This window comes from Rathayibacter sp. AY1D1 (assembly GCF_002932635.1).
GTDB lineage: Bacteria > Actinomycetota > Actinomycetes > Actinomycetales > Microbacteriaceae > Rathayibacter.
Genome location: NZ_PSVY01000009.1, coordinates 1 through 55,684 on the forward strand (window position 1 = coordinate 1; position 55,684 = coordinate 55,684).

Sequence of the window (55,684 nt, forward strand, 5' to 3'; positions counted from 1 at the left end):
CCTCCGCCGCCCGCACCGCCACCCCCGTCCGCCCCACCCGAGAGGAGGCGACCGCATGTACGAAGGCATCGTCCAGGAGCTGATCGACGAGCTCGGCCGGCTCCCCGGCATCGGCCCGAAGTCCGCCCAGCGCATCGCGTTCCACATCCTGCAGACCGAGACGTTCGACGTCACCCGGCTCGCCGAGATCCTGCTCGAGCTGCGCGGCCGTGTGCACTTCTGCGACATCTGCGGGAACGTGGCGGAGGAGGCGACCTGCGGGATCTGCCGCGATCCGCGCCGCAGCCGCGCCGTCATCTGCGTCGTGGAGGAGGCGAAGGACGTCCCGGCGATCGAGCGCACCCGCGAGTTCCGCGGGCTCTACCACGTGCTCGGCGGCGCGATCAGCCCGATCGACGGCATCGGCCCGGATCAGCTCCGCATCCGCCAGCTGCTGCAGCGGCTCGCGGACGGCGAGGTGCAGGAGGTCATCATCGCGACCGACCCGAACCTCGAGGGCGAGGCGACGGCGACCTATCTCTCGCGCATGCTCAGCACCCTCGGCATCCGCATCACCCGTCTGGCCTCCGGGCTGCCCGTCGGCGGAGACCTCGAGTACGCCGACGAGATCACCCTCGGCCGCGCCTTCGAGGGCCGCCGGCTCGTCGAGAACTGACGCGGCCGCCGGAGTCGCATGACCGCTCCGGCATGCGGTCGACCGGTAGACTCGCCCGTCGGGTCGCGACGGCGGTCCAGCCACCGACACGGGAGCAGCACGTGAGCCTGATCGTCCAGAAGTTCGGCGGGTCCTCCGTCGCCGACGCGGAGAGCATCAAGCGGGTCGCGAAGCGGATCGTCGCCACCAAGCAGGCGGGCAACGACGTGGTCGTCGCCGTCTCGGCCATGGGCGACACCACCGACGACCTGCTCGAGCTCGCCCACCAGGTCACGCCCATCCCCGCCCCCCGCGAGCTCGACATGCTGCTCTCCTCGGGCGAGCGCATCTCGATGGCGCTGCTGGCGATGGCGATCAAGAGCATGGGCTTCGAGGCCCGCTCCTTCACCGGCAGCCAGGCCGGCATGATCACGGACGCGCAGCACGGCGCCGCCCGCATCGTCGACATCACCCCGGTCCGCCTCCGCGAGGCGCTCGACGAGAACGCCGTCGTCATCGTCGCGGGCTTCCAGGGCTTCAACCGCGACACGAAGGACATCACCACCCTCGGCCGCGGCGGCTCGGACACCACCGCCGTCGCGCTCGCCGCGGGACTCGGCGCCGACACCTGCGAGATCTACACCGACGTCGACGGCGTCTTCACCGCCGACCCGCGGGTCGTCAAGAAGGCCCGCAAGCTCGACCGCATCACCAGCGAGGAGATGCTCGAGCTGGCCGCCGCGGGCGCGAAGGTGTTGCACATCCGCGCCGTCGAGTTCGCCCGCCGCCACGGAGTCACGCTCCACGTGCGCTCCTCCTTCAGCCCCAACGAGGGCACCATCGTCTACAACGCCGAGACCGCCGGCGCCGAGCAGAACGGACAAGCCGTGGAAGAGCCCATCATCGCCGGAGTCGCCGCCGACCTGAACGAGGCGAAGATCACCGTCGTCGGAGTCCCCGACATCCCGGGCAAGGCCGCGCAGATCTTCACGATCGTGGCCAAGACCGGCTCCAACATCGACATGATCGTGCAGAACGTGTCGGCTGCGGCCACCGCCCGCACCGACATCTCGTTCACCCTGCCCAAGGCCGACGGCCAGACGGTCCTCATGGCTCTCAACGCCGAGAAGGACGAGGTCGGCTTCGAGTCCCTGCAGTACGACGACCAGATCGCCAAGCTCGCGCTCGTGGGCGCCGGGATGCGCACCAACGCCGGCGTCTCCGCGAAGCTGTTCCGCTCCCTCTACGAGGCCGGGATCAACATCGAGATGATCTCCACGAGCGAGATCCGCATCTCGGTCGTCACCCGCGCCGACACCGTGAACGAGGCTCTGCGCGTCGTGCACACCGCCTTCGGGCTCGACGCCGAGGACGAGGCCGTCGTCTACGCCGGCACCGGCCGCTGACGGCCGGACACCCTCGCGATCCGGCCGTTCCTCCCGAGCGGCCGGACCGACCGGTACCCTCTCCCTCGATCCCCCCGCCACGAGCGGCCCGCGCGCCGCACGGACGAAAGAGCACAGCATGAGCAGCACCCCCCTCCACGTGGGCGTCGTCGGCGCGACCGGCCAGGTCGGGAAGGTGATGCGCCGCCTAATCGAGGAGCGCGACTTCCCGATCGCGTCCATCCGCTTCTTCGCCACCGCCCGCTCGGCGGGCACGACGCTGCCGTTCCGCGGCGAGGACGTCGTGGTCGAGGACGTGGAGACCGCCGATCCGTCGGGGCTCGACATCGCCCTGTTCTCGGCCGGAGCCACGGGATCGCGCGCGCAGGCGCCCCGCTTCGCCGCGGCCGGCGTCACCGTGATCGACAACTCCAGCGCCTGGCGGATGGACCCCGAGGTCCCGCTGGTCGTCAGCGAGGTGAACCCCCACGCCATCGACCAGGCGGTCAAGGGCATCATCGCCAACCCCAACTGCACCACGATGGCCGCGATGCCGATCCTCAAGGTCCTCGACCGCGAGGCGGGGCTCACGCGCCTGATCGTCAGCACCTACCAGGCCGTGTCCGGCAGCGGGCTGGCCGGAGCGAACGAGCTGGCCGGCCAGGTCCGCGCCGCCGTCGCCGACGAGCACCTGCTCGACCTGGTGCACGACGGCTCGGCGGTCGACTTCCCCGCGCCGGACAAGTACGTCGCCCCGATCGCCTTCGACGTCATCCCCTTCGCGGGGAGCCTGGTCGAGGACGGCTCGAACGAGACCGACGAGGAGAAGAAGCTCCGCAACGAGAGCCGCCGCATCCTCGAGCTCCCGGAGCTGCTGGTCTCGGGCACCTGCGTGCGCGTCCCCGTGTTCACCGGCCACTCGCTCTCCGTCAACGCCGAGTTCGCCTCCGCCCTCAGCCCCGAGCGTGCTCGCGAGCTGCTGGCCGACGCGCCCGGCGTCGTGCTGCGCGAGGTGCCGACTCCGCTGGAGGCCGCGGGCAAGGACCCGAGCTTCGTCGGCCGCATCCGCGCCGACGAGGGCGCCCCGGAGGGACGCGGCCTCGCGCTCTTCATCAGCAACGACAACCTCCGCAAGGGCGCGGCCCTGAACGCCGTGCAGATCGCCGAGCTCATCGCGGCGAAGCAGCCCGTCTCCTGACCGGCGTGGACGGGGCCGGCGCCGAGCGTTCCGGCCCCTTCCGGGTGGAAAAGCCGCGAATTTGATGGGGGAGCGGGGCCCCTCCCCGCCGCGGCGTGCCCGGGCGAGCGTAAACTCGACTCTCGTGAACTCCTCGGAACCGGTCGACGTCGCCCTCATCGGTGGGGGCATCATGAGCGCCACGCTCGGCGCACTCATCACCCAGCTGCAGCCCGACTGGACGATCGCCGCCTACGAGCGCCTCGGCGACGTGGCGCAGGAGTCGTCGAACCCGTGGAACAACGCGGGCACCGGTCACGCGGCCCTCTGCGAGCTGAACTACATGCCCGAGGCGGCCGACGGCTCCGTCGACCCGGCCAAGGCGATCCAGATCAACGAGCAGTTCCAGATCTCGCGCCAGTTCTGGTCGAGCCTGGTGGAGTCCGGCGACATCCGCGAGCCCTCCAGCTTCATCAACCCGGCGCCGCACATGACCTTCGTGCACGGCGAGGCCAACGTCGAGTACCTCCGGAAGCGCTACGAGGCGCTCAAGGACCAGCCGCTGTTCGCCGGCATCGAGTTCACCGAGAGCGTCAAGACCATCCACGAGTGGGCGCCCCTGCTGATGGAGCAGCGTCCCGCCGGCGGCGGCCCCTACGCGGCGACGCGCATGCCGGCCGGCACCGACGTCGACTTCGGCTCGCTGACCCACCAGCTGTTCGACCACGTCGTCGCCCACGGCGGCACGCTCGACACCGGCCGCGAGGTCACCGACATCACCCGGCAGAAGGACGGCACCTGGCGCCTCGACCTCAAGCAGGTCGTCGGAGGCACGCCCCAGTCGGTGACCGCCCGCTTCGTCTTCGTCGGCGCCGGCGGCGGTGCGCTGCACCTCCTGCAGAAGTCGGGCATCCCCGAGATCAAGGGCTTCGGAGGCTTCCCGATCTCGGGGCAGTTCCTCCGCACCGACAACCCCGAGCTGGTCGCCCGGCACAAGGCGAAGGTCTACGGCAAGGCCGCGGTCGGTGCGCCCCCGATGTCGGTGCCGCACCTCGATGCGCGCGTCGTCGACGGCGAGTCGTCCCTCCTCTTCGGCCCCTACGCGGGCTTCACGCCCAAGTTCCTGAAGCGGGGCTCGTGGCTCGACCTGCCCCTGTCGATCCGACCGCACAACATCGGCCCGATGCTCGCGGTCGCCCGCGACAACCTCGACCTGATGAAGTACCTGATCGGCGAGGTGCTCGCCGGCCGTGGCAAGAAGATGAAGGCCCTGCGCGAGTTCCTGCCCACCGCCCGCGACGAGGACTGGTACCTGATCACCGCCGGCCAGCGCGTCCAGGTGATGAAGAAGGACGAGAAGAAGGGCGGCGTGCTGCAGTTCGGCACCGAGGTCATCACCGGAGGGGACGGCACGATCGCCGGCCTGCTCGGCGCCTCGCCCGGAGCCTCGACCGCCGTGCCGATCATGCTCGACATCGTGCAGAAGTGCTTCCCCGACCGGATGAAGGCCTGGGAGCCGCGGATCCGCGCACTGGTGCCGAGCTACGGCTCGACGCTCAACGACGCGCCCGAGAAGGCCGAGCAGACGGTCACCGCGACCGCCGAGACGCTGGAGCTGTCCGCCTCGGTCTGATCGGGTGCGACCCGTTCGAACGTATGTTCTAATGGCTCCATGAGGTGGAGCGGGCAGTCGATCGGCACGGCCGACGAGGCCGCGCTGCCCGGGCTCGTCAAGCTCACCGACCTGGTGCGGACGGTGCGCACGCCGGAGTTCGAGGGCATCACCTTCTACGAGGTGCTCGCGAAGTCGGCGCTCAACCGCGTGCACACCTCCTCGAAGATGCCGTTCGGCTGGAGCATCAACCCGATGCGCGGCTGCACCCACGCCTGCACCTACTGCTTCGCCCGGCCCACGCACGAGTACCTCGAGTTCGACGGCGGCCGCGACTTCGACTCGCAGATCGTCGTGAAGGTGAACGTCGCCGAGGTCCTCACCCGGGAGCTCGCCAAGCCGAGCTGGGAGCGGCACCCCGTGGCACTCGGCACCAACACCGATCCGTACCAGCGCGCCGAGGGCCGCTACCGGCTGATGCCGGGCATCATCGCCGCGCTCGCCGCCTCGGGCACCCCGATCTCGATCCTCACGAAGGGCTCGCTGCTGCGGCGAGACCTGCCGCTGCTCCGCGAGGCCGCCGAGCACGTCCCGGTCGACCTCGGAGTCTCGATCGCCGTCTACGACGAGGGCCTCCAGCGCTCCGTCGAGCCGGGTGCGCCGACCGCGGCGGCCAGGCTGGCGACGGTCACCGCGGCACGGGAGGCCGGCTTCGACTGCTCGGTGTTCCTGATGCCGATCCTGCCGTTCCTCACCGACACACGGGCGCACCTCGACGAGTCGCTCCGGGCCTGCCGCGAGGCGGGCGCCAGCACGATCATGTACTCGACCCTCTACCTCAAGCCCGGGGTGAAGGAGTGGTTCCTGCAGTGGCTCGGGCAGGAGCACCCCGAGCTGGTCGACAAGTACCGAGCGCTCTACCCGGGCCGCGACGCCTACGCGCCTCTCGAGTACCGGCGCTGGCTCTCGGCGCGCATCCGCCCGCTGATGCGCGCGCACGGGCTCGAGCGCGGCGAGGAGGACCCGGCCACCGGCTCCGTCAAGTCCTCCGCCCTCGGTTCGCTCGGAACGCTGCGGACCCTCGGCGGCGAGCGGCGCTCCCTCCAGCACGACGGGCTGCTGGTCGGGGAGCTCGGGCCGGAGCGCGCCGCGATCCTGCCGGGCGTCGGACAGCCGACGCTGTTCTGAGCCGGGCGCGGGCCCGGCCGCGGCTAGGATCGTCCGCATGGTCACCCGCTCCGGTGAGCCCTCGGGCTCCTCCGCCCGGAGCGCCCGCGACGCGCCACCCCGTGCGGTCCGGCTCGGCCTGCTCGACCCGCGCGAGGACCTGCTCGCGGCGACGAGCGCGTGGATCCGCACCCACGCCCCGGACTTCGAGGTCGTCGTGGCCGCCTCCACCTGGCACGACCTGGTGACGAGCGATGTCTTCCCCACCCAGGTGGTCGTGATGGACGTCGAGCTGCGCGAGCCGATCTCGATCGAGGCGCGGATCCGGACCTGCCGGGCGGCGGGAGCCGCGGTCGTGGCGCTCTCCGCGAGCGAGGACGACGAGGTCCGCGAGCGCGCCCTGAAGGCCGGAGCCGTGCGGCACCTGGCGAAGTCGCGCCCGCTCGCCGAGGTGATGGAGCAGACCCGCGCCGCTCTCGAGATGCGCTCGGCCGACGTCTCGTCCGCGCAGTGGCGGCCCCTGCCGTCCGGGGTCGCGGCGCAGCAGCGCCCACGGCTCAGCGCCGGCGAGCTGGAGGCGCTGCGCCTCTACGCGTCCGGATCGAGCACCCCCGAGGTCGCCGCCAAGATGAACGTGCAGTTCGAGACCGCGAAGACCTACCTGCAGCGAGTGCGCCGCAAGTACGTCGCCGTCGGCAGGCCCGCGAGCCGCCGGGCCGACCTGATCCGCCGCGCCGGCGAGGACGGGTTCCTCCCGTGACCGGCCCCTGCTCACCCCGGGGGCCCCGCCTCCGGACCCGCCCCGAGGAGACCTGATGGCCAAGCTGTACTTCCGCTACGGAGCGATGAACAGCGGGAAGAGCACGTCGCTCCTGCAGGCCGCGCACAACTACGAGGAGCGCGGGCACCGGGTGCTGCTGGCCAAGCCGGCCGTCGACACGAAGGGCGAGGAGCTGATCGTGTCGCGGCTCGGCGTGACCCGTCCGGTGGACATCCTGTTCGAGCCCGACGGGGACCCGGTGGCCGTCTTCACCGCCGCCCGGGCCCGCGTGCTGGCCGAGTCGAAGCGCGACGTGAGTGCTCTGCTCGTCGACGAGGCGCAGTTCCTGCCGGAGTCGCACGTCGACGATCTGCTCCGGATCGCCATCCTCGAGAACGTGCCCGTCCTGGCGTACGGCATCCGCACGGACTTCCGCACCGCCGCGTTCCCGGGAAGCAGGCGGCTCCTGGAGATCGCCCACAGCCTCGAGGAGCTGAAGACGATCTGCCGGTGCGGGCGCAAAGCGATCTTCAACGGGCGCGTCGTGGACGGCCGCTTCGTGTTCGACGGCGATCAGGTCGCGATCGACGGAACGGCGGTCACCTACGAGTCGCTGTGCGGCGCGTGCTACCTCCAGGAGAGCCGCGGCCGGCTCCGCGGCTGACCGGTCGAGCGTTCCTCACCGGTGCGACACCCCTCCGAAACGAGGAAGTGGGTAGCCTGACGACGTGACAACACCGGAAACGGAATTACGCCTTTCGAAGCAGCAGGAAAGGTCGGGGGAAACGATGACGGCGCAAGGGGCACCGCTGAGGCGTCGGCCGTCGTGGGAGCAGGACTACCGGCGACGGCTGCTCATCACGGACGTCGTCGCGATCGTCCTCTCCGTCTTCGGCACGCAGCTCTTCTGGTTCGACCTGAACCTGAACTCGGATCTGGGGTTCAAGAACCCCGCCGACATCGCGGTCAGCTACACCTGGGTGTCCTTCGCCCTGTCGGTCGGCTGGCTCCTCGCCCTCCAGGTCTTCGACACGCGCGACCGCCGGATCGTCGGCACCGGCTACGTCGAGTACCGCCGCGTCGTCGACGCCTCCATCTGGCTCTTCGGCATCGTCGCGATCATCGCCTACCTGCTCCAGATCCTGCTCGCGCGCGGCTACATCATCACGGCGTTCCCCGCCGGGATCGTGCTGATCTGCGTCGGCCGCCTGGTCTGGCGCTCCTGGCTCACCCGGCAGCGCCGGGCGGGCCGCTTCTCGAGCCAGGTCGTGCTCCTCGGCTCCCGCGCGAGCGTCCTGCACACCGCGCGCGAGCTGCGTCGCGGCACCGAGGCCGGCTACAAGCTCGTCGGCGCCGTCTCGACCTCGGTCGGCGGTGCGGACGCGCTGCGGAGCGAGCAGGAGCTCTCGGGCCTCGCGGTCCACGGGTTCACCGGGATCGACGGCGTCCGCGCCGTGATGGACGCCACCGGTGCCGACACGGTGGTCGTCACGAGCTCCGACGAGCTGGCGCCGCAGCGGATCCGCGAGCTGAGCTGGACGCTCGAGCCCGGGCGCGAGCACCTCGTCGTGGCGCCGAGCCTCACCGACATCGGCGGTCCGCGCATCCACACCCGCCCCGTCGCGGGCCTTCCGCTGATCCACGTCGAGACCCCGCGCTTCGACGGCCGCCAGCGGTTCGCCAAGCGCCTCTTCGACATCCTGGCGTCGACCATGCTGATCATCCTCAGCGCGCCGGTGCTCGTCGTCGTCGCCGTGCTGGTCAAGGTCACCAGCCCCGGGCCCGTGCTCTTCCGGCAGGAGCGCATCGGCCTGAACGGCGCGACCTTCGAGATGCTGAAGTTCCGCTCGATGGTCGTCGACGCGGAGGCGCGACTGGCGGCTCTCGCGTCGCAGCAGCGTGCGGAGGGGAACTCGATCCTCTTCAAGATGGCGAAGGACCCCCGCGTCACCCGGGTGGGTGCGATCCTCCGGCGCTTCAGCCTCGACGAGCTGCCCCAGTTCCTGAACGTCTTCCGCGGCGACATGTCCCTGATCGGCCCCCGCCCGCCGCTGGCCCGCGAGGTCGAGCAGTACGAGGAGCACGTGCACCGCCGCTTCCTGATGAAGCCGGGCATCACCGGGCTCTGGCAGGTCAGCGGACGCTCGAACCTCTCGTGGGAGGACACCGTCCGCCTCGACCTGTACTACGTCGAGAACTGGTCGATGACCGGCGACATCGTCATCCTCTTCAAGACCGCGCGCGCCGTCCTCGCCCGCGACGGGGCGTACTGATCGCCGGGGGGAGGGGCGCCGAGCCCCGCACCCTGTCCGTCTCGGTCCTCGAGACCCCGTTCCGCGTGGTCTTCGGACGCGGCGTCGGCGACGAGGACGCGGCGCGGATCGCCGACAGCTGGGCGGCCTGCGCGTCCGAGCCCGACGCGGGAGCACGCGACGTCCTCGCCGAGGTGGGGCACGACCCCTCCGTCCCGGTCGACGGCTCGCCCCGGGTCTCGAGCGCCACGCTCGCGCAGCTCGAGGAGTCCCTGACCTCGACCCTGACCCTCGAGGCGATCGGCGCCCGGCGCGCCGACCTGCTGATGCTCCACGCCTGCGGGATCTCCGACGAGTCCGGCCGCGTGCTGGCCTTCGTCGCCGCCTCCGGGACCGGCAAGACCACCATCGCCCGGACGCTCGGGTCCCGCTTCGGCTACGTCACCGACGAGACGGTCGGCGTGACCCCGGAGGGGCGCGTCCTGCCCTATCCCAAGCCGCTGTCGGTGAAGCCGCTGACCGGATCGGCGCCGAAGGCGCAGCTGGCCCCCGGGTCGCTCGCCCTCCGACCGGTCCCGAAGGCGCCCCTGCGTCTGGCCGGAGTCCTCCTGCTCGAGCGCCGCGACGGCGTCGGGACGCCCTTCCTCGAGCACGTCGACCCGGTCGACGCGATCGAGGACCTGGTGCCGCAGACCTCCTACCTCTCGGCCCGCCCGCGGCCGATCGCCGATCTCGTCCGCACCCTCTCGGCGCTGGGCGGCGTCCGGCGACTGGTCTACTCCGAGGCCGCGAGCGTGGTGCACCTGGTCGAGGAGGTCTTCGCGTCCCTCGGCGCCGAGGCCCCGTCCGCCTGGTCCGACGTGGTCTCCGTGCAGCTCGACCCTGTGGGCGAGGCCCTGCCCGGCACCGTCCTGCGCACCCCTGCGGACGACGCGGTGGAGCTCGCCGACGGCCAGCTGCTCGTGTTCTGCGGCGGCACCCTCGTGCGCCTGTCCGGCATCGGCCCGACGATCTGGCGCCACGCCGGCCGGGGCTCCGATCTGCCCGGTCTCGTCGCCGCGGTGCTCGAGGAGGCGGGCCCGCCGCCCGCCGGCGTCGATGCGGAGGCGGTCGTCGAGTCGGCGGTCGTCGAGCTCGAGGGCCTCGGAGTGATCACGAGAGGGACTCCGCCGGAGCCCACCCCCGACAGGTGGCACGGTTGACGCGCCTGGCGCCGAGGGCGCGGAAGCGCTGTGTCAGAATTCGGAAGAACCCGTCGCCGGCGCCCGCCGCGTGATCCGTACCAGCGAAGGAAATCTGACTCTGTGGAACTTCGAGACGTCCTCCGGCTGCTGCGCGACCACTGGATCCCGATCGTCGCGGCGATCCTCCTCGGCACTCTCGTCGCCTTCGGCTGGTCGCTGACGCAGAAGCCGCGGTACGTCGCCGACTCGCAGGGCCTGGTCTCCGTCGCCACCACCGGTGCCGACGACAGCCAGGCGATCTACACGCAGCAGATCGCGCAGTCCGTCGCCAAGTCGAGCCTCGCCACGTACGTCCCGATCGCCACCTCGCGCGACGTGGCGCAGATCGCGATCGACAGCCTCGGCCTCGACGTCTCGCCCGCCACGCTGATCTCGGCGATCACGGTGCAGGCCGACACGGTCGCCCCGGTGATGAAGGTCAGCGCCACCGCCTCCACCCCCGAGGGCGCGCAGAAGCTCGCCGACGCCTGGGTCGCGGCCATCGCCACCAAGGTGCAGCAGGTCAACCAGGAGACGGGCGTCGGCGACACGGTCTCCCTCACCGTTCTGCAGGCCGCGGCGCTCCCGTCCTCGCCGGCGTTCCCGAACCTGCGCCTCGTCCTCGCGGTCGGCGCGCTCGCGGGCCTCGTCCTCGGTCTCGTCTACGCGTTCGTCCGCAACACGCTGGACCGGCGCATCCGCACCGCCGAGATGGTCGAGCGCCTGTTCGACCTCCCCGTGGTCGGCACCCTCCCCGTCGACAAGCGCCTCAGCGAGACCAACCGCATCGTCCCCGAGGCCGACACGACCGACTACATCAAGGCCGACGGCAAGCACGCACTCGCCGAGGCGCTGCGCGAGCTCCGCACGAACCTGCAGTTCATGAACATCGACAGCCCGCCGCGCATCATCGTCGTGACGAGCCCGCTGCCCTCGGACGGCAAGTCGACGGTGACCGCGAACCTCGCGGTGACGCTTGCCGCCTCCGGCCAGCGGACCGTCGTCGTCGATGGCGACCTCCGCAAGCCCACCGTCGCCAAGTCGTTCGGCCTCGTTCCCGGCGTCGGCCTGACCGACCTGCTGATCGGCAAGGCGGAACTGCAGGACGTCCTGCAGCCGTGGGGCCCGTCCGGCAACCTCTGGGTGCTCGGAGCCGGGTCGATCCCGCCGAACCCGTCCGAGCTGCTCGGCTCCAACGGCATGGACATCCTCCTGCACGAGATCGCTCGCGAGGCCATCGTGATCGTCGATGCGCCGCCGCTCCTGCCCGTCACGGACGGCGCCATCCTCACCGCCCGCACCGACGGCGCGCTCGTGGTCATCTCCGCGGGCAGGACGACGACCGACGAGCTGGGCAAGGCGATCCAGAACATCGAGCGGGTCAGCGGCCACACCCTCGGCGTGATCCTCAACCGCGTGCCCGCGCGCGGCCAGGTCGGCCGGGGCTACGGCTACTACTACACGAGCTACTACGGCTCCGAGCGATCGGGTGCCCGCCCGGACACGGCCGTCGAGCCCGAGCCCGCGTCGACCTCGGCCTGAGCGCCCCGCGATGATCTTCCCGGGAGACGACTCCGCCCGCCCCGCCCGCCGGAGCTGGCGACCGGACGAACCGGTCGCCGCCTCCGCCGCCCCCGTCTTCACCGTGCTCTCGGTCTGCACCGGCAACATCTGCCGGTCGCCGATGGCGGAGCAGCTGCTGCGCGCCGCACTCGCCGACGCGACATCACCCGCGGGAGGTCCGCTCTTCGCGTTCACGAGCGCCGGAGTGAGGACGCGCGACGGACTGCCGATGGACCCGGTCTCGGCCCGCTTCTCGGCTCAGCACGGGGGAGACCCGGCCGCGCACACGAGCGCGGTGCTCGGCGACGCGATCGTCGGCGACGCCGACCTCCTGCTCACGATGACGCGCGACCACCTGGTCGACGCCTCCCGGCGCTTCCCGTCGCTCCTCCTCCGCGGCTTCACGCTGCTCGAGTTCGCCCGCGTGCTGCCGTTCGTGCTGCGGGAGGTGCCGCTGCCGACGGTCGAGGACCCCGCCGCGCGGCTCCGCGCCGTCGTGCGGCTCGCCGCCGCCCACCGCGGGCGCGCCCCGCGGGGCGAGGGCGGCGACGACATCGAGGACCCGATCGGCCGCAGCGAGGCCGTGCACGAGCGCGTGGCGGCGCAGATCGCGGCGGCTGTCGCCGACGTCTCCCGCGATCTGAGAGCATTGGCGCGGCGGTAGTCGCGCGTCCGCGGGCGCGCTGACGCCTCGCCGCATCGCATCGCTCCTCCTCACCGTCGCGACCGCGACACGAACCCGCCACGATTCGGAGAACCCCTGTGAAGCTTTCTGTCATCGGCTGCGGCTACCTCGGTGCCGTCCACGCTGCCGCCATGGCCGAGCTCGGCCACGACGTCATCGGCATCGACGTCGACCAGAAGAAGATCGACGCCCTGGCCGCCGGCACCGCGCCGTTCTTCGAGCCCGGCCTCCCGGAGCTGCTGTCCTCCGGCGTCGCCTCCGGGCGCCTGCGCTTCTCGACCGACATGGCCGACGCCGCCGGTGCGGCCGTGCACTTCGTCGCCGTTGGCACCCCGCAGAAGCCGGGCGAGAACGCCGCGGACATGACCTACGTCGACTCGGCGATCGACGGTCTCCTGCCCTACCTCGAGGCGGACTCCCTCGTCGTCGGCAAGTCGACCGTCCCCGTCGGCACCGCCGCCCGCCTGGCCGACCGCATCGCCTCCTCCGGTGCGACCCTCGCCTGGAACCCCGAGTTCCTCCGCGAGGGCTTCGCGGTCAAGGACACGATCAGCCCCGACCGGCTCGTCTACGGCGTGCCCGCGGGCGAGGCCGGAGCAGCGGCGAAGGCGACCCTCGACGAGGTCTACGCGACGGCGCTCGCGGCCGAGACCCCGCTCGTGGTCACCGACTACGCCACCGCCGAGCTGGTGAAGGTCTCGGCCAACGCCTTCCTCGCGACCAAGATCTCGTTCATCAACGCGATCGCCGAGATCGCGGAGGTCACCGGCGCGGACGTCACGCAGCTCGCCGACGCGATCGGCTACGACGTGCGGATCGGCCGCCGCTTCCTGAACGCGGGCATCGGCTTCGGAGGCGGCTGCCTCCCGAAGGACATCCGCGCCTTCTCTGCCCGCGCCGACGAGCTCGGCGTCGGCGAGTCCGTCGCCTTCCTCAAAGAGGTCGACGCGATCAACCTGCGTCGCCGTCAGCGCGTCGTCGACCTCGTCACCGAGGGCCTGGGCGGCTCCGTCGAGGGCCGCCGCATCGCGGTGCTCGGTCTGGCGTTCAAGCCGGAGTCGGACGACATCCGCGACTCGCCGTCGCTCGACGTCGCCGCTCGCCTGCACGACCTCGGTGCGACCGTGGTCGCGACCGACCCCGAGGCGATCGAGAACTCGCGCCGCCGCTACCCCGAGATCACCTACACGACCGACGTCGACGAGGCGCTGGCCGGTGCCGACGCCGTGGTCGTCGTGACGGAGTGGAAGCAGTTCCGCGCCCTCGACCCCGCGGCCACGGCGGCGAAGGTGGCCAACACCTTCCTCGTCGACGGTCGCAACTGCCTCGACCCCGCCGCCTGGCGTGCTGCCGGCTGGGAGTACCGCGGCCTCGGCCGCTGACGCGGCGGAGCCGTCGTCTCAGCGGACGCGGCTCGGCTGATCCGCCACCACGCCGGAGGTGCCGCGGAGGGGGATGTGCGCGAAGGCGTCGTCCCACTCCGCCGCCCTCCGGCGTCGTCGTGCGCGGACGACCATCCGGAGCAGGACGCCGGCGACCGCGCCGAGAAGCGCGCCGGAGGTGTTCATCACGACGTCGTCGACGGTCGCGAAGCGCGCCGAGAGGAAGAGCAGCTGGCCCGCCTCGATCAGCGAGCTCACGACGGCGCCGACGGCCACAGCGACCCACGCCCTCCGGAGCCGCAGGTTGAGGGCCAGGAGCAGCCCTAGGGGCACGAACAGGGCGATGTTGGCGGTCGACTCGATGAACGCGTAGTCGACCATCGGGAGGCCGTGCCGGGCGAACCAGGAGGTCACCCGGCCGAGATCCCCCCGCACTCCCGCATCGACGGGCGTCGGCCAGAAGGCGATGGCTGCGAGCGCGACCACGTAGGGCACGCTGATGGCAAGGGTGAGGCGGGTGAGCGACCGGGTCACGGTGCTCCTCTCGTCGGTCGTCGGGCGGGGGCGGCGACGACGGCGGAAGAACAGTCTCGCTCCCGGCTGCTGGGATCGGGCCGGGAGGCGCGGGGGAGTGGGCTGGAGGCACGCCCGTGCGCAGGACGCTCGGGACGCCGTCAGGGGTGCTCGAGCCGGAGAGCGCGGGGCGGTGATCGCGCCGGCTCCGTCGTCGACCAGGCTCCGGCCCGGGCGAGCATCCGCCTGCGGGCGAGCCCCGCCACAGCAGAATTCCGAGAACGCCCCGGGAACGACGAAGCCCGGCCGGATCATCGATCCTGGCCGGGCTTCTCACCGGTCGGGGTAGCGGGATTCGAACCCACGACCTCCTCGTCCCGAACGAGGCGCGCTACCAAGCTGCGCCACACCCCGGTGTGCTCATCACGGAGAACCGCTCACGAGCCTCGACAATAGTAGCCGATTTCCGGACCGCCGTCGGACACCCCTCGTCAGGCCGCCGGAGTGAGCGTGACGAGGGTCACCTCGGGCCGGCAGGCGAAGCGCACCGGTGCGTAGATCGAGGTGCCGACTCCGGCGGACACGTTGAGGTACGAGCTGCGCAGTCCGTTGTCCCACGTCGTCGAGCCGGCGACCTTGTCGCGCGGGATGTCGCAGTTGGTGACGAGGGCGCCGAAGCCCGGGACGCAGACCTGCCCGCCGTGCGTGTGCCCGGCGAGGATCACCTCGGCGCCGCGGGCGACGAAGTCGTCGAGGATGCGCTGGTAGGGCGCGTGCGCCACGCCGATGCTGACCCCGGCCGGTCCGTCCTCCGCGCCGCGCAGCTCGTCCACGGCTCCGGCGACGAGGTCGATGCGGTCGAGGCCGATGTGCGGGTCGTCGACGCCGAAGAACTCGATGCGCGTCCCCTTCACCGTGATGCTCTCGGCGCGGTTGTTGAGGTCCACCCACCCGAGCCCGTCCGAGAAGAAGCCGGTCAGCCCGTCGGTGTCGAGATCGGCCTCGTGCTGCTTGGGGTTCTTGGAGGGGCCGACGAAGTAGCGGAGCGGGTTCTTGATCCGAGGGCCGAAGTAGTCGTTGGATCCGTTGACGAAGGCGCCGGGGATCCCGGCGAAGGGCTCCAGGGCTCGGCGGATGCCGAGCACGCCGTCGCGGTGGCCGAGGTTGTCGCCGGTGTCGACCACGACGTCGGGCGCCAGGGCGAGGAGCGAGCGGATCCACTCCTGCTTCTTCGTCTGCCACGGGGCCATGTGCAGGTCCGACACGTGCAGGACGCGGATCGGCTCGGAACCGGCGGGCAGCACCGGGAACGACGTGCGCCGGACGGTGAACAACGTCCGCTCGACGCCGATGCCCCAGGCCGCGGCGACGGCTCCGGCCGCGGCGACGGTCGCGAGGGCGGTGGTGAGGGGGCGACGGGTGCGTCCGGTCATGGGTCCTTCTCTCGCACGTCGGCCGCGAGCGCGGCCGCGTTCATTCTGCCGGACGCTCCCTCGGGAGCAGCCGGGGGTGCGGGGCTCAGCCCGCGCGGGGCGGGGCGCCCGGTCCGGCGCTGATCTGCAGGGTGATCTCCGCGCCCCGGGAGACGCGCGACCCGGCGGGCGGGTTCGTCTGCGCGACCTTCCCTGCCGGGCGGTCGGAGGGGACCGGAGAAGTGTCGACGCGGACCGTGAAGCCGACGGAGCGCAGGCGTGAGGCCGCCGCAGAGGGGCTCTGGCCGGTGACCTGGGGCACGGCCTCCTGCGGAGCGTCGACGAGCGAGCGGACCGGAGCCGGGAACGCCGTCCCGCCGTACTTGGCGTCGGCGACGCGCATGATGCGCGGCCAGATCTGGTGGCGCACCTGACCGGCGTTCACCCGGTTGAGACTGAATCCGCGCATGGAGGTGAAGCCGGTCACGTTGCCGACCCAGGTGGCGGTGGCGACCTCGGTGCTCGCGCCGACCATCCACGTGTGCAGCGCGTCGTCCGTGGTGCCGGTCTTGCCGATGTGCGGCACCCCGGTGCGGGGGTTGGAGGGGGCGCCGGTGCCGCCCGTCACCACCTGCTGCAGGGCGTAGCCGGCGGTCGCGGCCACCTCCTCGGACATCCCCTGGCTGCACTCGGAGGCGGGCGGCGCGACGTCGGCGCCCGTGCGGTCGACGATGCGGTCGATCGCGATGGGCGTGCAGACGGTGCCCTTGTTCGCGAAGCCGGCGAAGGCCGTGGCCATCGTGAGCGGAGCGATCTCGTTGGTGCCGAGGATGGTCGGCGCGAGCTTCTGCAGCTCGGTCCCGTCGGCACGGTGCACGCCCATCGCCAGCGCCGTGTTGCGGATGCCGCAGAGGTCCAGCTGCTGGGCCATGGCGGCGAACGAGGTGTTGATCGAGCCGGTCGTGGCCTGCAGGGCCGTGGTCACTCCTCCGTTGCCGCCCTCGTCGTTCCCGGGGTTCCAGGACTCGCCGTAGTAGACGCCGTCGGGCTCGCAGCTGTCACGGAAGGTCGTGTAGGCGCGGCGGGTGCCGTCGACGCTCTCGCCGAGCGAGTGCCCCTCCTGCAGCCACTCCGCGAGGGTGAACACCTTGTAGGTCGAGCCGACCTGGAATCCCGAGGAGCCGCCGTACCCGAAGTCGGTGTTGTAGTTGACGCTCGTGTAGTTGGGGCCCGTCAGGTCCGGATCGTTGGAGTAGTCCTTGTTCTGGGTCATCGCGAGGATGCGGCCGGTGCCGACCTCGACCGAGACGCTCGCGCTGCCGATGTTCACGTTCGCCATCGACTTGGGCACCCAGTCGTCGGTGGCCGAGACGGCGGCCTGCTGCAGGTCGGAGTCGAGGGTCGTGTAGATCCGGTAGCCGCCGCGCTTGAAGGTGGCGTCGCGCTCGTCCTGACTCGCACCGAACGCGTCGTCGTTCTTGATGACCCAGGTGACGTAGTCGCAGAAGAAGGCCGCGACTCCGGCCGTCTGGCAGCCGGTGCTCGGCTCGGTGATGTCCGGCGTCACGGGCTCGGCGACGGCCGCCTGCGCCTGCTCGGACGTCACCTTCGACTCGAGGTCCATGCGGGTCACGATGTAGTCGCGCCGGTCCCGGGTCTGCGGGTAGCCCTCCGCGGCGGGGTTCGCCGGGTCGCCGGGCCGGTCGAAGCGGAACTTCTCGGGGTTGTTCACGATCGCGACGAGCGCGGCGGACTGCGCGAGCGAGAGGTCCTTCGCGCTCACTCCGAAGTAGTAGCGGGCGGCCGCCTCGACGCCGTAGACGGTGCCGCCGAACAGGGCGATGTTGAGGTAGCCCAGCAGGATGTCGTTCTTCGGGTACTCCTTCTCGAGCCCGATGGCGAGGCGCATCTCGGCGACCTTGCGCTCCGGAGTGGTCTCCGTGGCCTCGCGGTAGGCCGCGTCGCGCTCGATCGGATCGCTGAGCGCCTCCGCCTTCTGCACGAGCACGTTCTTGACGTACTGCTGCGTGATGGAGGAGCCGCCCTGGACGTCCCCGCCCATGGCCGTCGTCGCCGCCGCGCGGACGGTGCCGAGCAGATCGATGCCGCCGTGCTCGTAGAAGCGGGGGTCCTCGGAGGCGACCACGGCGTCCTTCACGAACGGCGAGATCTCGTCCCAGCCCACCTCGACGCGGTTCTGGGCGTAGAAGGAGGCGAGCAGCACGTCGCCGCCGGAGGAGTCCTTCGCGTACACGTCGCTCTTCTCGGCGAGCGTGCCGATCTCGAGGTACTCGGGGAGGTTGTCGAACATCTCCACCGTGTTGCCGGCGGCCATGCCGCTCAGCGCGATCGCCGGCGTCACCGAGGCGGCCACCAGGACTCCCGCGACGACGCTCATGGCGACGATGCCGATCAGACCGCCGACGGCGCCCCCGATGGTCTTCACGACTCTGGTCCCGCCCTGCCCCGACATAGAATCAGCGTAGTCGCCGCGCTCGGACGAGCCGCGGCGCTCATCCCGCCGACGCGCGGCGCTCAGCAGTCGTCCCGCACCGGCCGCACCCGAGGAGAGCCATGTCCGTCCCGCGCTGGGAGTACATCACCACCCCGCTGATGATCCACAACACCACGGCGATCCTGAACACCTGGGGATCCGAGGGCTGGGAGCTGGTCCAGATCGTGACCGGTCCCGAGGGCGGCCTCGTCGCGTACCTCAAGCGCCCCGTCGCCGAGGCCGGCGCGTGATCGCCGAGCGCCTCGCGGAGCTCGGCGTCGAGCTGCCCGCCGTGGCGGTCCCCGCCGGCGCCTACGTCCCCGCCGTCGTGCACGGCGGCCTCGTCTACACGGCGGGGCAGATCCCCTTCGTCGACGGCGCTCTGCCGCTGGTCGGCAAGGTCGGCGACGAGGTGTCGCCCGAGCAGGCGAAGGAGCTGGCCCGCACCTGCGCCCTCAACGCGCTCGCGGCCGTCGCCGACGCGATCGGATCGCTCGACCGGGTGACGCGGATCGTGAAGCTCACCGGCTTCGTCGCGTCCGCCTCCGGCTTCACCGGGCAGCCCGGCGTGATCAACGGCGCCTCGGAGCTGCTCGGCGACGTGTTCGGCGAGCCCGGCCGTCACGCGCGCTCGGCCGTCGGGGTGGCGGAGCTGCCCCTCGGCGCTCCCGTCGAGGTCGAGCTGATCGTCGCCTTCGACTGACGCACCGCCCCCTCCGGCCCACGCGGTGGGAGGGGGCGTGCGGTGCCCGGTCAGTCCGCGGCGATCGCGGAGGAGATCACCGCCATCACCTGCGTGTCCGCGAGCGTCGTCGTGTCGCCCACGGCGCGTCCCTCCGCCACGTCGCGCAGTAGCCGGCGCATGATCTTCCCCGAGCGGGTCTTGGGCAGCTCCTGCACCACGAAGATCCGCTTCGGGCGGGCGATCGCGCCGATGTGCTCGGCGACGTGCGCCTTCAGGGTGGCCTCGAGCTCGTCGTGTCCGTGGGCCAGCGCCTCGGCCTGGCTCGCCTTCGCGATCACGAACGCGACCACGGCCTGGCCGGTGGTCTCGTCCGCGGCTCCCACGACGGCCGCCTCGGCGACGACCGGGTGCGAGACGAGAGCCGACTCGATCTCGGCCGTCGAGAGGCGGTGGCCGGAGACGTTCATCACGTCGTCCACGCGCCCCAGGAGCCAGAGGTCGCCGTCCTGGTCGCGACGCGCTCCGTCGCCCGCGAAGTAGCGGTCGCCGAACTTCGACCAGTAGGTCTCGACGTAGCGCTCCGGGTCGCCCCAGATGCCGCGCAGCATCGCCGGCCAGGGCTCGGTGATCACGAGCAGTCCGCCCTCGTCGGCGCCGACCGGCGTCCCGGAGTCGTCGACCACGTCGATCGAGATGCCCGGCAGAGCGACCTGCGCGGACCCGGGCTTGAGCGTCGTGACGCCGGGCAGAGGGGACACCATCATCGCGCCGGTCTCGGTCTGCCACCACGTGTCGACGATGGGGGTGCGGCCGCCGCCGATGACGTCGCGGTACCAGACCCACGCCTCCGGGTTGATCGGCTCGCCGACCGATCCGAGCAGGCGAAGGCTCGAGAGGTCGAAGCGCTGCGGGATCTGTCGGCCGAGCTTCATGAAGGAGCGGATCGCCGTGGGCGCCGCGTAGAGGATCGTCACGCCGTGCTTCTCGACGATCTCCCACCAGCGGCCGGGATGCGGGCTGTCCGGAGTGCCCTCGTACATCACCTGGGTGGCGCCGTTGGCGAGCGGGCCGTAGACGACGTAGCTGTGCCCGGTGATCCAGCCCACGTCCGCGGTCGACCAGTAGACGTCCGACTCGGGGTGCAGGTCGAAGACCGCGCGGTGCGTGAAGGCGACCTGGGTGAGGTACCCGCCGCTGGTGTGCAGGATGCCCTTGGGCTTCCCGGTCGTGCCGCTCGTGTAGAGGATGAAGAGGGGCTGCTCGGCGGGGAACGGCTTGGCGACGTGGTCGGCGTCGACCGCCACGATCTCCTCGTGCCACCAGAGGTCGCGCCCCTCGTGCCAGGCGACCTCGTTGCCTCCGCGGCGCACGACCAGGACGTGCTGGACGCTGGACTCGCCGCCGAGGGCGAGCGCGGCGTCGACCGCCGGCTTCAGGGGCGAGACGGCGCCCTTGCGCCAGCCGCCGTCGGCGGTGATGACGAGTGTCGCCTCCGCGTCGTCGATGCGCGCGCGCAGGCTCTCGGCGCTGAAGCCGCCGAAGACGACGGAGTGGACCGCCCCCAGCCGGGCGACGGCCAGCATCGCGATGACCGCCTCCGGGATCATGGGCAGGTAGATCGCGACGCGGTCGCCGGCGCGGACGCCGAGGCTCGTGAGCAGGTTCGCGGCGCGCTTCACCTCGGCGGTGAGCTCGGCGTAGGTGATCGAGCGGGAGTCGCCGGGCTCGCCCTCCCAGTGCAGGGCGACGCGGTCGCCGTGGCCGGCCAGGACGTGGCGGTCGAGGCAGTTGTAGGCGACGTTCAGCTCGCCGTCGTCGAACCACTTCGCGAACGGGGGCTCGCTCCAGTCGAGCGTGCGCGTGAACGGCCGGTGCCAGTGCAGGAGCTCGCGGCTCCGGTCGGCCCAGAAGGCGAGGCGGTCGGCCGCGGCCTCGTCGTAGAGCGCGGCGGTCGCGACCGCTCCGGCGGCGAGATCGGCCGGCGGCGGGAACCGGCGGGTCTCGTGGAGGAGGTTGTCGATGGCGTTCCGGTCGGCGGCCGGGGCGTCGGGGGGAGTGGACATCTGCGATTCGCTCCTTCGCGAGTGAGACGTTCGCCGGCCCGCGCGGTCGGCGTCGCACCACCGTAGCGCCCGCCTCCAGCGGGGATCGCCGAGCGCCGCAAGCTGAGTGCGGGGCGGGTGTCGGATAAGAGTCCGCAGAGAACAGGATCCGGGCTTGGCGAATCGCGTTCCGTCCCCTACAGTTGCATACGGCCGAATGAACTTCGGCCCAGCGGCGCAAGTGATTCCCCCCAATCCAGCGCCGCCGAGGCGGCACCTGTTCCCCCCAATGGGTGCCGCCCCCTTCTTCCCGCCGGATCCGGCGGAGGGACGCCCCCGCTCGAGTCCTGCTCGCGGGGGCGTTTCCGCGTTGCCGGGACGTCTCCTCGTCGACTGGGCTTCTCTGCGCCGTGGGGCCCCTCCTCGGAGAGGCTCCCTGCCGAGAGCTCCGGGCCGCCCCTGCGCGCGCGTCCGGCCCGGGTCGCTCCTCCACAGGCGCCGACGCGGGCGCCTCTCCTCCGATCGGGCAGGGAGCGCCCCGGCGCGCGGAACGGGCTCCTAGCGTGCCGGGATGACCCGCGACTTCGTCCCCCTCGTCCCCGCCGAGCACCGCCGCGACCCGCTGCCGGTGCGGCCCGCCGCCGCCGGTCTCGGGCTGCTCGCGCCGCACGCCGCGGACCCCGCGGTGACCGACCTCTTCGTGAACGGCGGCGCGGGCCTCTGGATCGACCGGGGCGGTGGTGCGGAGCGGGTTCCGGAGTGGACGCTCGACGCCGCCGGAGCACGGCGGCTGGCCGTCGCGCTGGTCGCGGCCGGTGGACGGCACGTCGACGAGGCGAGCCCGTGCGTGGACGTCAGGCTCCGCCACGGGGTCCGCGTGCACGTCGTGCTGCCGCCGGTGGCGACCGGGGGAGCGCTCGTGTCGGTGCGGGTGCCGCGGTCGGACTCCTGGACGCTTGGGGAGCTGCAGGCGGCCGGGATGCTGGACGACGACGGAGTGCGGCTTCTGCGCCGGGCGGTCCGCGAGCGGTGGAACCTGCTGATCACGGGAGCCGGTGGATCAGGCAAGACCACCCTGCTCGGCGCCCTGCTCGGGTGCGCGGCGCCGACCGAGCGGATCGTCGCCATCGAGGACGTCGGCGAGCTCCGGCCCGCGCATCCGCACGTCGTCTCGCTCGAGGCGCGGCAGCCCAACCTCGAGGGCGCCGGTGCCGTGGGCCTGGACCGGCTCGTGCGGGAGGCGCTGCGGATGCGTCCGGACCGCCTGGTCCTCGGCGAGTGCCGCGGCGTCGAGCTGCGCGAGCTGCTGTCCGCGCTGAACACCGGGCACGACGGCGGTGCGGGGACCCTCCACGCGAACTCCCTCGAGGACGTGCCCGCGCGTCTCGAGGCGCTCGGGGTCCTCGCAGGGCTCGGGCCCGAGGCGATCGCCCGCCAGACGGTCAGCGCGATCGACCTGGTGCTCCACCTCGAGCGCCGCGCCGGGCGGCGGCGGCTGGCGGCATTCGGGACGTTCGCACTCGACGCGGCCGGCCGCCTGAGGGTCGAGGACGGGTCGCTCCCGAGCGCCTCGAGGTCGAGCGCGTGACGGGCCGCGACGGGCTGGACGAGGTCGCGGCCGTCGTGCACCGACTGGCCGTCCTCCTCGCGGCGGGAGTGGCTCCCGCGTCGGCCCTCGGGCATCTCGCGGGGGCGGAGGGGGCGGACAGCGGGGACGCGCGGCGGCGGCGACTGCTCCGGGCGGTGTCGGAGGAGGCCGGCCGCGGGGGCGACGTGACGGAGGCGCTGCTGCGCGGGACGCCGGTTTCGCGGCGGAGCGGCTCGGAGCGGAAGCGGCCGCGACGGCGAGCGCCGGACACCGGTGAGGTGACCGCGTGGGCGGCGCTGGCCGCCGCGTGGCGGGTGGCCGCCGACTCCGGCGCGCCGGTCGCCGCCGCTCTCGGCGAGCTGGCGGAGTCCCTGCGCGAGCTGGCGCGCGCCCGCCGGGACATCGAAGTGGCTCTGGCCGGTCCCTCCGCCACCGGGAGGGTCGTGAGCGCGCTGCCGCTGGCGGCGCTGGGTCTGGGGGCACTGCTGGGCTTCGACGTGGTCGGCGTGCTCCTCGGGACGGTGCCCGGTGCGGTCTGCCTGGTCGGGGGAGCCGGGTTGATGGCGGCCGCGCACGCGTGGACGCGGCGCCTCGTCCGAAGCGCGGCCCTGGCCGATCCGGCGCCCGGGCTCGCGCTCGACCTCCTCTCGGTGGCGCTGGCCGGTGGCGGCTCGATCGAGTCGTCGCGCGCCCGGGTCGTGGCGGCGCTCGCCGAGTGCGGGCTCGACTCGGGCGAGCGCGTGCTCTCCGACGCGGACCCGGTGCTCGCCCTCTCCGCGGCGGCGGGCGTGCCGGCCGGACGCCTGCTCCGGAGCGAGGCGGCTCTGGTCCGGGCACGGGCGTCCTCCGGGGCGCGGGAGCGAGCCGCTCGGCTCGGCGTGACCCTGATGCTGCCGCTCGGGATCTGCGTGCTGCCGGCGTTCCTGCTGCTCGGAGTGGCTCCGATGGTCGTCTCGGTGCTGCTCTCGACGTTCTCGGTGGCGGCGTGACGCGGTCGACCGCTCCTCCACAGGGGCGGGATCGGGAGGCGTCTCCACGGATCGGCCGGAGGGTCGATCGGTGGGATCGGGAGTCGGCGATCCTCGGAGGAGGGGCATGGAGCGGGGCGGAACGGAGCAGGACACATGAGCAGTGACACGGCGATCAGCGGCGGGGGAGTCTCCCGGAGTCGAGGACTCGGTAGGAGCAGGGATGCGGGAAGTCGTGTGCCCGGAACGAGCCGGGGCTCGAGGAGCGGCGGAGGTGCGGCGTCCGGCGGAGGAACGGGCATCGACGTCTCCGCGGGGCGCGTCGAGTGGCGCCGACCCGGGTGGGGAGGTCTCGGCGCTCTGGGCGACGAGGAGGGGTCGGCGACGGCGGAGTACGCGATCGCGACGATGGCCGCGGTCGGCTTCGCCGGGCTGCTGGTGGTCATCCTCAAGGGCGACGAGGTGCGGAGCATCCTGACCGACCTGGTGACCCGCGCGCTCACCGCGGCGGGATGAGAGGCCTTCCGCTGCTGCGCGGGCGGCTCGTCCAGGAGGAGGGCTCGGCCACTGCCGAGCTCGCGCTCGTGCTCCCGGCGGTGGTCGCGGTGCTGGCGCTGTGCCTGGGGTCGGTAGCGGCCTCGGCGCAGTACGTCCGGCTCGTCGACGCGGCCGCCGACGCGGCCCGGTCCGCGGCCCGGGGCGACGACCCCCGCGCGCCGCTCGCCCGGGTGACGGGGGCGTCGCTCACGGCGGGGGAGCAGGACGGACTGGTCTGCGTCGACGTCGCGGCCCGGCTGCGCCCGCTCCCGGCGGTCTCGCTCCCGGTCTCGGTCCGGTCCTGCGCGCTGGGCGGGGGCGGATGATCCGCCGGCTCCCCGGGGCTGTCCGCGACCGGGAGGAGGGATCGGCCGCGGTCGTGGCGATCGGAGTCGTCGCGGGCACGATCCTGGTGACGGCCGCCGTCCTCGCCGGCTGCGCAGGAGTCGTCGGGCACCAGCGAGCGGTCGCCGCCGCGGACGCCTCGTCCCTGGCAGCGGCCGACGTCGCCTCCGGCCTGCTGGCCGGGGATCCGTGCGGACGTGCCGCCGCCGTAGCCCGCGCGAACGGCGCCGAGCTCGTCCTCTGCGACGTCGACGGCGGCGTCGCGAGAACGGAGGCGGCCGTCACCGCGGGTCCGCTCTCCCTCACGGCGCGGTCGAGGGCCGGCCCGCCGCCCTGAGGGCGGGGGCAGCAGCGGGCGTCGTCCGGACCGAGGTCCGGACGACGCCGCGGGAGCGCGTCAGTCGGAGGAGAGTCGCTTGTACCGGTACGCGGCGGCGGTCGGCAGGGCGCCCGCGCCCTCGTCGTGCTCGAGGCCGCCGGCGAGGAGGTAGATGTAGCGGGAGCCCGCCCTCGCCCCGGGGATCTCGAGGCGTGCGGCGGGGGCCTGATCGTCGCCGTATCCCCGGCGGAGGGTCTTGCCCTCCAGCGGTCCGTCGAGGAGCTTGGCCGTGTAGGCGGAGGTCGTGGTGGTGTGCGTCGTTGCCATGCCTCATCATGCGCCGATCGGCGCCGCGCGTCACCCCCGTCGACGGCAGGCCGGGCAGGCGGCTCCGAGGCCGTGTCCAGCGTCCTCCCGAGGTCCCCGTGTCCTCGGGAGGGGGCAGCACGTCCGGGGTCAGTGTGTATGGTGTGCCTGTCGGGCGCCCCCGCCGATGGGGACGCGTCGCCGTTCCCCGCACCACGTCGCCGCGCACCGTCTCCCCGCAGCAGGGGACGTCGGACCACTGGTCGTCCGACCCGACAGCACCAATCGAGGAGAACTGTGTCCGGCACGAAGAAGCTGGTGATCGTCGAGTCGCCGGCGAAAGCCAAGACCATCGCCCAGTACCTGGGCGACGGCTACGAGGTGCTCGCCTCCGTCGGGCACATCCGCGACCTCATCGAGCCGAAGAACCTCCCCCCGGAGCTGAAGAAGGGCCCGCTGGGCAAGTTCTCCGTCGACGTCGACAACGGCTTCGAGCCCTACTACGTCGTGTCCGACCAGAAGAAGAAGACGGTCGCCGACCTCAAGCGCGCGCTGAAGAACGCCGACGAGCTCTACCTCGCCACTGATGAGGACCGCGAGGGCGAGGCCATCGCGTGGCACCTCCTCGAGGAGCTCAAGCCCAAGGTCCCCGTGCACCGCATGGTCTTCCACGAGATCACGAAGGACGCGATCCAGAAGGCGCGCGACAACACCCGGGACATCGACACCTCCCTGGTCGACGCCCAGGAGACCCGCCGCATCCTCGACCGCCTCTACGGCTACGAGATCTCGCCCGTGCTGTGGCGCAAGGTCGGCCCCGGGCTCTCGGCCGGCCGGGTGCAGTCGGCCGCGACCCGCCTGGTGGTCGACCGCGAGCGGGAGCGCCTGGCGTTCGTGTCGGCGAGCTACTGGGACCTCGCCACCGTGCTGGCGCCCGAGTCGGACGCCGCGGCGGGCTTCGACGCCCGCCTGGCTCGGCTCGACGGCAAGCGGATCGGAAGCGGCCGCGACTTCGACGACCGCGGTCAGCTGAAGGGCGACGTCACCGTCCTCGACGAGTCCACCGCCGGTGCCCTCGCCGAGGCCCTGCGTGACCCCGCCACCACGGTCCGGGTCTCGAACCTCGAGTCCAAGCCGTACTCGCGCCGCCCCGCCGCCCCGTTCACCACGTCCACGCTCCAGCAGGAGGCGGCGCGCAAGCTCCGCTTCTCGGCGCGCCAGACGATGAGCGTCGCGCAGTCGCTCTACGAGAACGGCTTCATCACCTACATGAGGACCGACTCGCCCGGGCTCTCGCAGCAGGCGCTGAACGCCGCACGCACCCAGGCCGCGTCCCTCTACGGAGCCGAGACCGTCCCGGACAAGCCCCGGCTGTACTCCGGCAAGAACAAGAACGCGCAGGAGGCGCACGAGGCCATCCGGCCCGCGGGCGAGACCTTCCGCACCCCGGATCAGCTCTCGGGCACCCTCCGCGGCAACGACCTCCGCCTCTACGAGCTCATCTGGAAGCGCACCGTCGCCTCGCAGATGGCCGACGCCAAGGGCTCGACCGCCACCGTGACGCTGCTCGCCGAGCCGGCCGGCGACGTCGCGAAGACCGCCGAGTTCACCGCCTCCGGAACCGTCGTCACCTTCCGCGGATTCCTCCTCGCCTACGAGGAGGGGCGCGACGAGGAGCGTCACGGCGCCCGCGACGAGAAGGACGCCAAGCTGCCGGTGCTCGAGGTCGGCCAGAGCCTGGTCGTCGCCGAGGTCGAGGCCAAGGGCCACGAGACCTCGCCGCCCCCGCGCTACACGGAGGCGAGCCTGGTCAAGGCGCTCGAGGAGCTCGGCATCGGCCGGCCCTCCACCTACGCGTCGATCATCTCCACCATCGTCGACCGCGGCTACGTCACTCCGCGCGGCACCGCCCTCGTGCCCAACTGGATCGCCTTCTCGGTGGTCCGGCTGCTCGAGGACTTCTTCTCCGACCTGGTGGAGTACGACTTCACCGCCGAGATGGAGGGCGACCTCGACCGCATCGCCGGCGGCGAGGAGGACCGCGTCGCCTGGCTCAACCGCTTCTACTTCGGCGGAGGCACGCACCCCGGGCTCCGACACGTCGTGGACAACCTCGGCGAGATCGATGCGAAGAGCATCAACTCCGTCCGGATCACCGACGACATCACCCTGCGCATCGGCAAGTACGGCCCCTACCTCGAGGTGGCCCAGGAGGAGGGGCAGGAGACGCCGCGTCGCGTCAACCTGCCGCTCGAGCTGGCTCCCGACGAGCTCACGCCCGCCAAGGCGCAGGAGCTCGTCGACGCCCCGGTGCAGACCGACCGCGTGCTGGGAAGCAACCCCGACTCGGGCAAGACCGTCGTCGTCAAGGACGGGCGCTTCGGCCCCTACGTGACCGAGGTCGATCCGGAGCCGGAGACCACGGCGGATCCCGCCACCGGGGAGGTCGTCGAGCCCGCGCCCGCGAAGCGCGGCGCGAAGAAGCCCGCTGTCGTGAAGCCGCGCACCTCCTCCCTCTTCAAGTCGATGGACGTCGCGTCGATCGACCTGGCGACGGCGCTGCGCCTGCTCGACCTGCCGCGCACGGTCGGCGACGACCCCGAGAGCGGCGAGCCGATCACGGCTCAGAACGGCCGGTACGGCCCGTACATCAAGAAGGGCACCGACAGCCGGTCGCTCACCAGCGAGGACCAGATCTTCGAGGTCGACCTGCCGACGGCGCTCGAGATCTTCGCCCAGCCGAAGTACGGGGCGCGACGCGCGTCGAGCGCGCTGAAGGAGTTCGAGGCGGACCCCGTCAGCGGCAAGCCGATCCGGATCCGCGACGGACGCTTCGGCGCCTACGTGACCGACGGCGAGACCAACGTCACGATCTCCAAGGGCCTGACGATCGAGGAGATCGACTTCGAGCAGGCGGTCCAGATGCTCGCCGACAAGCGCGCGAAGGGCCCGGCCAAGAAGGCTCCGGCCAAGCGCGCGCCGGCCAGGAAGCCCGCGGCGAAGACGACCGCGGCCAAGACGACGGCGGCCAAGACGACGGCGGCGAAGACGACGGCGGCGAAGACCGCGGCCGCGAAGACCACCACGGCCAAGACGACCGCGGCGAAGACGACCGCGGCCGCCAAGAAGACGACCGCAGCGAAGAAGCCCGCCGCGCCCCGCGCCACCGCCGCGAGCCGCGCGGCCGCGGCGGCCGCCGCCGAGACGTCGGACGCGACGGAGTCGTGACCGGGCTGTTCGTCACCCTCGAGGGCGGGGACGGCGCGGGCAAGACCACGCAGGCCCGGCTGCTCGAGGAGTGGCTGGGCACGCGGGGCGAGACCGTCGTCCGCACCCGCGAGCCCGGAGGAACCGAGGTGGGCCTGCAGATCCGCGAGATCGTTCTGCACCACCGCGGCGAGATCGATCCGTGGGCCGAGGCCCTGCTCTACGCGGCGGACCGCGCTCAGCACATCGGGACGCTCGTGCGACCGGCGCTCGAGCGCGGCGAGGTCGTCGTGCAGGACCGCTACATCGACTCCTCCGTCGCCTACCAGGGAGCCGGGCGGGTCCTCGACGCCGTCGAGGTCCGGCGGCTCTCGGAGTGGGCCACCCACGACCTGAGGCCAGACCTCACCGTCCTGCTCGACCTCGACCCCGCCGTCGCGCGGGGCCGGCTCGACGCGGCCCGCACCCGCTTCGACCGGCTGGAGGCCGAGAAGGCGGAGTTCCACGGGCGCGTGCGCGAGGCGTTCCTGGCGATCGCCGAGACGGACGCCGAGCGCTTCCTCGTCCTGGACGCCGCTCTCCCCGTCGAGGAGATCGCGGCCGCGGTGCGGGAGCGGGTCGCCGTCCTCCTCGACGGCGCGTCGGCTGTCGGTGCTCGCGGTTAGCCTGGTGGCATGACCGTCTGGAGCCAGCTCGTCGGGCAGGAGCACGCCATCGGCGCCCTGCAGGACGCCTCGACGCCCCGGGACGACCGTGGCCGGGAGTCGTCGTCGATGACGCACTCCTGGCTCATCACCGGCCCTCCCGGGTCCGGCCGCTCGAACCTCGCCTACGCGTTCGCCTCCGCACTGCTCTGCCGCCACGGCGGCTGCGGGGAGTGCCCCGACTGCCGCCAGGTCGCCGCCCGCTCCCATCCCGACCTCGCCGTGCTGACGACCGAGCGCGTGATCATCTCGATCGACGAGGTGCGGCGGCTGGTCAGCAGCTCGCAGTACTCGCCCTCGGTGTCGCGCTACCGCGTCATGGTCATCGAGGACGCCGACCGGATGAGCGAGCGCACGTCCAACGTGCTGCTGAAGGCGCTCGAGGAGCCGCCGGAGCGCACGGTCTGGATCCTGTGCGCCCCGAGCGAGGCCGATCTGCTCCCCACCATCCGCTCCCGCGTCCGCTCCGTGCGGCTCCGCGTGCCGAGCGTCGAGGACGTCGCCGGTCTCCTCGAGCGCCGCGACGGGGTCGACCCCGAGACCGCCGAGCGCGCCGCCCGCCAGGCTCAGAGCCACATCGGGATGGCGCACCGCCTGGCGACCGACGCGAACGCGCGCGAGCGCCGCGAGGAGACGCTCCGCATCGCCCTGCGCCTCCGCGGCGTCTCGGACGCGGTCGTCGGCGCTGCGCGGATGATCGAGGTCGCGACCGAGGACGCCAAGGCGATCACCCTCGAGCGCGACGAGGCCGAGCGGCAGCAGGCGCTGCGCTCGCTCGGCGTCGAGCCCGGGGGCACCGTGCCCGCGCAGCTCCGCTCGCAGCTGCGGGCGCTCGAGGAGGATCAGAAGCGACGCGCGACGCGGAGCCTCCGCGACGGTCTCGACCGGATCCTCGTCGACCTGCTCTCCCTCTACCGCGACGTGGTGCGCCTCCAGCTCGGAGCGCCCGGCGGCGTCATCAACGAGGAGGTCCGGACCGAGATGACCGCGCTCGCCGACGCGACTCCGCCCGACCGCACGCTCGCCGTCCTCGACGCGATCGCGACAGCCCGGCAGCGGATCGACGCGAACGTCTCCCCGGTCCTCGCTCTCGAGGCGCTGCTCGTCGTCGCGGCGCGCCGTCCGGTGGCCGCGTGAGGCGGGGGCGCCGGACGGCCGTCGTCCTCGCGCTCGTCGCGGCCGCGTCCCTCCTGACCGGCTGCTTCGCGCCCGGCCCGAGCGTCGACCGGACCTCCACCCCCTATCCGCAGACCGTCGACGACTCCCTGGAGCGCTACTACTCGCAGGTGCTGGTCTGGGACGACTGCGGCGACGGCGCTCTCTGCACCGACGCGACCGTCCCGCTCGACTGGGACGACCCCTCGGGGGAGATCGCGTCGATCGCTCTGGTGCGCCGACCCGCGACGAAGGGCCCGGCGATCGGGTCCCTGCTCGTGAATCCGGGCGGACCGGGAGCGTCGGGCGTCGACTTCGTCCGCGACAGCGCCGACTACGCGGTCGACTCCGCGCTCGCCGCCCGGTACGACGTCGTCGGCTTCGATCCGCGCGGGGTGGGCGCCTCCACCGCGGTCTCCTGCCTCGACGCCGCGGGGCTCGACTCCTACCTCTACGACATCACGCCGGGGGAGCGGGGCAGCGACGAGTGGATCCAGGCGCAGCGCACGACCGCTGCCGCGTTCGCCGCCGCTTGCGAGGAGCGTAGCGGGCCGCTGCTGCCCGAGGTCGGCACCCCGAGCGCCGCCCGTGATCTCGACGTGTTGCGCGCGGCGCTCGGCGACGAGACGCTGCACTACCTCGGCTACTCCTACGGCACGTTCCTCGGAGCGACCTACGCCGGGCTGTTCCCGGACCGGGTCGGCCGCCTCGTCCTCGACGGCGCGATCGACCCGGCGGCCACCTCGTTCGACGTGGTGCGCGAGCAGGCGAAGGGGTTCGAGAGCGCACTGCGCGCCTACCTCTCCGACTGCCTCCGCTCGGACGACTGCCCGTTCACCGGCACTGTCGACGCGGGGATGGCCCAGCTGAAGCGCATGCTCGAGGACGTGGACGCCTCGCCGATCCGGGCCGCCGACGGCCGTGAGCTCGGCGCGAGCACGCTGTTCACCGCGATCGTCTACCCGCTCTACGACGCCACGGCGTGGGGAGCGCTGAGCGAGATGCTGGCCGGCGTCCGCCGGGGCGACCCCGCGGTCGCGTTCCAGTACGCGGACGCCTACAACGGGCGCGACGCGGACGGCCGGTACGCGGACAACACCACCGAGGCGTTCCTCGCGATCAACTGCGTCGACTACTCCTACGACGCCGACACCGCCTCGATGCGCGCCGACGAGGCCGCTCTCGAGCAGGCCGCGCCGACGATCGGCCGCTACATGGCCTACGGCGACATCCTCTGCAGCGAGTGGCCGGCGGCGTTCGAGGGCTCCCGCGAGCCGATCACCGCGGAGGGCTCGGCGCCCATCCTGGTCGTGGGCACCACGAACGATCCCGCGACGCCCTACGTGTGGGCGCAGGCGCTCGCGGGCGAGCTCTCCGCCGGTCACCTGGTCACCTACGACGGCGAGGGCCACACGGCCTACAACAAGTCGACGTCCTGCGTGAACGACGCGGTCGACGCGTACCTGCTCGAGGGGACCGTCCCGGAGGTGGATCCGCAGTGCTGACCGAGCAGGAGCGGCCCCGCGAGCAGCAGCCCGGGCTCCGCGAGCGCAAGCGCCTGGCCACGCGGCGGGCGATCGAGATCGCCGTCCTCCGCCTGGCGAGCGAGCGCGGGCCGGAGCGGGTGACCATCGAGGACGTCTCGCGCGCCGCCGACGTCTCCACGCGCACCTTCTTCAACTACTTCGCCTCGAAGGAGGACGCGCTGGTCGGCGGGCTCCCGGTCATCGCCGACGAGACGGCGGCGGCGTTCGTCGCGGGCCGGGGCGCCGTGCTCGAGGACCTGCAGCGGGTTTTCGTCGCCGCGATGGAGGAGCCGCTCGAGGAGGACCGGGAGCTGCACGTCCTCCGCCGCGCGCTCTTCCGCGAGCACCCGCATCTGGTCGGTCTGAAGATCGCGGGCATGCGCGAGTTCGAGCTCGCGGTCGAGGGGCTCGTCGCCGAGCGTCTCGGCCAGGAGGACGACGACGCGGAGCGGGTGCGCAGCCGGGCGCGGATGCTGACGCTCCTCGGGCTCGCCGCCGTCCGCCACGCCTGGGCGGCCTGGGTCGATCACGACGGCCGGGAGGCCCTGCCCGGACGCATCGCCCGCTCCTTCGAGGAGCTCCGCGGCGCGCTCGCCTGAGCCGAGCGCAGCGGTAGCCGCCGCCGTCGCGGGGCCTCTGCTCGACCGCGCCGTCCTGATTCACGCCCGGGGGCGCGAGCAGGCTATGCTGTGTAATCGTGTCCGGGGCTCAGGCCCCGCGTGCACGCCGCCTTAGCTCAGTCGGCAGAGCGTCTCACTCGTAATGAGAAGGTCGTGGGTTCGATTCCCACAGGCGGCTCCCTCTCCCGTCATCCTCGACGTCCAAGCCGGATCCATGAGTTCCCGTCCGGATCCGCGGCGTCCAGGTCGCGTCGAACTCGCGTCGCTACCCTGTTGCGGATGACCGACACGCCTCCTCCCCGCCGTCGCCGCACCCTCGTGGTCGCCGCGGTGCTCGTGGCCGCCGTGCTCGGTGGCGGTGCCTTCGGCGTGGGGACGGCTCTCGGCAGCGCCGCGGAGCCCGGGGCGCTGCCCGTCGTCTCGACCCCGACCGCCACCGCGACTCCCGCACCGACGCCGACGGCCACGGCGCGGCCCACCGCCGAAGCGGCGGCCGAGGCGCTCCGCACCTGCTCGGTGGCGGGGCTCGCCGCCGACCCGCGCCTGGGCTCGATGCAGGCGCATGTGGTCGACGCCGCGACGGGCGAGGTCCTGTTCGACCGCGGGGGCGGGACCGCGTCCCGCACCGCCTCCGCCCTCAAGATCCTCACGGCCGCGTCGGCGCTCGCGGTCCTCGGCCCGGACACGCGCATCGCCACCACCGTGGTCCGCGGGAGCGAGCCCGGAAGCGTCGTCCTCGTCGGCGGTGGAGACCTCACCCTGACCCGGCTCCCGACCGGCCGGGAGTCGACCTACGCCGGAGCGGCCCACCTCGACGACCTCGCGGCGCAGGTCGAGAGCGCCTGGGAGGCGGACCCCTCCACCGCCGGGACGCCGATCACGTCGCTGGTGCTCGACTCCTCCCTCTACTCGGGCGAGACCTGGCAGCCGAGCTGGAACCGCAAGGAGCAGGTCGACGGCTACATGCCCGAGATCACGGCGCTTCAGGTGGACGGCGATCGCGAGGACCCCACGGCCTCGACCTCCGAGCGCGGCACGGATCCGGTCGGCCGGGCCGGAGGGGCGTTCGCCGATGAGCTGGACGGCTCGCCCGTGGTCTCCACCGGGACGGCTCCCGCGGGCGCGGCGGTTCTCGGCACGGTGGAGTCGGCCCCGGTCGGCACGCTCGTGCAGCAGATGCTGCTCGTCTCCGACAATGCGATCGCCGAGATGCTCGCGCGACTCGTCGCGATCCGCACCGGCGCGGGCAGCGACTTCGCTGCCGAGCAGGCCGGTGTGCTGCAGGGGCTCGCCGGTTACGGCGTCGACACGTCCGGGATCGCGATCGTCGACGGCTCCGGCCTGAGCGACGACAACGCGGTCGCGCCGGCGTACTTCACCGAGCTGCTCCGGAAGGTGCAGGCCCGCGAGGGGCAGCTGGGGATCCTCCTGGACGGCCTGCCGGTGTCGGGCCGGACGGGCTCGCTCTCCTACTCCGACCGCTTCGCCGGCGACAACGCCGCGGCCGACGGCGCGGTGCGCGCGAAGACGGGCTGGATCGACACCGGCTACACACTGGCCGGCGTAGTCACCGCGGCGGACGGCACCGAGCTGACCTTCGCGGTCTACGCTCTCGGCGACGTCTCCGACTCGGCGAAGACCGCGATCGACACCCTCGTGACGGGCGTCTACCGCTGCGGATCCTCGCTCTCCGATTCCTGACGCGGGCGGGTCGACCTCCCGCTCCTCCTCTCCACCTCCTCCCGGAAGGCCCACGATGACCACCGCACTCCTGATCGTCGACGTGCAGAACGACTTCACCGAGGGCGGCGCGCTCGCCGTCACAGGCGGCGCGGCCGTCGCCCAGGACATCACCGCGCATCTGGCGGCGCACGCCGACCGGTACTCCGCGGTGCTGGCCTCCCGCGACTGGCACGAGGGCGACTCCGACAACGGCGGCCACTTCGCGGTGGAGCCGGACTTCGTCGACAGCTGGCCCGTCCACTGCGTCGCCTGCACGGACGGCGCGCGGTTCCACCCGGCCCTGGACACCGCTCTGATCGACGTGCAGATCCTCAAGGGGCAGGGCCGCCCCTCCTACTCGGCCTTCGAGGGCACGACGGAGGCGGGCGAGGAGCTCGGCGCCGTGCTCGCGGAGCGGGGCGTCACCGCGCTCGACGTCGTGGGACTCGCGACCGACCACTGCGTGCGCGCCTCGGCGCTCGACGCGCGACGGGCGGGGCTCGAGGTCCGCGTGCTCCAGGACCTGGTCGCAGGCGTCTCCGAGGAGGCGAGTGCCGCGGCGCTGCGCGAGCTGACGGAGGTGGGAGTCCGCGTCGAGCGGTCCGTCTGAGCGCTCGTCCCTCCACAGGGCTCAGGGAGGCGCAGGTCCTCGCGGCTCCCGGCGACCACGCCCCCGGAGCGATCGCCCGTCCTACACTGGGAGGACGAGAAGCTCCTCCTGGCGCGGTCTGCGCGCTCCGATCCGAAGAAGTGGTTCCCTCCTGTGACTGATTCCGTCGCGTCCCGCGCCGCCGAGACCGCTCTGCTCGCCCGCATCCCCACGCAGCTGCTGATCGGCGGTGAGTGGGTGGACGCCTCCGGCGGCGGCTCGATCGACGTCGAGGACCCGGCCACCGGAGCGGTCCTGATCTCGATCGCCGACGCGACTCCGGAGGACGGGGTCCGGGCGCTCGACGCCGCCGTCGCCGCCGGTCCGTCGTGGGCCGCGACGGCGCCGCGGAAGCGGGGCGAGATCCTCCGGCGGGCGTTCGACCTCCTGCAGGAGCGCACCGAGGAGTTCGCGCTCCTGATGGCGCTCGAGATGGGCAAGCCGGTCGCGGAGGCGAGGGGCGAGGTCGTGTACGGCGGCGAGTTCCTCCGCTGGTTCAGCGAGGAGGCGGTGCGCATCAGCGGACGCTACGGAGTCTCGCCCGAGGGCAGCGGCCGGATGATCGTCTCGCAGCACCCGGTGGGCCCCTGCTACCTCATCACCCCCTGGAACTTCCCGCTCGCGATGGCGACGCGGAAGATCGCTCCGGCGCTGGCGGCGGGCTGCACCGTCGTCGTGAAGCCGGCCGAGCTCACTCCGCTCACCACGCTCGCCTTCGCGGCACTGCTCGCCGAGGCGGGGCTCCCCGACGGCGTGCTCAACGTGGTCACCACGTCCTCGGCGGGAGCCGTGTCGGCTCCGATCCTGTCGGATCCCCGCCTGCGGAAGGTGTCCTTCACCGGCTCCACGCCCGTCGGGCGCACGTTGCTGCAGCAGGCCTCCGAGAACGTGCTGCGGACCTCGATGGAGCTGGGCGGCAACGCGCCCTTCGTCGTGTTCGAGGACGCCGACCTCGACCGGGCGGTCGAGGGCGCGATGCTCGCGAAGTTCCGCAACATCGGCCAGGCCTGCACGGCCGCCAACCGCTTCTTCGTGCACGAGTCGATCGCCGAGGAGTTCGCCGCGGGGATCGTGGAGCGCGTGCGCGCTCTGCGCGTCGGCCGCGGCACCGAGGACGGAGTGACCATCGGCCCGCTGATCGACGAGCGCGCGGTCGAGAAGGCGTCCGCGCTGGTGGAGGACGCAATCTCCCGCGGCGCGCGCCTGCTCACCGGCGGCGATCGGATCGAGGGGGCCGGCCACTTCTACCGGCCGACCGTGCTCGCGGGGGTCGACCGGGAGAGCGAGATCCTGCGCACCGAGATCTTCGGCCCGGTCCTCGCGATCGTGCCGTTCACCGACGAGGACGACGCCGTCGCGCTCGCCAACGACACCGAGTACGGACTGGTGTCCTACGTCTTCACGCGCGATCTCGCCCGCGGTCAGCGGATGATCGAGCGGCTCGCCACCGGGATGATGGGCCTCAACGTCGGCGTGGTGTCGAACGCGGCGGCGCCCTTCGGCGGGGTGAAGCAGTCGGGCCTCGGTCGCGAGGGCGGACTCGAGGGGATCCACGAGTACCTCAGCACCAAGTACACGCTCACCCCCGACCCCTTCGCCTGATCCGGTGGAGCGGATCGAGGTCACCGCGCTCGACGACCCGAGGCTGCGCGACTACGCCCACGCCACGGACGTCGCGCTGAAGAACGCCCGCGGCCCGCACGGCCTGTACATCGCGGAGTCGGCGCTCGTGCTCGAGCGCGCGATCGCCGCCGGGCACCGGCCGCGCTCGGTGCTCGCCCTCGGCGGGTCGGCCGGTGAGGCCGAGCGCCTGGTCGGCCGCTTCGACGTCCCCGTCTTCACGGGCCCGGGTGAGCTCCTGGCCGAGCTCACCGGGTACACCCTGCACCGCGGCCTGATCGCGGCGCTGGACCGGCCCGTGCTGCCCGACCCGGCCGGCCTGCTCGCGGGAGCGCGCCGCGTCGTCGTGCTCGAGGACGTGGTCGACCCGACGAACGTCGGCGCGATCTTCCGCTCCGTCGGGGCCATCGGAGCCGATGCCGTGCTGGTGACGCCGCGCTGCTCCGATCCGTACTACCGCCGCGCCATCCGCGTGAGCATGGGAACGGTCCTCCAGGTGCCCTGGACGCGCGTCGGCGACTGGCCGTCGACGCAGCGGCTCCTGCACGGAGCGGGCTTCACGATCGCGGCGATGGCTCTGACCCCGGAGGCGGTGCCCCTGCGGGACTTCGCCGCCCGCGCTCCGGACCGCGTCGCCCTCGTGCTCGGCACCGAGGGGCAGGGTCTCACCGCCGACGCGCTCGCCGCCGCCGATGTCGCCGTCCAGATCCCGATGCGGCACGGGATCGACTCGCTCAACGTCGCCGCGGCGTCGGCGGTCGCGATGTGGGCGCTCGCCGAGCCCTCCTGAGAGGCGCGCCTGTGCCCCGTTGGGGGTGCCACTGGGGCGTGAGAGCGCGCCCAGCGCTCGCCGGAAGCATCGACTGCGCTACCGTGGCCGCACTCCTGCCCGCAGCCGTCACGAACGAGGTCGTCCATGCTCCTGCGCACGACGCTCCGCCCGCCCGTCGCGCTGCTCGTCGGAGTCGCGCTCGCACTGAGCCTCACCGCCTGCTCCGGTCCCGCCGCGGAGGTGCCGGACGGGACCGTCCGCGACTCGGGCTCCGTCGCGACCGCCGCCCCGGCGCCCACCGGCACAGCCGATCCCGAGAGCGGCGCGCGCATGACCCGCCTGATCAGCGACTGCCTCGCCCGCTACAGCCTGAGCGACCGGCCGCCGCTCGCGAGCCCGCTCGCGGAGGAGGAGGTCCGCGTGGCGGCGCAGCGCGCCCGGGACGCCTACGACGCCACCCTGACCGACTGCTCGGCGCAGGCACTCGCGTCCGGAGAGCCGAGCAGTGATCCGACGGGGGAGCCCGGCAGCGAGCCGACCGACGAGCCCGACGCCGACTCCACCCCCGCTCCGGCGGGCTGACCGTGCGACTCGAGGGGACGTCCGCGCTGATCGCGGGGGGAGCATCCGGACTGGGAGCCGCGACGGCGACGGCGCTCGACGCCGCAGGAGCGCACGTGGTCGTGCTCGACCTGCCGCACGCGGTGGAGGCCGCGCGTCTGCCCGCCTCCGTGCAGCTGATCGCCGGGGACGTCCTCGATCCGGACGCCGTCTCGCGCGCCGTGGAGGCGGCGGGGGAGCTGCGCGTCGCCGTGAGCTGTGCGGGCGTGGCCACACCCGGGCGGCTGCTCGGACGCGACGGGCCGCTGCCGCTCGAGCAGTTCGACCGGGTGCTGCGGATCAACACGACCGGGACGCTCAACGTGCTGCGCCTCGCCGCGGCGTCGATCGCCGAGCGGGAGCCGATCGATGGGGAGCGGGGAGTCCTGGTCACGACCGCCTCCGTCGCCGCCTTCGAGGGGCAGATCGGACAGGCGGCCTACGCCGCGTCGAAGGGAGCCGTGGCGGCGATGACCCTGCCGCTCGCGCGCGAGCTCGCGGCCCGGCTCGTGCGCGTGGTGTCGATCGCACCGGGCACGTTCGACACGCCCCTGCTCGCCGGGCTGCCGGACAGGGCCCGCGAGGCGCTCGGCTCGGCGACGCCGCATCCGGCCCGCCTCGGACGCCCCGAGGAGTTCGCGGCCCTGGTGCGGCACATCGTCGAGAACCCCATGATCAACGGCGAGACCATCCGGCTCGACGGGGCCCTGCGGCTGCCGCCGCGCTGAGGGACGAGCGGGCGCAGGCTGCCGGGCGAGACGTGCGGGCGTCTCGACACGCCGCTGCGCGGCTGGTCGACCGGCATGAGGCAGCGGCGGTCGCGAGACGCCGCTGCGGCGTCCGTCAGACGAGCAGCTGGTGCTTGGCGAGGTCCCGGTAGAGCGGCGTCGACTCGACGAGCTCGGAGTGGGTGCCGACTCCCACGACCTCGCCCTTCTGCAGCACGACGATGCGGTCGGAATCGACCACCGTCGACAGGCGGTGCGCGATCACCAGCAGGGTCCGGTTCTCGGCGACCGCGTCGATCGCCAGGCGCAGGCGCTGCTCGTTGAGTCCGTCGAGGCTCGACGTGGACTCGTCCAGCAGCAGGATCGGCGGGGCCGCCAGGAGCGCGCGGCCGATCGCGAGGCGCTGACGCTCACCGCCCGAGAGCATCACTCCGCTCTCGCCCACCGGCGCGTGCAGGCCGAGCGGGTTGCGCTCGAGCACGTCGGTCAGGTTCACCGCCTCGAGCACCCGGAGGCAGTCGGCGTCGTCGGCGTCGGGGCGGCCGAGGACGAGGTTCTCGCGGATGGTGCCGGCCAGGACCGGGGCGTCCTGCTCGACGTAGCCGATCTGCGCGCGGAGCGCGTCGCGGTCGATGGCCGTGATGTCGACACCGCCGAGTCGGACGACGCCGGTCTCCGGGTCGTAGAACCGCTCGATGAGGGCGAGGATCGTGCTCTTGCCCGCTCCCGACGGCCCGACCAGGGCGGTGCGCTTGCCGCGCGGCACGGTGAAGGAGACGCCGCGCAGGACGGTGCGGTCGCGCTCGTCCGCTACGGCCGCCGCGTCGGGCACGGCGCCCTCCTCGTAGGAGAACACCACGTCCTCGAAGGAGATGGCCTCCTCCGCCACGCCGGCGCCGAGGCCGCCCGCGGAGGCGTCGCCGTCGCCCTCGATCGGCAGGTCGATGATCTCCTGGATGCGGCCGAGGGCGCCCAGCGCCGAGTTCACCGAGGTGATGGCGCCGATGAAGTTGCCGAGCGGCATCACCATCATGAAGAGGAAGAGGATGAACGAGACCAGCTGGGCGATGTCGATCGCGCCGGACGCGACGCGGTAGCCGCCGACGCCGAGGACGGCGAGGAAGGCGACCTGCATGGCGATCCCCGCCACCGGCACCACGAGGGCCGAGACGTGCGCGACGCGGATCCCGAGGCGGTACGCCTCCGTCGCGTGCTGGTCGACGACCGCGATCTCGCGATCGGTGGCTCCGGCGGCACGGATCGTCCGGACGGCGCTGATGGCGCGCTCGACGGCCGCGGCCAGATCGCCGACCTTCTCCTGCGCCTTGCGGCTGGCGGTGCGGATGCCGCGGCCGAGGGTCAGCGCGAGCCCGAGGGCCACCGCCACCACCGCCACGATGATCAGCAGCAGCACCCAGTCGATGACGGCCATCGCGATGATCGCGCCGACGAAGACGAGGGAGCCCGCGATCGAGTCGACGAGCCCCTGGGTCAGCACCGCGCGCAGGAGCGTGGAGTCGGAGCCGACGCGCGAGACGAGGTCGCCGGTGCGGCGCGCGTCGAACTCCCGGATGGGGAGGCGCAGCAGCCGTGCGACGAGGCGGCGGCGGCTCGAGAGCACGATCCCCTCGCCGGTGCGCTGGAGCAGGTAGTGCGCGAAGCCCGAGATGAGCCCGGAGGCCACGACCAGGCCGACGAGGGCCCACACGAGCGGGCCGAGATCGAGACCGGACTGGACCCGGGTGATGACCTGGCCGACGAGCAGGGGCTGGCCGAGGCTCGCCGCCGCTCCGAACAGACTGAGGACCACGACGACCGAGAGGATGCCGCGGTGCTCGAGCAGGTAGGGCACGAGCTGCGAGAAGGAGGCGCGGGGTCCGTCGTCGCGGGAGGGTCGTCGTCCGCCGCGCCGGGAGGTGGTGGTGCTCATCGCCGTCCATTCTGCCCCGTCGTCGCTGCGAGCAGGCCGCCAGAGGGCGGGCCCGGTGCTCAGGGAGGGAGCGGAGACGCGGACGGCCCGCCGGGGGATCCCGTCGGGCCGTCCTCTGCAGGGAGTCCTACGAGACGTTGTCGTGGTACGACGCGTTCTTCGTCTCCTTGGAGAGCAGGAGCGCGATCAGCGTCAGCACGGCCGCGGCGCTGAGGTAGAGGCCGACCAGCACGGTGCTGCCGCCCGCCGCCCTCCACAGCGCGACCGCGATGATCGGCGCGAGGGCCGCTCCGAGGATCGACGCGAGGTTGTACGCCATCGCCGAGCCGGTGTAGCGGACGTTGGTCGGGAACAGCTCGGGGAGGACGGCGCCCATCGGGCCGAAGGTCAGGCCCATCAGCGTGAAGCCGAGGATCAGGACGGCCATGACGCCCGCGAAGCCGGCGCTGAACAGGGGCACGAAGAGCAGGCCGAACACGAGGATCGCCGCGGTCACCACGAGCAGCGTCCGCCGGCGGCCGAAGCGCTCCGCGAGCGGGCCGGAGACGAGCGTGAAGATCCCGAAGAACACCACGCCGACGATCAGCATGACGAGGAAGTCGTTGCGCGTGTAGCCGAGGCCCGGAACCGCGCCGTCGACGGGTGAGGTGCCGTAGGTCAGCGTGAACGTGGTCATCAGGTAGAAGAGCACGTAGGTCGCCAGCATGATGAAGGTGCCCAGGATGAGCGGGCGCCAGCTGGTGACGAAGACGCGGGCGAGGGGCAGCTTGGCGACCTCGCCCTTCTCGACGACCTTCTGGAACGCGGGCGTCTCGACGAGCTTGAACCGCACGTAGAGCCCGATGATCACGAGCACGGCGCTCGCCAGGAACGGCACGCGCCAGCCCCAGGCCGCGAACGTCTCGTCGCTCATCGTGCTCGCGAGCACCAGGAACAGGACGTTGGCGACGATGAAGCCGATCGGTGCGCCCAGCTGCGGGAAGGTGCCGTAGATGGCGCGCTTGCCGGCCGGTGCGTTCTCGGTCGCGAGCAGCGCGGCTCCGGACCACTCGCCGCCGAGGCCGAGGCCCTGGCAGAAGCGCATCACGACGAGCAGGAACGGAGCGAGGAACTCCCAGCCGGGCGTGAGCGCGGTGGGCAGGCAGCCGATCAGGAAGGTCGCGACGCCCATGGTGAGCAGCGAGGCGACGAGGGTGCCCTTGCGGCCGATGCGGTCGCCGAAGTGGCCGAAGATGATCGACCCGATCGGGCGCGCGATGAACGCGACGCCGAAGACGGCGAAGGAGGCGAGGAGGGCCGTGGCCGGGTCCTCGTTGACGAAGAAGAGCGACGGGAAGACCAGGACCGCGGCGGTCGCGTAGGCGTAGAAGTCGTAGAACTCGATCGAGGTGCCGATGAGGCTGGCGAGGATGACGCGGCCGCGGGAGTTCTGCGGGGCGGCTGCTGGCGCGTCGGAGACGGCGGGAGAAGACATGAGGGAGAGGCTCCGTGTGGACGGCGACTCCCCCTGAGCCGGCGGGGCGGGGCGTCGATCGGGCGTCGCGGACCGCTGGGGCGAGGGGGAGGAGAGAGGGGTCGCTCGTGACGACCCGACCACTTTACTCCGTGTTCTCCCAGGTTCGTGTGCGGGCGGCCCCAGGACGGGGGCCGCCCGCAGTGGTTCAGCTGCGCAGCGAGCGGAGGAGCAGAGCGGTCGAGACCGCCGCCTCGGCCGCCTCGCGCCCCTTGTCCTCCTTCGAGCCGGGAAGGCCCGCGCGATCGATGCCCTGCTGCTCGGTGTCGAGGGTGAGCACGCCGAAGCCGACCGGCTTGCCCGTCAGGATCGAGACGGTGGTGAGCCCGGAGGTGGCGGCGTCCGAGACGTACTCGAAGTGCGGGGTGCCGCCGCGGATGATCACGCCGAGGGCGACGACCGCGTCGGCCCCCGCCTCCAGGGCCGCCTTCGAGGCGACGGGCAGCTCGAACGAGCCGGGCACGCGCACGAGCGACCAGGACGCTCCGGCCTCGTCGAGGGCTCGGCTCGCTCCGGCGATCAGACCGTCGCTGATCTGCTCGTGCCAGGTCCCCGCGATGACGACGACGCGCAGTCCCGCGCCGTCGAGAGGGGAGGTGGTGGGGGCGCCGCTACCGGCCATTGCTACTCCTTCGTGGTGGCGCCGGCGATCCCGGCGTCGAGGGCGAGGCCGGAGATCCCGGCGTCGAGGGGGTCGTGGTCGAGGACGCTGTCGAGGGTGTGGCCCATGCGGTCGCGCTTGGTCTCGAGGTAGCCCTCGTTGAAGGCGCCGACCCCGACGACGAGCGGCACGCGCTCGGCGACGACGATGCCGCGGTCGGTGAGCTGGCGGACCTTCTCGGGGTTGTTGGTGAGCAGGCGCACCTCGGTGAGGCCGAGGTCCTCGAGGATCCCGACCGCCGCTCCGTAGTCCCGCGCGTCGGCGGGGAGCCCGAGGGCGAGGTTCGCGTCGAGTGTGTCGAGTCCGTCCTCCTGCAGGCGGTAAGCGCGCAGCTTGTTGATCAGGCCGATGCCCCGGCCCTCGTGCCCGCGGAGGTAGACGACGACGCCGCCGTCCCGCTGGATCGTGTCGAGGGCGGCGTCGAGCTGGGGTCCGCACTCGCACTTCAGCGAGCCGAACGCCTCGCCGGTCAGGCACTCGGAGTGCACGCGCACCAGTGCGGGCCGCCCCGCGGCGACCTCTCCCGCGAGGATCGCGACGTGATCCGCTCCGGTCTGCCGGTCGCGGTAGGCGCGGATGCGGAACGGGCCGTGGGTGGTCGGCACCGTGGTCTCGACCTCGAAGCTCACCCGCGCGCTCTCCGGGACCGCGACCGTGACGGGCACCTCCGCGTCGCAGTGGAACTCCTGCAGGTACGCGATGAGGGCCGCGACCGTGGTCACCGGCACGCCCTCGCGCTCGCCGAGAGCGATCAGCCCGGGCAGCCGCATCATCTCGCCGTCCTCGGCGACGATCTCGGAGATCGCGCCCACGGGGTACAGGCCGGCGAGCTTCATCAGGTCGACCGCCGCCTCCGTGTGCCCGTCGCGCTCGCGCACGCCGCCGTCGACGGCGCGCAGCGGCAGGATGTGGCCGGGGCGGTTCAGGCGGGAGGGGGTCGCCTCGGGGTCGGCCAGCACGCGGAGGGTGTGCGCGCGGTCGGAGGCGCTGATGCCGGTGGAGAGCCGGTCGGCCGCGTCGACGGACAGCGTGTAGGCGGTGCCGCGCGGGTCCTCGTTCTCGACCACCATCAGCGGCAGGGCGAGGCGGTCGGCGATCTCGTTGGTCATCGGCGCGCAGATGAACCCGGAGGAGTGGCGGACCATCCAGGCGATCGTCTCCTGGCTGGCGAGCTGGGCCGAGACGATGACGTCGCCCTCGTTCTCGCGGCCCTCGTCGTCCGCGACGATGATCGGGCGCCCGGCGCGCAGCGCCTCGACGGCCTCGGGGATGGTGGCGAGGCTCATGAGCGGGCCTCCGCGATCGAGCGCAGTGCGAGCATCCGCTCGACGTGGCGGGCCAGGACGTCGGTCTCGATGTTGACCCGATCGCCGATCGCGCGCGCGCCCAGCGTGGTGACGGCGAGCGTCTCGGGGATCAGCGAGACCTCGAACCACTGCTCCGGGTCGGCGGCGGGGCTGATCGCCGAGACGGTCAGCGAGACGCCGTCGACCGCGATCGAGCCCTTGTCGACGACGAGCGGAGCGATCTCCGCCGGCAGCGAGAACCGCAGCACCCGCCAGGCCTCGCCCGGTGCGATCGCGAGCAGCGTCGCCGTGCCGTCGATGTGGCCCTGGACGATGTGGCCGCCGAGCCGGTCGCCCACCAGCGCGGCGCGCTCGAGGTTCACGGGGTCGCCGACACCCACGGTGTCGAGGGTCGACATCCGCAGGGTCTGCGCCATGACGTCGGCGGTGAAGCCTTCGTCCGTGTGCTCGACGACGGTGAGGCAGACGCCCGAGACCGCGATCGAGTCGCCGTGCCGCACGCCCTCGACGGCGAGCGGCCCGCGGATGCTGAGGCGGATCGCGTCGGCGCCCGCCTCGACTGCGGTCACGACGCCCTTCTCCTCGATGATTCCGGTGAACATCAGTGGGTCTCCATCTGCAGGGCGTGGGGGAGGCGGGCCGGGGTGCCGGCACCGCCCGCGGGGAGGACGTCGGGGCGCGCGGTCACGAGGAGGTCGTCGCCGAGGATCTCGACCGAGCGGAGGGAGAGGCGCCGGGCCCCGCCGATGCTCTCCACGCCGAGGTCGCCGAGCGCGAGGCGGGGGCCCCCGAGGAGCGCGGGCGCGAGGAACACGAGGTACTCGTCGACCAGTCCGGCGGCGACGAGCGCGGAGGCGAGGGTCGGTCCGGCCTCGACGTAGACGCTGCGGATCTCGGCGGAGTAGAGGTGCGCGAGGACCGCGGCGAGGTCGCGGGTGCGCTCGACCACGACGGCGCGGGGGTGCTCGTGCAGGCGGGCGCCCGGCGGCACGGGGCGCGTGCCGACGACGACGGCCACCGGCTGGTGGGCGAGGAGCTCGCCTCCGTCGCGGCGGGCGGTGAGCGCGGGATCGTCGGCGAGGACGGTCCCGGTGCCGACGAGGATCGCGTCGTGCGCGGCACGCTGCTCGTGCACGCGCTGACGGGCCGCCGCTCCGGTGATCCAGCGGCTGCTGCCGTCCGCCGCCGCGGTGCGGCCGTCGAGGGTCGAGGCCCACTTGAGCGTGACGAAGGGGCGGTGCAGGCGGGTCGCGGTGAGCCACGGGTGGAGGAACTGCTCTCCCTCCTCGGAGAGCACGCCCTCGATCACCTCGACGCCGGCCTCGCGGAGGGTGCGACCGCCGCCGGCCGAGCGCTCGCCCGGGTCCGGCACGGCGTAGACGACGCGGGAGACGCCCGCCTCGATCAGGGCGCGGCTGCAGGGGCCCGTGCGCCCGGTGTGGTCGCACGGCTCGAGCGAGACGACGGCCGTCGCGCCGTCAGCGGCGCCCGCCGCGACGTGCGACAGGGCGTCGACCTCGGCGTGCGCGGTGCCGGCTCCGTGGTGCCAGCCCTCGCCGAGGACGGTGCCGTCGGGCGCGAGGATCACGCAGCCCACGCGCGGGTTGGGTCCGCGGGCGGGCCCGCGCTCGGCGAGCGCCAGCGCCCGGCGCATCGCGTGCTCGTAGTCGATCGTCATTCCCGGTTCTTCCGTTCGTCGCCGAACTCCGGGGTCTCGATCGACGGTGCGCGGGCACCGTCGCTCAGCATCGCGCGGTGATGCGCGACGCTCGTGCTGCCTCTCCTCCGGACTTTCACCGTCGGTCCTGGAGTTCCACCAGGTCAACCGCCGCCCCTCTCGAGGGGCTGCGGCTCGCGGACTGTGACCGCCGGTTCGGAATTCCCACCGACCCCGGAGCACGTGCTGTCCGGTCAGCCTACTCACCCGCCGCCCGGAGGGAGCCTCCGCGCGTCACACTCCCGGCGCACGGTCGGCTCCGTGCGTCCCGGAGCCCGTCGGCGCTGCGGTCGCCCGTCGTCTCCGCACGGTGGACGGCCGCGCTGCGTCCCCTCCGTCGATCACTCTTCGTTTGCCGTAGATGTCGGTTGCATCCCAAATTGGATAGTCCGATCGTTCGACTCCGGTTGGCGTATACCGGCCGGGCTGGTCAGACACGGAATGTCCTCCACCGGCGACGGAGATTTTCGCCGCTCAATGGCGCGACGAGAATCTCCGTCGATCGAGGCTCCGATGTCAGCTCTCCCGCTCCTCCGCGCGCATGCGCCTCCTAGCGCGTCGAGCTACCTCCACGGTAAAAGCAGTGAGGACCAGTCCCGTTCCAGGCCCGACGAAGGGCGTGAGAACGGCGCGTGCATCGGTGAACCAGAACAGAAGCAATAGAACCGCTGTACCGCCGAACAGCAGAAGCGCCAATCCTCCAAGGATGGGATTGCGCAATTCTCGGCGTATCGCCCGACTGAGATCGTGATCAGAGGCCATTGAATCTCCTTCGCTGTTCTTCGCGCGCTCTAACAGCGCTGGATGACCGGGTGCAGAGAGCCACCTATAGTGAGGTAGCGTGCGCCGAGGCACTGGCCAGAGTTGTTCGCTTGAACTGCGGCGACGTGGAATACGGCGCCGTAAGCGCCGCACACCGCTCCGAGGGCGGCGAATGCGGCCGTCATTGATCCGCACAGTAATCCTGCCGCTGCTGCGGTAGATTGCGACGCGGTTTTCGTCTCGGTTCTGTTGAGCATGATTGTACAGAATGCGATGTCACAGGCGAGGCTGGGGTCGGCGACCACGGGATAGGATGCGCCCGTGTGATGCACTCTCTGCACCAGCGTGCCGCCGTCGATCGAGAAACTGGTCCTGACAGGAGCGCCGGTGGAATCTGAGGCCCAGGCCGGATTTATGAAGTTGACGGTCCGTCCGTGTGAATCCTTCACCGCAACCGAGTGGTCGATGAACTCAAGGATGGCGGGTTCTCCATCCACGGTCACGTCGAATCTGTAATCAGATGGGGCTGCCTAGTCCTTGATGAGAGCAAAGCCCGCATTGAGAACATGGCCTGCCCCTGTGAACGCGTAATCGTAGGAGTCGCTCATGTTGTAGACGAGCGCGCCTGAAGGCCCGACGCTCGCCGATCGGACAGCGGTTCCTGGAGTGATGCCGACGCTGTGGTTCCTGTATTCGACCGTGAGGCCGGACTTCGTCGAGAGGGAGCCGCTCGGCTCCAGGTGCTCTGATTCGGAGCCTAGTCGAGCGGCGCGTTCACTGGAGGCGGCGATAGGCGTGAGCAAGCCGAAAGATTGCATTGTCGATTCTGCTGTTCGGGTCGCTGTGACGACTCCCGGATCGGCCGTCGCAGGTGTCGCGACCAATGAAGTGAAAGCAAGTACGGTGCCCATGAGCAGCGCTCGAACCGATCTTCTGGTGCCTGGCAAGAACATCTCCTTCTCTCAACGTCATCTTTGACACCAGTCACAATTGCAGGGTTATCGCAGATCATGAATGATCGGGCGGGTTCCAGAAGTCCGATGGCGCGTTCGGAGGACCATTCGCCTAATGGTGTCCTTGGCGGGTCGCTCTCGTCGAGTCCCGCGCGACGGAGGGCGCTCGGTTCAGTTCCGGTGCTCGTCCACCTAGCGCGGGAACGGGTCCGCGTACTCCGCCCAGGCGGCGGGGCCGACCAGCAGCTCCTCGGGGGTGAGCAGGCAGCTCTGCAGGACGGCGGTCAGCCTCCCGGTGTCCAGGCCCGTCCCGAAGAAGGCGAGCTCCTGGCCGAGAGGCGCGTCCTCGTCCCAGCTGAGCAGGCTGGTCGGGTCCAGCGTCAGCACGTCGCCGGCGACCGACCACGAGCCGACCCGGTCGGCGCGCGTCGCCAGGCGCACCAGGCCGCGGGAGCGGAGGATGCGGCCCACCTTCTCCGCCACCAGCTCCCCGTGGACCGCCGTGCTCAGGCGGCCGGGGTGGAAGGGCAGCGGATCGCGGAACACGAACTCCTCGACGGTCGTGCCCGAGGCGCGGCGCCGCGAGGTCCCGTTGAGGGCGCACTGCCAGCCCATCGAGGAGGCGATCGCGTGCGCGCGCCGGGGGTGGAGCCTCCGTGGCGCCGCCGGGAGCTCACCGGCGGGGAGGAGATCGGCGGTGGGGGCGAGTGCTCGCAGGAGGTCGCGGACGAGTGCGGTCCGCTCGGGGTCGCTCTCGGAGAGGGGCTCGGCGAGGGCGACGAGGCTCGAGAACTCCAGGCGGGCGGCGAGGCGCTCCGCCGAGTCGAAGGAGGGGCCCGCGCCGCCGCAGAGCACGCGCAGGATCTCCTCCGTCGACGTCACGGCGACCACGTCGAGGATCGCGATGCGGGTATAGGCGGGATGCCGCTGCGCGCAGAGGTGCTCGAGCACGAGTCCGATCTCGAGCGGGTCGGCCTGGCCATCGAGGGCGACGACCGTGTGACCGCGGTGGCCGTCGTCGGCGTCGGCCGCGAGGCGCCGGTGGAGCTCCTCGGCGAGAGCGGGACCGTCGGCGCCGGGCGGATCGACCTCGAAGGCGATCCGGGACTCGGGCCTGCCGGCGAGGAGCGCGGCGGTCCGCCCGGCGTCCTGGGGGTCGGTCGCGCTGACGAGGGTGACGGCGAGGACGGGGGGTGCGGGGTGGTGGGGCTCCATGGACCGCTACTCTATCGATAACAGTTCTCATTAACGACAGGAGCATCCGTGAAGGTCCGCAACTCCCTCAGGTCGATGAAGGCGCAGCCCGGCTCGCAGGTGGTCCGCCGCCGGGGCCGCGTCTTCGTGATCAACAAGCTGAACCCGCGCTTCAAGGCCCGTCAGGGCTGAGCGCCGACGGGAGGGTGCGAGCCCTCCCGTCGCGCACGGCCTCAGTGCTCGTCGTAGTGGCCGGCGTGAGCGGCGTGCTTGTGGCCGTCGTGGACGAAGTCCACGTGGTCGTCGTGCTGCACGGTCTCGTGCCCGCAGGCGTCGCCGTGCTCGTGGTCGGCGGTCGAGTGCTCGGCCTCCGACTCGTGCTCGTCGTAGTGGTCGCCGTGCAGGGCGTGGTGGTGCGTGCCGTGGACGTAGTCGACGTGGTCCTCGTGCTGCACGGCCGGGTGGCCGCAGCCCTCGCCGTGCTCGTGCTCGGTGACGGGGTGCTCGGCGTGGAGATCGGTGGTGCTCATGGTGCTGCCTTTCTGGATGCGGGGGCCGCGGACGCGACGGGCTCCAGTCGACCAGATCCATAAACGCATTGCAATGGATGCGCCTAATCGAGAGCGATCATCGTTCCCGACAGGGACGGAGGTCACCCCTCCAGGGCGTGCCGGACAGCGTCGTCGACGATGTGCGTGACGTGGGTGTCGGCGACGGAGTAGTGCGCCTCGCGGCCCACGCGCTCGACCGCGACCAGCCCGGCGGTGCGGAGCATCCGCAGGTGCTGCGAGACCAGCGGCTGCGAGAGCCCGGTCACCTCGGCCAGCCGCCCGACCGTCGACGTCTCCTCGGCGAGGGCCCGGAGCAGGCGCAGCCGGGAGGAGGAGGACAGCACCTTGAAGAGCTCGGCGGCGGGTTCGAGGTCCTCGGTCATCTGCTCATGTAAGCAGAGGTGCATGCGCCGTGTCCGCGCGGCGCCCCGCGCGCCTCCGGCTACCCTCGGTGCGATGGACGAGGACAGGTACGGACAGGACGTGCTCGCCGGCGACTGGCGCGCCCGCGGCAGGGTCGAGGTGGCGGTGGTCGAGGCCGAGCGCGATCTGGTGGTCGAGGAGGTCGCCTCCGGCTTCGTGGGTGCCGTGCTCGGCGTGGAGCTGCGGATGGTGCGGCTGGAGGACCGGTTCGGCAAGGTCCGCGTGTTCCCGCTGGGGCCCGGGTTCCTCCTCGAGGGGAAGCCCGTGTCGCTGAAGGCGCCCGGGCTGAAGCGCGACGCCGGCCTCGGTCGCGCGCGCTCCGCCTCCGGCTCCTTCCACGTCGCCGACGCGAAGGCGCGGGTCGCCCTGCCCAGCCGCATCTACGTCGAGGGTCGGCACGACGCCGAGCTGGTCGAGAAGGTCTGGGGCCACGACCTGCGGGTCGAGGGCGTCGTCGTCGAGTACATCGAGGGCGTCGACAACCTCGACGAGCTGGTGCGCGGGTTCCGGCCCGGTCCGGGGCGCCGCATCGGCGTGCTCGTCGACCACCTGGTGCGCGGCTCGAAGGAGTCGCGGATCGCCGAGCAGGTCGCCGCCGGTCCGCACGGCGCCCACGTCCTCGTCGTCGGCCACCCCTACATCGACGTCTGGCAGGCCGTGAAGCCCGGCCGGATCGGCCTGGAGCGCTGGCCCGAGATCCCGCGCGGAACCGAGTGGAAGCACGGGATCTGCGAGGCGCTCGGCTGGCCGCACGAGGAGCAGGCCGACATCGCGCGCGCCTGGCAGCGCATCCTCGGCCGGGTGCGCACCTTCCAGGACCTGGAGCCGGCGCTGCTGGGCCGGGTCGAGCAGCTCATCGACTTCGTGACGGAGCCCGCATGACCCGGCACGCGGGGCTCGGCCTCGGCCTCGACGCCGTGCTCGTCCTGGTCTTCGTGCTGATCGGCCGCGGGAGCCACGACGAGGGGTCGGCGCTGATCGGCCTGCTCACCACGCTCTGGCCGTTCCTGGCGGCGCTCCTGCTCGGCTGGGTCGTCACGCGCTCGTGGCGCTCCCCGGACCGGATCGTGCCCGCCGGGCTCGTCGTCTGGGCGGTGACCGTCGCGGGCGGGATGCTCCTGCGGATCGCCTCCGGGCAGGGCGTGCAGTGGAGCTTCGTGATCGTGACGGCCGTCGTGCTGGCCGTGTTCCTCCTCGGCCGCCGCGCTCTGACGCGGCTGATCGCCCGCCGGCGCTAGGCGGACCGGCAGCTCAGCCCACCCGCACCCCGAAGTGCTCCGCGAACAGCGGCAGCAGCAGGCTGAGCTGCAGCTCGGAGAGGGTGGCGCCGCGGAGGCCGTCCAGCCCGGTGAGCACGTGCAGCTCGGCGCCGCGCAGATCGAGGTGCTCGATCCGGGCCCGGGAGAGATCGAGGGAGCGGACGTCGCAGTCGACCAGGCGCAGCCGCGTGCCGGTCGCACCCGCCAGGTCGAGCTCGTCGATCGTGCAGCGCTCGAGCAGCACGTCGCGCACCGCGGCTCCGCGGAGGTTCAGGTAGCCGAGCTTGCAGTCGGCCACGCGCACCTGCTCCCAGGTGCTCTCGTAGAGCTCGGCCGAGCCCAGCCGCGAGGCGAGCAGCTCGACGGATCGGAGCCGGCTCCGCGGCGCCGAGAGCCCGGGGACGTCCAGCCGCTCGAGCCGCGACTCCGCGATCGACGCGGCCCGCAGCTGGGCGCCGTCCAGGACCACTCCCTCCAGCGCGCACTCGCTGAAGGAGGCCGCGGTGAGATCGGCGCCGGTGAGGTCGGTGCCGGCGAAGCGCAGCCCTTCGGCGTGCTCCCGGGCGCCCGTGTCCCCGGCGTACCCCTCGGCGAGGCCGTCGAGGAGGAGGGGGTCGAGCCGGGGAGGAGCGGTCGCGTCGCGCACGCGGCGAGCCTAGTGCTGGCACCATGGCGGCATGCCCCGCCTGCTCGCCGTGTGCCGCGTCGCCCGCCTCCTGCCCGACTCCGGCACGGTCGGCGTGACCGCGATCGACAAGCGGCCGGTCGAGGGTCCCGTCGGAGTGCGCGACCTGGGCCTCTACGGCGACGTGCAGGCCGATCGCGCGCACCACGGCGGCCTCGACAAGGCGCTCTACGCCTACTCCGACGAGGACGCGCTCTGGTGGGCGGAGCGCCTGGGGCGGCCGGTTGCCGCGGGGATGTTCGGCGAGAACCTGCGGATCGCGGGCCTCGACGTGAGCGGAGCCGCGATCGGCGAGCGCTGGCGGATCGGCGAGGCGGTCGAGGTCGAGGTGACGATGCCGCGGACGCCGTGCGCGACGTTCCAGCGGGCCCTCGGAGAGCCGCAGTGGGTGAAGCGCTTCGCCGACGAGGGGCGCACCGGCGCGTACCTGCGGGTGCTGCACCGCGGATCGGTGGAGGCGGGCGACGCCGTCGAGGTCCTGAGCCGGCCCGGGCACGGCGTCCCGGTCGACCGCTGGTACCGCGAGCACAGCCCGGCGGACGCGCAGGCGCTCCTCGAGGCGGAGGAGGCGGGCGCGTTCCGGCCGGCTCCGGCGCTGCGGGCGTCGATCGAGCGGGCGCTCGCCTGACCCGGTCTACTCCCCGCGCGCCTCGCGCTTGAGGCGGCGCTTGACCGCTCGCTCCGTGAGCACCGTCAGGTAGTCCTGCACGGGCCGGTCCTGCAGGTCCGCGAGCTCCTCGCGCACGAGCGGCGCGACCTGCTCCTCGGAGTGGTCGGGGAACTTCTTGCGCACGTTCGCGGTCACGTCGCGCACCACCTGGTCGAGATCGAAGTCGGTCGTCATGCGGAGATCCTGGCCCCTCCAGGTGAACAGGAGGGGCGCGGAGCCCACGGCCCCGCGCCCCTCCTCGGTGCCGATGGTCAGCTCGCGGCGACGGCGATCTCGTTCGGCGTGACGTCGAGCTCGCCCGTGGCGACGACCTCTCCCGTGGTGAGGTCGACGGCGTGGATGCTGTCGGCGGGCGGGTCGGTCACGTAGGCGATGTCCCCGGCGACCGTGATCGCGGGGTGCGGGTCCTGCCACTCGACCGGGCTCTCCCAGGCGTCGACGACGGGGTAGGAGGCGGTCAGCTCGCCGGTCTCGGGGTCGAGGACGTGGATCGCGCCGTCCGAGGCGATCATGTACGCCAGGTCGTCGGGGCCGCGGGCGACGCCGCGGAAGGTGTACTCGACGCCCTCGGGCAGGTCGACGACGTCGAGGGTCTTCGCCTCGGTGTCGATCAGCGCCACGCGGTGCAGGAGGTAGCCCTCGGCGTCGCGGTCGTCCTTGTAGTCGCCGACGATGATCGGGCTGGTCTCGCTGACCCAGGCGTTGCCCATGCGGCCGTACGGCTGGTCCGGAGCCTCGAGCTTCGTGATCTCGCCGCCGTCGTAGACCAGGGCGCCGTTCTCGCAGCCGAAGACGACGACCTCGTTCTCGGCCGTGCCCTCTCCGTGGACTCCGGGGCACTGGTCGTTCGTGGCCGTCACGGCGCCGGAGGCGTCGCGCACCTCGATGCCGGTGCGCCCGTCGGCATCACCGACCGTGGTGAGGAAGGTGCCGTCCTCGAGGACGATCGAGACGCCGTGGTGCGCCTCGACTCCCGGGATGGTCTCGGTCTCGGGCATCCCGTCCGAGGACGCCAGGTCGGCGGTCTCGAGGACGGTCGTGTCGCTCGTGCCGTCGGCGTAGAGGACGGTCTTCCCGGCGTGCCGGACGACGTGGCCCGGGGTGTCCGCGGGGAAGACGATGTCCGTCAGCTCCGGCTCGCCGCCGGTGCCGGCGGCGGTGTCGAGGAGCTGGAACCCCTCGCTCATGGTGACCATGACGTGGCGGTCGTCGCCGGCGGGGTTGAGGCGGGTGAACTCCTCGGAGTCCATGTCCGCGACGGTCTCGAGGGTCTCGCCGTCGAGGACGAGGATGCCGCCCTCGTAGGCGACGGCGACGCGGGCGCCGGCGGCCGCCGCGGCCTCGGTGGCCGGTGCGGTGGACGCCGAGGACTCGGCGGCCGGGGTCGAGCTCGACGAGCAGGCCGCGAGGACCGTGATCGAGCAGGCGGCGATCAGGCCGAGGCCCGCCCGCCGGACGTGGGGATTCTGCATGGGTGCTTCTTCTTCCTGGTGGTGGATCGGAGGGCTCACGGGGAGAGCCCGGTGGCGATGCGCTGCGTGTTGACGCGCATCATGGCGAGGTAGTCGGGAGCGCCGCCCTCGGGCCCCGTCAGGGACTCCGTGAACAGCTCGACCACCTTCACGCGGATGTCGGCCTCGCTCGCGAGCGCCTGGACCAGGCGGTCGGGAGACGAGGACTCCGCGAAGATCGTGGGGACGCCGGTCTGCTCGACCGCGTCGACGAGATCGGCGAGGTCGGAGGCGGACGGCGCCGCGAGGGTCGTGCCTCCCGGGATGACGGCGCCGACGACGTCGAAGTCGAAGCGGTCGGCGAGGTACCCGAAGACGTGGTGGTTGGTGACGAGGGCGCGGCGCTCGGCGGGGATCGCGGCGAACGCCGCGGCCATCTCGGAGTCGAGCCGCTCGAGCTCGGCGCGGTAGCCGGCCGTCCGGTCCCGGACGGCGGCCGGATCGACGCCGTCGAGCGCGGCGAGCACGGGCCCGAGGGAGTCGACGACGTCGATCATCCGGCCGGGGTCCGTCCAGAAGTGCGAGTCCGGGCTCCCCTCCGCGTCGCCCTCGCTGTAGTCGAGGACGTCGACGGCGTCGCCGGCGACGAACGCGGGGACGTCCTCACCGGAGGCCTCGTCGAGGTGCTGCTGCAGGCCCTCCTCGAGTCCGAGCCCGTTCGAGACGACGAGGTCGGCGGAGCGCAGGCGCGCCGCCTCCTGCGCCGAGATCTCGAAGGAGTGCGGGTCGGCGTCGGGCTTCATCAGCGTGACGACCTGCGCCTCGTCGCCGACGAGCTCGCCCACGACGTCGCCGAGGATGTTGGTGGAGACGATGACGAGGGGCCTCTCGTCCTCCTCCGCGGACGTGCAGCCCGACAGGAGCAGGACCGCCGCGGCGGACGCGAGGGCCCAGCGGCGCCTCATCGGCCCGTCTCCGCCGTGAAGGCCGGCTCGGTGGCGGTCTCGAAGGTGCGGGCGAGGCGCGCGCCGTCCGCGTAGTCGATCTCGTGCAGCTTCCGCTCGGCGGGTGCGCTGAGGTAGGCCCGCTGCTGGTCGGCGATCAGGACGGGCCGCGAGCCGTCCGCGGTCGTGTCGGCGACGAGGGGCGCGGTCTCGGCGAGGACCGCGCCGTCGGAGCCGTCGAGCACCAGCACGCGGCCGTCGGCGGCGAGGGCGAGGACGGTCTCGTCCGCGTCGTCCACCGCGGTGACCTGCGCCAGCGGGGCGGGAGAGGGGAGGAGGCTCCAGGAGCGCTCCCGGGTGTCGAGGAGCCAGATGCCCGCGTCCCCGGCGAGGCCGGCGACCGTGGGGCGGCCCTCACGGTTGTCGAAGGAGGCGGCGGGTGGCGCGGTGGTGCCGGCGGGGTAGGGGATCCGCTCGACGATGAGCTCCTCGTCCTCGATCGACGCCAGGAGTGCGCCGTCGGAGCAGCCGATGACGGCGCCGACGCGGGTGGTGATCGTCCCGGCGGGGTCGGGGCAGGCCTCGCGGAGGCCCGTCGGCTCGCCGTCCGAGTCGTAGCCGGCGACGGCCGCTCCGGATCCGGACCCCTCGGTCACCAGTGCGGACGAGCCGACGGGCACGACCATCCCGGGTCCGGGCTCGACGTCCTTCCGGAACCGCTCGACGATCGCGCCCTTCGACAGCGCCTCGGTGTCGAGGAGGACCGCCTCGCCGGAGTCGGGGAAGAAGAGTCCGGTTCCGCCGGTGGTCGAGAGGTTCGTCGTGGCGACGACGGCCGTCCCGGAGCCCTCGACCGTGCCGATCAGGCGGGGGTCCGCGCGGTAGTAGTGGAAGTGGTCCACGTGGTCCCAGGTCCACACGCCGCTGTCGACGATCTCGACGCCCGCATCGGTCTGGGCGAAGAGGTAGCGGCCGTCGGTCGTCATCGCGCTCGGTGCGCCGATGGTGCCGAGGCCGGTGACCGTCTCGTCGAGGAGGTCGAGGTGCGACACGGCGCCCGACGGGTCGATCGACGTCAGCCCCAGGCGCGGCTCGGCGAGCTCGGCGGCGTTCGCGACGGCGCCGTGGCCGGAGCCCGTGTCGTCCGCGGCCGGCGCGGAGGCATCGGTCGAGCAGGCGGCCAGGCCCAGCGCGAGAGCGCCCAGGAGGACGGTGGAGGCGGTGGTTCGGGAGTGCACGGAGTCCTTTCGAGGGTGAGCGGGGGAGGAGCGGTGCCGGCAGGGCCTCATGCGGCGACCGGCTGAGGGCCCGA

The 55,684-nt window shown here is 72.5% G+C and carries 56 protein-coding genes, 2 tRNA genes and 1 riboswitch (1 of these 59 cut by a window edge); of the genes, 35 read left to right on the forward strand and 23 right to left on the reverse strand.

What is annotated here, in order from left to right; all coding sequences use genetic code 11:
* Positions 1 to 55: 55 nt before the first annotated feature.
* From recR to C5C56_RS08295, 12 genes are all read left to right on the forward strand, one after another.
* Complete coding sequence (gene recR, locus C5C56_RS08240) at positions 56 to 655, forward strand: recombination mediator RecR (protein ID WP_104222157.1); 600 nt, start codon at positions 56 to 58, stop codon at positions 653 to 655.
* 101 nt (positions 656 to 756) lie between these two features.
* Positions 757 to 2,040 carry an aspartate kinase gene (locus tag C5C56_RS08245; RefSeq protein WP_104222160.1) on the forward strand — a complete coding sequence of 428 codons (1,284 nt, stop codon included), beginning with the start codon at positions 757 to 759 and terminating at the stop codon, positions 2,038 to 2,040.
* 118 nt (positions 2,041 to 2,158) lie between these two features.
* The gene (locus C5C56_RS08250) at positions 2,159 to 3,217 is read left to right on the forward strand and encodes an aspartate-semialdehyde dehydrogenase (protein WP_104319377.1); all 1,059 of its coding nucleotides are present in this window, start codon (positions 2,159 to 2,161) and stop codon (positions 3,215 to 3,217) included.
* 64 nt (positions 3,218 to 3,281) lie between these two features.
* Positions 3,282 to 4,829 carry a malate:quinone oxidoreductase gene (locus C5C56_RS08255; protein ID WP_104233746.1) on the forward strand — a complete coding sequence of 516 codons (1,548 nt, stop codon included), beginning with the start codon at positions 3,282 to 3,284 and terminating at the stop codon, positions 4,827 to 4,829.
* A gap of 39 nt (positions 4,830 to 4,868) precedes the next feature.
* On the forward strand, positions 4,869 to 5,996 hold the full coding sequence (locus C5C56_RS08260; RefSeq protein WP_104233745.1) for an Rv2578c family radical SAM protein: 1,128 nt from the start codon (positions 4,869 to 4,871) through the stop codon (positions 5,994 to 5,996).
* 37 nt (positions 5,997 to 6,033) lie between these two features.
* Positions 6,034 to 6,735, forward strand: coding sequence for a LuxR C-terminal-related transcriptional regulator (locus tag C5C56_RS08265; RefSeq protein WP_146076549.1), 702 nt, complete (start codon positions 6,034 to 6,036; stop codon positions 6,733 to 6,735).
* Positions 6,736 to 6,790: 55 nt separating this feature from the next.
* A complete protein-coding gene (locus C5C56_RS08270) occupies positions 6,791 to 7,399 on the forward strand; it encodes a thymidine kinase (protein WP_104227256.1) in 609 nt (202 codons plus the stop codon).
* Between the two features lie 124 nt (positions 7,400 to 7,523).
* Positions 7,524 to 9,008: a sugar transferase gene (locus tag C5C56_RS08275; protein ID WP_104288181.1), complete on the forward strand. Its 1,485-nt coding sequence runs from the start codon at positions 7,524 to 7,526 to the stop codon at positions 9,006 to 9,008.
* Positions 9,009 to 9,073: 65 nt separating this feature from the next.
* Complete coding sequence (locus C5C56_RS08280; RefSeq protein ID WP_104319378.1) at positions 9,074 to 10,189, forward strand: hypothetical protein; 1,116 nt, start codon at positions 9,074 to 9,076, stop codon at positions 10,187 to 10,189.
* A 102-nt stretch (positions 10,190 to 10,291) separates the two neighbouring features.
* Positions 10,292 to 11,752 carry a polysaccharide biosynthesis tyrosine autokinase gene (locus C5C56_RS08285; RefSeq protein ID WP_181027156.1) on the forward strand — a complete coding sequence of 487 codons (1,461 nt, stop codon included), beginning with the start codon at positions 10,292 to 10,294 and terminating at the stop codon, positions 11,750 to 11,752.
* Positions 11,753 to 11,762: 10 nt separating this feature from the next.
* Positions 11,763 to 12,437: a low molecular weight phosphatase family protein gene (locus C5C56_RS08290; RefSeq protein WP_104227254.1), complete on the forward strand. Its 675-nt coding sequence runs from the start codon at positions 11,763 to 11,765 to the stop codon at positions 12,435 to 12,437.
* Between the two features lie 98 nt (positions 12,438 to 12,535).
* On the forward strand, positions 12,536 to 13,840 hold the full coding sequence (locus C5C56_RS08295; RefSeq protein ID WP_104222179.1) for a UDP-glucose/GDP-mannose dehydrogenase family protein: 1,305 nt from the start codon (positions 12,536 to 12,538) through the stop codon (positions 13,838 to 13,840).
* Positions 13,841 to 13,858: 18 nt separating this feature from the next.
* Here C5C56_RS08295 and C5C56_RS18280 read toward each other — a convergent pair whose 3' ends face one another.
* The 4 genes from C5C56_RS18280 to C5C56_RS08315 form a co-directional block, all read right to left on the reverse strand.
* On the reverse strand, positions 13,859 to 14,374 hold the full coding sequence (locus C5C56_RS18280) for a VanZ family protein (protein WP_258059527.1): 516 nt from the start codon (positions 14,372 to 14,374) through the stop codon (positions 13,859 to 13,861).
* Between the two features lie 319 nt (positions 14,375 to 14,693).
* Positions 14,694 to 14,767 (reverse strand) — tRNA-Pro (locus tag C5C56_RS08305).
* A 77-nt stretch (positions 14,768 to 14,844) separates the two neighbouring features.
* A complete protein-coding gene (locus tag C5C56_RS08310) occupies positions 14,845 to 15,786 on the reverse strand; it encodes a metallophosphoesterase (protein WP_104222183.1) in 942 nt (313 codons plus the stop codon).
* Positions 15,787 to 15,871: 85 nt separating this feature from the next.
* Positions 15,872 to 18,238, reverse strand: a complete 2,367-nt coding sequence (locus C5C56_RS08315; protein WP_104319379.1) for a transglycosylase domain-containing protein — start codon at positions 18,236 to 18,238, stop codon at positions 15,872 to 15,874.
* Between the two features lie 101 nt (positions 18,239 to 18,339).
* On the opposite strand from C5C56_RS08315, the gene C5C56_RS17805 reads away from it, so the two are divergent.
* Together C5C56_RS17805 and C5C56_RS08320 are read left to right on the forward strand one after the other, a co-directional pair.
* On the forward strand, positions 18,340 to 18,510 hold the full coding sequence (locus C5C56_RS17805) for a hypothetical protein (RefSeq protein WP_164861113.1): 171 nt from the start codon (positions 18,340 to 18,342) through the stop codon (positions 18,508 to 18,510).
* The gene (locus tag C5C56_RS08320; RefSeq protein ID WP_219812178.1) at positions 18,507 to 18,962 is read left to right on the forward strand and encodes a RidA family protein; all 456 of its coding nucleotides are present in this window, start codon (positions 18,507 to 18,509) and stop codon (positions 18,960 to 18,962) included. The genes C5C56_RS17805 and C5C56_RS08320 overlap by 4 nt, the downstream gene beginning before the upstream one ends.
* A 50-nt stretch (positions 18,963 to 19,012) precedes the next feature.
* On the opposite strand, the gene acs is transcribed toward C5C56_RS08320, so the two are convergent.
* Positions 19,013 to 21,007 carry an acetate--CoA ligase gene (gene acs / locus C5C56_RS08325; RefSeq protein WP_104233737.1) on the reverse strand — a complete coding sequence of 665 codons (1,995 nt, stop codon included), beginning with the start codon at positions 21,005 to 21,007 and terminating at the stop codon, positions 19,013 to 19,015.
* Between the two features lie 550 nt (positions 21,008 to 21,557).
* Between acs and C5C56_RS08330 the strand changes: the two genes are divergently transcribed.
* The 5 genes from C5C56_RS08330 (at position 21,558) to C5C56_RS08350 (ending at position 24,761) form a co-directional block, all read left to right on the forward strand.
* On the forward strand, positions 21,558 to 22,574 hold the full coding sequence (locus C5C56_RS08330; protein WP_104237723.1) for a TadA family conjugal transfer-associated ATPase: 1,017 nt from the start codon (positions 21,558 to 21,560) through the stop codon (positions 22,572 to 22,574).
* On the forward strand, positions 22,571 to 23,563 hold the full coding sequence (locus tag C5C56_RS08335) for a type II secretion system F family protein (RefSeq protein WP_104319380.1): 993 nt from the start codon (positions 22,571 to 22,573) through the stop codon (positions 23,561 to 23,563). Before C5C56_RS08330 ends, C5C56_RS08335 begins: the two co-directional genes overlap by 4 nt.
* Positions 23,564 to 23,779: 216 nt before the next feature.
* Entirely contained in the window at positions 23,780 to 24,058 is a 279-nt protein-coding gene (locus C5C56_RS08340) for a DUF4244 domain-containing protein (RefSeq protein WP_244229600.1), read from the forward strand.
* Positions 24,055 to 24,405, forward strand: coding sequence for a TadE family type IV pilus minor pilin (locus C5C56_RS08345; protein WP_104222193.1), 351 nt, complete (start codon positions 24,055 to 24,057; stop codon positions 24,403 to 24,405). Before C5C56_RS08340 ends, C5C56_RS08345 begins: the two co-directional genes overlap by 4 nt.
* Entirely contained in the window at positions 24,402 to 24,761 is a 360-nt protein-coding gene (locus C5C56_RS08350) for an Rv3654c family TadE-like protein (RefSeq protein WP_104272867.1), read from the forward strand. Before C5C56_RS08345 ends, C5C56_RS08350 begins: the two co-directional genes overlap by 4 nt.
* Before the next feature lie 60 nt (positions 24,762 to 24,821).
* Here the strand turns inward: C5C56_RS08350 and C5C56_RS08355 are convergent, their stop codons facing one another.
* Positions 24,822 to 25,070 (reverse strand): hypothetical protein, encoded by a 249-nt coding sequence (locus C5C56_RS08355; protein WP_104319381.1) that lies wholly within the window; start codon positions 25,068 to 25,070, stop codon positions 24,822 to 24,824.
* Positions 25,071 to 25,346: 276 nt separating this feature from the next.
* Here C5C56_RS08355 and topA point away from each other — a divergent pair, with 276 nt between their 5' ends.
* The 12 genes from topA (at position 25,347) to C5C56_RS08415 (ending at position 38,352) form a co-directional block, all read left to right on the forward strand.
* On the forward strand, positions 25,347 to 28,277 hold the full coding sequence (gene topA / locus C5C56_RS08360; RefSeq protein WP_104319382.1) for a type I DNA topoisomerase: 2,931 nt from the start codon (positions 25,347 to 25,349) through the stop codon (positions 28,275 to 28,277).
* Complete coding sequence (gene tmk / locus C5C56_RS08365; RefSeq protein ID WP_104319383.1) at positions 28,274 to 28,921, forward strand: dTMP kinase; 648 nt, start codon at positions 28,274 to 28,276, stop codon at positions 28,919 to 28,921. The genes topA and tmk overlap by 4 nt, the downstream gene beginning before the upstream one ends.
* Before the next feature lie 9 nt (positions 28,922 to 28,930).
* A complete protein-coding gene (locus tag C5C56_RS08370; RefSeq protein ID WP_104319384.1) occupies positions 28,931 to 30,097 on the forward strand; it encodes a DNA polymerase III subunit delta' in 1,167 nt (388 codons plus the stop codon).
* Complete coding sequence (locus tag C5C56_RS08375; protein WP_104319385.1) at positions 30,094 to 31,620, forward strand: alpha/beta hydrolase; 1,527 nt, start codon at positions 30,094 to 30,096, stop codon at positions 31,618 to 31,620. The genes C5C56_RS08370 and C5C56_RS08375 overlap by 4 nt, the downstream gene beginning before the upstream one ends.
* Positions 31,614 to 32,240, forward strand: coding sequence for a TetR/AcrR family transcriptional regulator (locus tag C5C56_RS17810; protein WP_159939603.1), 627 nt, complete (start codon positions 31,614 to 31,616; stop codon positions 32,238 to 32,240). Before C5C56_RS08375 ends, C5C56_RS17810 begins: the two co-directional genes overlap by 7 nt.
* Positions 32,241 to 32,366: 126 nt before the next feature.
* A tRNA-Thr gene (locus C5C56_RS08385) sits at positions 32,367 to 32,439 on the forward strand.
* Between the two features lie 101 nt (positions 32,440 to 32,540).
* Positions 32,541 to 33,962: a D-alanyl-D-alanine carboxypeptidase/D-alanyl-D-alanine-endopeptidase gene (gene dacB, locus C5C56_RS08390; RefSeq protein WP_104288188.1), complete on the forward strand. Its 1,422-nt coding sequence runs from the start codon at positions 32,541 to 32,543 to the stop codon at positions 33,960 to 33,962.
* Positions 33,963 to 34,017: 55 nt separating this feature from the next.
* Positions 34,018 to 34,593 carry an isochorismatase family protein gene (locus tag C5C56_RS08395; RefSeq protein WP_104319386.1) on the forward strand — a complete coding sequence of 192 codons (576 nt, stop codon included), beginning with the start codon at positions 34,018 to 34,020 and terminating at the stop codon, positions 34,591 to 34,593.
* Between the two features lie 153 nt (positions 34,594 to 34,746).
* Complete coding sequence (locus C5C56_RS08400; RefSeq protein ID WP_104319387.1) at positions 34,747 to 36,234, forward strand: NAD-dependent succinate-semialdehyde dehydrogenase; 1,488 nt, start codon at positions 34,747 to 34,749, stop codon at positions 36,232 to 36,234.
* A gap of 4 nt (positions 36,235 to 36,238) precedes the next feature.
* A complete protein-coding gene (locus tag C5C56_RS08405; protein ID WP_104247333.1) occupies positions 36,239 to 37,042 on the forward strand; it encodes an RNA methyltransferase in 804 nt (267 codons plus the stop codon).
* Between the two features lie 126 nt (positions 37,043 to 37,168).
* Positions 37,169 to 37,606 carry a hypothetical protein gene (locus tag C5C56_RS08410; RefSeq protein WP_104319388.1) on the forward strand — a complete coding sequence of 146 codons (438 nt, stop codon included), beginning with the start codon at positions 37,169 to 37,171 and terminating at the stop codon, positions 37,604 to 37,606.
* Positions 37,607 to 37,608: 2 nt separating this feature from the next.
* Entirely contained in the window at positions 37,609 to 38,352 is a 744-nt protein-coding gene (locus tag C5C56_RS08415; RefSeq protein WP_104319389.1) for an SDR family NAD(P)-dependent oxidoreductase, read from the forward strand.
* Positions 38,353 to 38,467: 115 nt separating this feature from the next.
* Here the strand turns inward: C5C56_RS08415 and C5C56_RS08420 are convergent, their stop codons facing one another.
* From C5C56_RS08420 to C5C56_RS08450, 9 genes are all read right to left on the reverse strand, one after another.
* Complete coding sequence (locus tag C5C56_RS08420) at positions 38,468 to 40,282, reverse strand: ABC transporter ATP-binding protein (protein ID WP_104319390.1); 1,815 nt, start codon at positions 40,280 to 40,282, stop codon at positions 38,468 to 38,470.
* Between the two features lie 127 nt (positions 40,283 to 40,409).
* Positions 40,410 to 41,756 (reverse strand): MFS transporter, encoded by a 1,347-nt coding sequence (locus C5C56_RS08425; protein ID WP_104268883.1) that lies wholly within the window; start codon positions 41,754 to 41,756, stop codon positions 40,410 to 40,412.
* 187 nt (positions 41,757 to 41,943) lie between these two features.
* Entirely contained in the window at positions 41,944 to 42,417 is a 474-nt protein-coding gene (gene ribH / locus C5C56_RS08430; protein ID WP_104250609.1) for a 6,7-dimethyl-8-ribityllumazine synthase, read from the reverse strand.
* A gap of 2 nt (positions 42,418 to 42,419) precedes the next feature.
* A complete protein-coding gene (gene ribA, locus C5C56_RS08435; RefSeq protein WP_104222225.1) occupies positions 42,420 to 43,742 on the reverse strand; it encodes a GTP cyclohydrolase II in 1,323 nt (440 codons plus the stop codon).
* Entirely contained in the window at positions 43,739 to 44,365 is a 627-nt protein-coding gene (locus C5C56_RS08440; protein WP_104319391.1) for a riboflavin synthase, read from the reverse strand. The genes ribA and C5C56_RS08440 overlap by 4 nt, the downstream gene beginning before the upstream one ends.
* On the reverse strand, positions 44,365 to 45,441 hold the full coding sequence (gene ribD / locus C5C56_RS08445) for a bifunctional diaminohydroxyphosphoribosylaminopyrimidine deaminase/5-amino-6-(5-phosphoribosylamino)uracil reductase RibD (RefSeq protein WP_258065628.1): 1,077 nt from the start codon (positions 45,439 to 45,441) through the stop codon (positions 44,365 to 44,367). The genes C5C56_RS08440 and ribD overlap by 1 nt, the downstream gene beginning before the upstream one ends.
* Positions 45,442 to 45,532: 91 nt before the next feature.
* A riboswitch (FMN riboswitch) is annotated at positions 45,533 to 45,665 on the reverse strand.
* 606 nt (positions 45,666 to 46,271) lie between these two features.
* On the reverse strand, positions 46,272 to 46,745 hold the full coding sequence (locus C5C56_RS17490) for a hypothetical protein (protein ID WP_146086461.1): 474 nt from the start codon (positions 46,743 to 46,745) through the stop codon (positions 46,272 to 46,274).
* Positions 46,746 to 46,772: 27 nt separating this feature from the next.
* On the reverse strand, positions 46,773 to 47,189 hold the full coding sequence (locus C5C56_RS17495) for a hypothetical protein (RefSeq protein WP_146086462.1): 417 nt from the start codon (positions 47,187 to 47,189) through the stop codon (positions 46,773 to 46,775).
* Positions 47,190 to 47,387: 198 nt separating this feature from the next.
* Entirely contained in the window at positions 47,388 to 48,410 is a 1,023-nt protein-coding gene (locus tag C5C56_RS08450) for a GTP-binding protein (protein ID WP_104319392.1), read from the reverse strand.
* A gap of 48 nt (positions 48,411 to 48,458) precedes the next feature.
* Between C5C56_RS08450 and ykgO the strand changes: the two genes are divergently transcribed.
* On the forward strand, positions 48,459 to 48,581 hold the full coding sequence (gene ykgO / locus C5C56_RS08455) for a type B 50S ribosomal protein L36 (RefSeq protein WP_104226896.1): 123 nt from the start codon (positions 48,459 to 48,461) through the stop codon (positions 48,579 to 48,581).
* A 41-nt stretch (positions 48,582 to 48,622) separates the two neighbouring features.
* Here ykgO and C5C56_RS18285 read toward each other — a convergent pair whose 3' ends face one another.
* Positions 48,623 to 48,919, reverse strand: coding sequence for a hypothetical protein (locus C5C56_RS18285; protein WP_104222233.1), 297 nt, complete (start codon positions 48,917 to 48,919; stop codon positions 48,623 to 48,625).
* Between the two features lie 122 nt (positions 48,920 to 49,041).
* On the reverse strand, positions 49,042 to 49,323 hold the full coding sequence (locus tag C5C56_RS08465) for a helix-turn-helix transcriptional regulator (protein ID WP_104222235.1): 282 nt from the start codon (positions 49,321 to 49,323) through the stop codon (positions 49,042 to 49,044).
* A gap of 73 nt (positions 49,324 to 49,396) precedes the next feature.
* Here C5C56_RS08465 and C5C56_RS08470 point away from each other — a divergent pair, with 73 nt between their 5' ends.
* Together C5C56_RS08470 and C5C56_RS08475 are read left to right on the forward strand one after the other, a co-directional pair.
* Positions 49,397 to 50,245, forward strand: coding sequence for a DUF3097 domain-containing protein (locus C5C56_RS08470; protein WP_104319393.1), 849 nt, complete (start codon positions 49,397 to 49,399; stop codon positions 50,243 to 50,245).
* Positions 50,242 to 50,601, forward strand: a complete 360-nt coding sequence (locus C5C56_RS08475; RefSeq protein WP_104319394.1) for a DUF3054 domain-containing protein — start codon at positions 50,242 to 50,244, stop codon at positions 50,599 to 50,601. The genes C5C56_RS08470 and C5C56_RS08475 overlap by 4 nt, the downstream gene beginning before the upstream one ends.
* A gap of 13 nt (positions 50,602 to 50,614) precedes the next feature.
* Here C5C56_RS08475 and C5C56_RS08480 read toward each other — a convergent pair whose 3' ends face one another.
* Positions 50,615 to 51,268 carry a pentapeptide repeat-containing protein gene (locus C5C56_RS08480; protein WP_104237705.1) on the reverse strand — a complete coding sequence of 218 codons (654 nt, stop codon included), beginning with the start codon at positions 51,266 to 51,268 and terminating at the stop codon, positions 50,615 to 50,617.
* Positions 51,269 to 51,299: 31 nt separating this feature from the next.
* Between C5C56_RS08480 and C5C56_RS08485 the strand changes: the two genes are divergently transcribed.
* The gene (locus tag C5C56_RS08485; protein ID WP_104260339.1) at positions 51,300 to 51,935 is read left to right on the forward strand and encodes an MOSC domain-containing protein; all 636 of its coding nucleotides are present in this window, start codon (positions 51,300 to 51,302) and stop codon (positions 51,933 to 51,935) included.
* Positions 51,936 to 51,941: 6 nt separating this feature from the next.
* On the opposite strand, the gene C5C56_RS08490 is transcribed toward C5C56_RS08485, so the two are convergent.
* The 5 genes from C5C56_RS08490 to aztB form a co-directional block, all read right to left on the reverse strand.
* Positions 51,942 to 52,151, reverse strand: a complete 210-nt coding sequence (locus tag C5C56_RS08490; protein WP_104262881.1) for a three-helix bundle dimerization domain-containing protein — start codon at positions 52,149 to 52,151, stop codon at positions 51,942 to 51,944.
* A gap of 77 nt (positions 52,152 to 52,228) precedes the next feature.
* Positions 52,229 to 53,449: a zinc metallochaperone AztD gene (aztD, locus tag C5C56_RS08495; RefSeq protein WP_104319395.1), complete on the reverse strand. Its 1,221-nt coding sequence runs from the start codon at positions 53,447 to 53,449 to the stop codon at positions 52,229 to 52,231.
* A gap of 35 nt (positions 53,450 to 53,484) precedes the next feature.
* Positions 53,485 to 54,393 (reverse strand): zinc ABC transporter substrate-binding protein AztC, encoded by a 909-nt coding sequence (gene aztC / locus C5C56_RS08500; RefSeq protein WP_104319396.1) that lies wholly within the window; start codon positions 54,391 to 54,393, stop codon positions 53,485 to 53,487.
* Entirely contained in the window at positions 54,390 to 55,610 is a 1,221-nt protein-coding gene (locus C5C56_RS08505; RefSeq protein WP_104250618.1) for an ABC transporter, read from the reverse strand. The genes aztC and C5C56_RS08505 overlap by 4 nt, the downstream gene beginning before the upstream one ends.
* 47 nt (positions 55,611 to 55,657) lie before the next feature.
* Positions 55,658 to 55,684 carry the 3' end of a zinc ABC transporter permease AztB gene (gene aztB, locus C5C56_RS08510; protein WP_104283876.1) on the reverse strand. 837 nt of this gene lie beyond the right edge of the window, so the window shows 27 of its 864 coding nt (coding positions 838–864); its start codon lies beyond the right edge, outside the window; its stop codon occupies positions 55,658 to 55,660.

Bases quoted from the DNA above. Each gene is read 5' to 3' on its own strand.
- recR (WP_104222157.1), top strand. From the start codon at position 56: ATGTACGAAGGCATCGTCCAGGAGCTGATCGACGAGCTCGGCCGGCTC.
- C5C56_RS08250 (WP_104319377.1), top strand. From the start codon at position 2,159: ATGAGCAGCACCCCCCTCCACGTGGGCGTCGTCGGCGCGACCGGCCAG.
- C5C56_RS08255 (WP_104233746.1), top strand. From the start codon at position 3,282: ATGGGGGAGCGGGGCCCCTCCCCGCCGCGGCGTGCCCGGGCGAGCGTA.
- C5C56_RS08260 (WP_104233745.1), top strand. From the start codon at position 4,869: ATGAGGTGGAGCGGGCAGTCGATCGGCACGGCCGACGAGGCCGCGCTG.
- C5C56_RS08265 (WP_146076549.1), top strand. From the start codon at position 6,034: ATGGTCACCCGCTCCGGTGAGCCCTCGGGCTCCTCCGCCCGGAGCGCC.
- C5C56_RS08270 (WP_104227256.1), top strand. From the start codon at position 6,791: ATGGCCAAGCTGTACTTCCGCTACGGAGCGATGAACAGCGGGAAGAGC.
- C5C56_RS08275 (WP_104288181.1), top strand. From the start codon at position 7,524: ATGACGGCGCAAGGGGCACCGCTGAGGCGTCGGCCGTCGTGGGAGCAG.
- C5C56_RS08290 (WP_104227254.1), top strand. From the start codon at position 11,763: ATGATCTTCCCGGGAGACGACTCCGCCCGCCCCGCCCGCCGGAGCTGG.
- C5C56_RS08310 (WP_104222183.1), bottom strand. From the start codon at position 15,786: ATGACCGGACGCACCCGTCGCCCCCTCACCACCGCCCTCGCGACCGTC.
- C5C56_RS08315 (WP_104319379.1), bottom strand. From the start codon at position 18,238: ATGTCGGGGCAGGGCGGGACCAGAGTCGTGAAGACCATCGGGGGCGCC.
- C5C56_RS17805 (WP_164861113.1), top strand. From the start codon at position 18,340: ATGTCCGTCCCGCGCTGGGAGTACATCACCACCCCGCTGATGATCCAC.
- acs (WP_104233737.1), bottom strand. From the start codon at position 21,007: ATGTCCACTCCCCCCGACGCCCCGGCCGCCGACCGGAACGCCATCGAC.
- C5C56_RS08330 (WP_104237723.1), top strand. From the start codon at position 21,558: ATGACCCGCGACTTCGTCCCCCTCGTCCCCGCCGAGCACCGCCGCGAC.
- C5C56_RS08345 (WP_104222193.1), top strand. From the start codon at position 24,055: ATGAGAGGCCTTCCGCTGCTGCGCGGGCGGCTCGTCCAGGAGGAGGGC.
- C5C56_RS08350 (WP_104272867.1), top strand. From the start codon at position 24,402: ATGATCCGCCGGCTCCCCGGGGCTGTCCGCGACCGGGAGGAGGGATCG.
- C5C56_RS08355 (WP_104319381.1), bottom strand. From the start codon at position 25,070: ATGGCAACGACGCACACCACCACGACCTCCGCCTACACGGCCAAGCTC.
- C5C56_RS08370 (WP_104319384.1), top strand. From the start codon at position 28,931: ATGACCGTCTGGAGCCAGCTCGTCGGGCAGGAGCACGCCATCGGCGCC.
- dacB (WP_104288188.1), top strand. From the start codon at position 32,541: ATGACCGACACGCCTCCTCCCCGCCGTCGCCGCACCCTCGTGGTCGCC.
- C5C56_RS08395 (WP_104319386.1), top strand. From the start codon at position 34,018: ATGACCACCGCACTCCTGATCGTCGACGTGCAGAACGACTTCACCGAG.
- C5C56_RS08410 (WP_104319388.1), top strand. From the start codon at position 37,169: ATGCTCCTGCGCACGACGCTCCGCCCGCCCGTCGCGCTGCTCGTCGGA.
- C5C56_RS08420 (WP_104319390.1), bottom strand. From the start codon at position 40,282: ATGAGCACCACCACCTCCCGGCGCGGCGGACGACGACCCTCCCGCGAC.
- C5C56_RS08425 (WP_104268883.1), bottom strand. From the start codon at position 41,756: ATGTCTTCTCCCGCCGTCTCCGACGCGCCAGCAGCCGCCCCGCAGAAC.
- ribH (WP_104250609.1), bottom strand. From the start codon at position 42,417: ATGGCCGGTAGCGGCGCCCCCACCACCTCCCCTCTCGACGGCGCGGGA.
- ribA (WP_104222225.1), bottom strand. From the start codon at position 43,742: ATGAGCCTCGCCACCATCCCCGAGGCCGTCGAGGCGCTGCGCGCCGGG.
- C5C56_RS08440 (WP_104319391.1), bottom strand. From the start codon at position 44,365: ATGTTCACCGGAATCATCGAGGAGAAGGGCGTCGTGACCGCAGTCGAG.
- ribD (WP_258065628.1), bottom strand. From the start codon at position 45,441: ATGACGATCGACTACGAGCACGCGATGCGCCGGGCGCTGGCGCTCGCC.
- C5C56_RS08450 (WP_104319392.1), bottom strand. From the start codon at position 48,410: ATGGAGCCCCACCACCCCGCACCCCCCGTCCTCGCCGTCACCCTCGTC.
- C5C56_RS18285 (WP_104222233.1), bottom strand. From the start codon at position 48,919: ATGAGCACCACCGATCTCCACGCCGAGCACCCCGTCACCGAGCACGAG.
- C5C56_RS08465 (WP_104222235.1), bottom strand. From the start codon at position 49,323: ATGACCGAGGACCTCGAACCCGCCGCCGAGCTCTTCAAGGTGCTGTCC.
- C5C56_RS08470 (WP_104319393.1), top strand. From the start codon at position 49,397: ATGGACGAGGACAGGTACGGACAGGACGTGCTCGCCGGCGACTGGCGC.
- C5C56_RS08475 (WP_104319394.1), top strand. From the start codon at position 50,242: ATGACCCGGCACGCGGGGCTCGGCCTCGGCCTCGACGCCGTGCTCGTC.
- C5C56_RS08485 (WP_104260339.1), top strand. From the start codon at position 51,300: ATGCCCCGCCTGCTCGCCGTGTGCCGCGTCGCCCGCCTCCTGCCCGAC.
- C5C56_RS08490 (WP_104262881.1), bottom strand. From the start codon at position 52,151: ATGACGACCGACTTCGATCTCGACCAGGTGGTGCGCGACGTGACCGCG.
- aztD (WP_104319395.1), bottom strand. From the start codon at position 53,449: ATGCAGAATCCCCACGTCCGGCGGGCGGGCCTCGGCCTGATCGCCGCC.
- aztC (WP_104319396.1), bottom strand. From the start codon at position 54,393: ATGAGGCGCCGCTGGGCCCTCGCGTCCGCCGCGGCGGTCCTGCTCCTG.